Origin of the sequence: Paenibacillus sp. 1-18, from assembly GCF_000520755.1 — a bacterium.
In the GTDB taxonomy this organism is placed as follows: domain Bacteria; phylum Bacillota; class Bacilli; order Paenibacillales; family Paenibacillaceae; genus Paenibacillus; species Paenibacillus brasilensis.
Genome location: NZ_ASSB01000101.1, coordinates 1 through 40,384, shown reverse-complemented (window position 1 = coordinate 40,384; position 40,384 = coordinate 1). Strand labels below are relative to the sequence as shown.

40 protein-coding genes, 3 pseudogenes and 1 riboswitch are annotated in these 40,384 nt (G+C 45.6%); of the genes and pseudogenes, 29 read left to right on the top strand and 14 right to left on the bottom strand.

All coding sequences use genetic code 11. From position 1 onward, the window contains the following. Nucleotides 1-311 precede the first annotated feature (311 nt). From L693_RS0107070 to L693_RS30485, 6 genes are all read left to right on the top strand, one after another. Nucleotides 312-1,499 carry a hypothetical protein gene (locus tag L693_RS0107070; RefSeq protein ID WP_025716669.1) on the top strand — a complete coding sequence of 396 codons (1,188 nt, stop codon included), beginning with the start codon at nucleotides 312-314 and terminating at the stop codon, nucleotides 1,497-1,499. A gap of 26 nt (nucleotides 1,500-1,525) precedes the next feature. Next, nucleotides 1,526-2,719, top strand: a complete 1,194-nt coding sequence (locus L693_RS0107065) for a hypothetical protein (protein WP_025716668.1) — start codon at nucleotides 1,526-1,528, stop codon at nucleotides 2,717-2,719. Nucleotides 2,720-2,781: 62 nt separating this feature from the next. Next, nucleotides 2,782-3,867, top strand: coding sequence for a hypothetical protein (locus L693_RS0107060; RefSeq protein WP_025716667.1), 1,086 nt, complete (start codon nucleotides 2,782-2,784; stop codon nucleotides 3,865-3,867). A gap of 17 nt (nucleotides 3,868-3,884) precedes the next feature. Further along, nucleotides 3,885-5,222, top strand: a complete 1,338-nt coding sequence (locus L693_RS0107055; RefSeq protein WP_025716666.1) for a hypothetical protein — start codon at nucleotides 3,885-3,887, stop codon at nucleotides 5,220-5,222. Between the two features lie 20 nt (nucleotides 5,223-5,242). Next, nucleotides 5,243-6,637, top strand: coding sequence for a hypothetical protein (locus L693_RS0107050; RefSeq protein WP_025716665.1), 1,395 nt, complete (start codon nucleotides 5,243-5,245; stop codon nucleotides 6,635-6,637). A gap of 26 nt (nucleotides 6,638-6,663) precedes the next feature. After that, nucleotides 6,664-6,810: a hypothetical protein gene (locus L693_RS30485; protein ID WP_197029841.1), complete on the top strand. Its 147-nt coding sequence runs from the start codon at nucleotides 6,664-6,666 to the stop codon at nucleotides 6,808-6,810. A 56-nt stretch (nucleotides 6,811-6,866) separates the two neighbouring features. Here the strand turns inward: L693_RS30485 and L693_RS0107040 are convergent, their stop codons facing one another. Both L693_RS0107040 and L693_RS0107035 read right to left on the bottom strand, forming a co-directional pair. Continuing rightward, nucleotides 6,867-7,220 (bottom strand): hypothetical protein, encoded by a 354-nt coding sequence (locus L693_RS0107040; RefSeq protein ID WP_025716664.1) that lies wholly within the window; start codon nucleotides 7,218-7,220, stop codon nucleotides 6,867-6,869. Nucleotides 7,221-7,527: 307 nt separating this feature from the next. After that, nucleotides 7,528-7,875, bottom strand: a complete 348-nt coding sequence (locus L693_RS0107035; RefSeq protein WP_025716663.1) for a hypothetical protein — start codon at nucleotides 7,873-7,875, stop codon at nucleotides 7,528-7,530. Nucleotides 7,876-7,954: 79 nt separating this feature from the next. On the opposite strand from L693_RS0107035, the gene L693_RS31900 reads away from it, so the two are divergent. The 10 genes from L693_RS31900 to L693_RS0106985 all read left to right on the top strand — a co-directional run bounded on the left by L693_RS31900 (nucleotide 7,955) and on the right by L693_RS0106985 (nucleotide 17,614). After that, on the top strand, nucleotides 7,955-8,083 hold the full coding sequence (locus tag L693_RS31900; RefSeq protein WP_269320829.1) for a hypothetical protein: 129 nt from the start codon (nucleotides 7,955-7,957) through the stop codon (nucleotides 8,081-8,083). A 322-nt stretch (nucleotides 8,084-8,405) separates the two neighbouring features. Further along, a complete protein-coding gene (locus L693_RS0107025; protein WP_025716662.1) occupies nucleotides 8,406-8,750 on the top strand; it encodes a hypothetical protein in 345 nt (114 codons plus the stop codon). Between the two features lie 173 nt (nucleotides 8,751-8,923). Further along, complete coding sequence (locus L693_RS0107020) at nucleotides 8,924-9,997, top strand: ABC transporter substrate-binding protein (protein WP_025716661.1); 1,074 nt, start codon at nucleotides 8,924-8,926, stop codon at nucleotides 9,995-9,997. Next, the gene (locus tag L693_RS0107015; RefSeq protein WP_025716660.1) at nucleotides 9,997-10,926 is read left to right on the top strand and encodes a nucleoside hydrolase; all 930 of its coding nucleotides are present in this window, start codon (nucleotides 9,997-9,999) and stop codon (nucleotides 10,924-10,926) included. Before L693_RS0107020 ends, L693_RS0107015 begins: the two co-directional genes overlap by 1 nt. 27 nt (nucleotides 10,927-10,953) lie before the next feature. Then, on the top strand, nucleotides 10,954-11,775 hold the full coding sequence (locus L693_RS0107010) for an ABC transporter permease (RefSeq protein WP_025716659.1): 822 nt from the start codon (nucleotides 10,954-10,956) through the stop codon (nucleotides 11,773-11,775). Between the two features lie 6 nt (nucleotides 11,776-11,781). Next, complete coding sequence (locus L693_RS0107005; protein WP_025716658.1) at nucleotides 11,782-12,570, top strand: ABC transporter permease; 789 nt, start codon at nucleotides 11,782-11,784, stop codon at nucleotides 12,568-12,570. A 16-nt stretch (nucleotides 12,571-12,586) separates the two neighbouring features. After that, nucleotides 12,587-13,645 carry an ABC transporter ATP-binding protein gene (locus tag L693_RS0107000; RefSeq protein WP_025716657.1) on the top strand — a complete coding sequence of 353 codons (1,059 nt, stop codon included), beginning with the start codon at nucleotides 12,587-12,589 and terminating at the stop codon, nucleotides 13,643-13,645. Between the two features lie 28 nt (nucleotides 13,646-13,673). Beyond that, a complete protein-coding gene (locus tag L693_RS0106995) occupies nucleotides 13,674-15,401 on the top strand; it encodes an adenine deaminase (RefSeq protein ID WP_025716656.1) in 1,728 nt (575 codons plus the stop codon). A gap of 424 nt (nucleotides 15,402-15,825) precedes the next feature. Then, nucleotides 15,826-16,305: a Dps family protein gene (locus tag L693_RS0106990; protein ID WP_025716655.1), complete on the top strand. Its 480-nt coding sequence runs from the start codon at nucleotides 15,826-15,828 to the stop codon at nucleotides 16,303-16,305. Nucleotides 16,306-16,456: 151 nt separating this feature from the next. After that, the gene (locus L693_RS0106985; RefSeq protein WP_025716654.1) at nucleotides 16,457-17,614 is read left to right on the top strand and encodes a nitric oxide synthase oxygenase; all 1,158 of its coding nucleotides are present in this window, start codon (nucleotides 16,457-16,459) and stop codon (nucleotides 17,612-17,614) included. A 14-nt stretch (nucleotides 17,615-17,628) separates the two neighbouring features. Here the strand turns inward: L693_RS0106985 and L693_RS30480 are convergent, their stop codons facing one another. Further along, the gene (locus L693_RS30480; RefSeq protein WP_197029840.1) at nucleotides 17,629-17,790 is read right to left on the bottom strand and encodes a hypothetical protein; all 162 of its coding nucleotides are present in this window, start codon (nucleotides 17,788-17,790) and stop codon (nucleotides 17,629-17,631) included. Between the two features lie 121 nt (nucleotides 17,791-17,911). Here L693_RS30480 and L693_RS0106975 point away from each other — a divergent pair, with 121 nt between their 5' ends. Further along, a complete protein-coding gene (locus L693_RS0106975) occupies nucleotides 17,912-18,385 on the top strand; it encodes a hypothetical protein (protein ID WP_025716653.1) in 474 nt (157 codons plus the stop codon). A 73-nt stretch (nucleotides 18,386-18,458) separates the two neighbouring features. Here the strand turns inward: L693_RS0106975 and L693_RS0106970 are convergent, their stop codons facing one another. The 8 genes and pseudogenes from L693_RS0106970 to L693_RS0106930 all read right to left on the bottom strand — a co-directional run bounded on the left by L693_RS0106970 (nucleotide 18,459) and on the right by L693_RS0106930 (nucleotide 25,450). After that, nucleotides 18,459-18,896, bottom strand: a complete 438-nt coding sequence (locus L693_RS0106970) for an AbrB/MazE/SpoVT family DNA-binding domain-containing protein (RefSeq protein WP_025716652.1) — start codon at nucleotides 18,894-18,896, stop codon at nucleotides 18,459-18,461. 179 nt (nucleotides 18,897-19,075) lie between these two features. Beyond that, nucleotides 19,076-19,795, bottom strand: coding sequence for a 3-ketoacyl-ACP reductase (locus tag L693_RS0106965; RefSeq protein WP_025716651.1), 720 nt, complete (start codon nucleotides 19,793-19,795; stop codon nucleotides 19,076-19,078). 271 nt (nucleotides 19,796-20,066) lie between these two features. After that, a complete protein-coding gene (locus L693_RS0106955; RefSeq protein WP_025716650.1) occupies nucleotides 20,067-20,396 on the bottom strand; it encodes a PadR family transcriptional regulator in 330 nt (109 codons plus the stop codon). Nucleotides 20,397-20,999: 603 nt separating this feature from the next. Further along, nucleotides 21,000-21,167, bottom strand: coding sequence for a hypothetical protein (locus tag L693_RS32350; protein WP_442950166.1), 168 nt, complete (start codon nucleotides 21,165-21,167; stop codon nucleotides 21,000-21,002). Between the two features lie 48 nt (nucleotides 21,168-21,215). Continuing rightward, nucleotides 21,216-21,723: pseudogene (locus L693_RS0106950) on the bottom strand (5-methyltetrahydropteroyltriglutamate--homocysteine S-methyltransferase); the annotation flags it as partial. Nucleotides 21,724-21,883: 160 nt separating this feature from the next. Beyond that, nucleotides 21,884-22,083, bottom strand: a riboswitch (cobalamin riboswitch). Between the two features lie 149 nt (nucleotides 22,084-22,232). Next, nucleotides 22,233-22,730: an anaerobic ribonucleoside-triphosphate reductase activating protein gene (gene nrdG / locus L693_RS0106940; protein ID WP_025716647.1), complete on the bottom strand. Its 498-nt coding sequence runs from the start codon at nucleotides 22,728-22,730 to the stop codon at nucleotides 22,233-22,235. Next, nucleotides 22,727-24,676: an anaerobic ribonucleoside triphosphate reductase gene (locus L693_RS0106935; protein WP_025716646.1), complete on the bottom strand. Its 1,950-nt coding sequence runs from the start codon at nucleotides 24,674-24,676 to the stop codon at nucleotides 22,727-22,729. Before L693_RS0106935 ends, nrdG begins: the two co-directional genes overlap by 4 nt. 303 nt (nucleotides 24,677-24,979) lie before the next feature. Further along, nucleotides 24,980-25,450 carry an AbrB/MazE/SpoVT family DNA-binding domain-containing protein gene (locus L693_RS0106930; protein WP_025716645.1) on the bottom strand — a complete coding sequence of 157 codons (471 nt, stop codon included), beginning with the start codon at nucleotides 25,448-25,450 and terminating at the stop codon, nucleotides 24,980-24,982. A 232-nt stretch (nucleotides 25,451-25,682) separates the two neighbouring features. On the opposite strand from L693_RS0106930, the gene L693_RS32345 reads away from it, so the two are divergent. From L693_RS32345 to L693_RS0106900, 3 genes and pseudogenes are all read left to right on the top strand, one after another. Next, the gene (locus tag L693_RS32345) at nucleotides 25,683-25,823 is read left to right on the top strand and encodes a hypothetical protein (protein WP_442950165.1); all 141 of its coding nucleotides are present in this window, start codon (nucleotides 25,683-25,685) and stop codon (nucleotides 25,821-25,823) included. Nucleotides 25,824-25,890: 67 nt separating this feature from the next. Beyond that, nucleotides 25,891-27,966, top strand: a pseudogene (locus L693_RS27770) (glycoside hydrolase family 3 C-terminal domain-containing protein); the annotation flags it as partial. Between the two features lie 72 nt (nucleotides 27,967-28,038). Beyond that, a complete protein-coding gene (locus L693_RS0106900) occupies nucleotides 28,039-28,536 on the top strand; it encodes an RrF2 family transcriptional regulator (protein WP_025716640.1) in 498 nt (165 codons plus the stop codon). 87 nt (nucleotides 28,537-28,623) lie between these two features. On the opposite strand, the gene L693_RS0106895 is transcribed toward L693_RS0106900, so the two are convergent. Continuing rightward, nucleotides 28,624-29,715 (bottom strand): GGDEF domain-containing protein, encoded by a 1,092-nt coding sequence (locus L693_RS0106895; RefSeq protein WP_025716639.1) that lies wholly within the window; start codon nucleotides 29,713-29,715, stop codon nucleotides 28,624-28,626. A 227-nt stretch (nucleotides 29,716-29,942) separates the two neighbouring features. Here L693_RS0106895 and L693_RS0106890 point away from each other — a divergent pair, with 227 nt between their 5' ends. The 3 genes from L693_RS0106890 to L693_RS0106880 are packed head-to-tail and all read left to right on the top strand — an operon-like array spanning nucleotide 29,943 to nucleotide 33,935. Next, nucleotides 29,943-31,577: a spore germination protein gene (locus tag L693_RS0106890; protein ID WP_025716638.1), complete on the top strand. Its 1,635-nt coding sequence runs from the start codon at nucleotides 29,943-29,945 to the stop codon at nucleotides 31,575-31,577. After that, complete coding sequence (locus L693_RS0106885) at nucleotides 31,555-32,796, top strand: Ger(x)C family spore germination protein (protein ID WP_081752099.1); 1,242 nt, start codon at nucleotides 31,555-31,557, stop codon at nucleotides 32,794-32,796. The genes L693_RS0106890 and L693_RS0106885 overlap by 23 nt, the downstream gene beginning before the upstream one ends. Before the next feature lie 26 nt (nucleotides 32,797-32,822). Then, complete coding sequence (locus L693_RS0106880; protein WP_025716636.1) at nucleotides 32,823-33,935, top strand: GerAB/ArcD/ProY family transporter; 1,113 nt, start codon at nucleotides 32,823-32,825, stop codon at nucleotides 33,933-33,935. Nucleotides 33,936-34,083: 148 nt separating this feature from the next. On the opposite strand, the gene L693_RS0106875 is transcribed toward L693_RS0106880, so the two are convergent. Beyond that, entirely contained in the window at nucleotides 34,084-34,383 is a 300-nt protein-coding gene (locus tag L693_RS0106875; protein WP_025716635.1) for a hypothetical protein, read from the bottom strand. Nucleotides 34,384-34,570: 187 nt separating this feature from the next. Here L693_RS0106875 and L693_RS0106870 point away from each other — a divergent pair, with 187 nt between their 5' ends. The 6 genes from L693_RS0106870 (at nucleotide 34,571) to L693_RS0106845 (ending at nucleotide 39,875) form a co-directional block, all read left to right on the top strand. Further along, nucleotides 34,571-34,966, top strand: a complete 396-nt coding sequence (locus tag L693_RS0106870; RefSeq protein ID WP_025716634.1) for a Fur family transcriptional regulator — start codon at nucleotides 34,571-34,573, stop codon at nucleotides 34,964-34,966. Beyond that, nucleotides 34,942-35,781: a response regulator transcription factor gene (locus L693_RS0106865; protein WP_025716633.1), complete on the top strand. Its 840-nt coding sequence runs from the start codon at nucleotides 34,942-34,944 to the stop codon at nucleotides 35,779-35,781. Before L693_RS0106870 ends, L693_RS0106865 begins: the two co-directional genes overlap by 25 nt. Nucleotides 35,782-35,927: 146 nt before the next feature. Then, complete coding sequence (locus tag L693_RS0106860) at nucleotides 35,928-36,341, top strand: BlaI/MecI/CopY family transcriptional regulator (RefSeq protein ID WP_025716632.1); 414 nt, start codon at nucleotides 35,928-35,930, stop codon at nucleotides 36,339-36,341. Between the two features lie 3 nt (nucleotides 36,342-36,344). Further along, complete coding sequence (locus tag L693_RS0106855) at nucleotides 36,345-37,205, top strand: M56 family metallopeptidase (protein WP_025716631.1); 861 nt, start codon at nucleotides 36,345-36,347, stop codon at nucleotides 37,203-37,205. A gap of 121 nt (nucleotides 37,206-37,326) precedes the next feature. Beyond that, complete coding sequence (locus tag L693_RS0106850; protein ID WP_025716630.1) at nucleotides 37,327-37,734, top strand: DoxX family protein; 408 nt, start codon at nucleotides 37,327-37,329, stop codon at nucleotides 37,732-37,734. A 155-nt stretch (nucleotides 37,735-37,889) separates the two neighbouring features. After that, on the top strand, nucleotides 37,890-39,875 hold the full coding sequence (locus L693_RS0106845; RefSeq protein WP_025716629.1) for a methyl-accepting chemotaxis protein: 1,986 nt from the start codon (nucleotides 37,890-37,892) through the stop codon (nucleotides 39,873-39,875). A gap of 93 nt (nucleotides 39,876-39,968) precedes the next feature. On the opposite strand, the pseudogene L693_RS30475 reads toward L693_RS0106845, so the two are convergent. Further along, nucleotides 39,969-40,384, bottom strand: a pseudogene (locus L693_RS30475) (EamA family transporter); the annotation flags it as partial.

Below are 40,384 nucleotides of genomic sequence, written 5' to 3'. Positions count from 1 at the left end.
GTGATTAGTTGTAGGAAACGAAAAAAAATTGCGGTGTCGATAGGTAAAATTGTGTCATTAGTCATAATCCTTACATTATATCCAATTATCTACAATCAAATAATAGAGTTAAACGAATGAAACTAGAGTTCTCGAATGGGCAGACCATGATGTAGATAATGATTTTTTAAGTAACGAATTTCCTGATGGTGCCGTTCATACCTCATTTGTGAAAATAACGATTGAGGCCGTAGAGCGAGGAACCAAATATCACGATACGTGTATGTCGGAGATACGTTTCTTCTAAGCATCCCTAACAAAGGAGAAGGCATATGAAGTGGAAAGAACCAACGTTTGGTGCAACACCTATGTTGAAAGCTTTAACTACGGCTAATGCACACAGGAAAGCAAAGGCTTTTGATCTGGCGGCAGAACAAAAGAAACAAAAACTGAATTACCCTGATTGGGCCCAGACCTGGATGCGTAAATACAAAGAGGATTGGTATATCGCTCAAGCCAACGGTGACGAAGCCGGCATGCGGAAAGCGCAAAAGCTGGCAGAGGGCCTTCGTAGCAAGCTCCGTGAAATGGCGACGATGCCCAAGTGGGCCCAAGAGCAAATGCAAAAAGAAACCGTTCGCTGGATGACTGCTGAGGCAAGCGGGAATATCAAGCAAAAGCTAGCTGCTGAGGAAGCGGGACGAGCTATACGTGAGAAATTGGGTCTGATTAATACGAGCACTAAAGTACCGCTAGAAGAACCAGTTACCAACGAACCGAAGGATGAACCTACAAAAAATGTAGAGACCCCGGCTGGGAAATGGATACCTCCTGAATTTCAGTATAACGGTAGTTCTGAAGCTGAGAAATATTTCAAAAAGCATTCAAAAAAATTTATTAAACAGAAATGGAATCAAGAAAAGCTGCACAGTTTGTGGGAAGCTACAAAAAGTATAGAAAAAACGTATCATATTCAGCTTGATCCACGCCTTTTGTTAGCTATTATTATTCAGGAAGGAACGGGAAGCTTTAATACGAGCAGTACGAATCGAGCAGCCGACGGTCAGCATGGTGTCGAGACTAATTATGCAAAGGATTTGGTGAAGGCACATAATTTAATATTTGGTAAAATATTGGGATATATTTATTATGGTGAGGAATTTAGACAAGTTGTAATTAAAAACAACAACTTGAAGGGGATTAAAGGTAAAGGTGATATATATCAATACTGTAGTTGGAAAACCCCGATTGTAAGAATGAATTCGAAGAGAGTAGATTATGGGCCGTATGCTGGCCATGGTACATGGGGCGGAGATGTAAAATCCATTTATGACAAACTAAGTAATAAAGAGTCTGATAATTATGACTTATATCTATCAAATATTAGTAAAAGCACAGCTCAGAATATTGCTAGTTCAGAAGGTATAAAACTTCCTGTTATTACCTTCAAGGCACTCCAAAATGCCCAAGATAGTCATGGCTATAAGATTAAAGAGTGGACGGTAACGGGCGAACGATAAGTTAAAATTCGAAAAGAGGAAAAGAAGTGTACAAGCCAAGTTACGGTTATTTTATTATATTGATTTTTTTGGCTTTAGGAGTAACCGCATGTAGTCTTTCAGACATCAATACTTATAACAATGAGAAAACAGCTACTGCTAAAGCTAAGCAAGAAAGCACTGGCTACTATCCAGAGAAAAGAACAGACAAAGCCAAAAATGTTGTATCTGCCGATCCTAAACCCCTTCAGGATGAGGACTTCACAATATCATATCGGTCGCACAAAATTGATAAGAATACGGATATTAAAGAACTTATCCATAAGTGGGGTTACAGTGAGGGATACGATAGCTTCAATCGGGGATATATTAGTGGGAATGGAACCTACAGAAGATGGAACTTATCTTATCCTAACTATAAAGATTCAGAAATTCGATTTATAGTTCTATCTAAGATCGAATTTGAAGGGGAGGAACCAGTTGATGGTGAAAGCTATCTAGTAGCCGTGAGCTTGGAAAGTCCCAAGTTTAAAACCAAAAGAGGCTTGAAGATCGGTGATACACTTGGCAAAGTACTACAACTCTATGGCCAGCCTAGTATCATAACAAATGAGAGTCTGCTCTATTCCAAAAACGGCTTGGATTTGAGGATTCTGTGGGATACTAAAACAGAGAGAGTAGACAATATTTCCATTGGATATAAAATGGAGAAATCCATAAAGCAGCAACGCAGCGCTGATTATGTAGATGAAGATGCTCAGCCCGACCCTGATCTGGAACCATATACTATTCAAAGGGAACAATCATTTACCACCACTCTTAATGGATGGGGAGAAGTAAAGTTTATCTCCACTTTAAAAGATGAGGATACGAATGATCTGATACAAGCAAAGTTTTTTTTGGAAGCTAACAGCGGAAAGCATGCGGAAAACAAGGTTCAATACGAGTTTCCTGAATTTTATGGTAACAACGGTAGGATGATCGACAGGATCAAGGCAGTGAGCTTCAAGGATTTAAATCAGGATGGGCGTACGGACATTGTCATAATTGCGGATTATATCACCGGGGTTAATGCACATGGTATAGAGACTCACCCTGTTGCGGGGATTTACTTTCAGAAAAAGGACAATACGTACACTACCCTGCCTGAACTGGATAAGAATATTAATCAAACAGGCCATAATCGAACGCTTCGAAATGTCATTCAATACGTAAGCAATCAACGAATAAACGTGCAATAAGTAATGTAAGAAGGGAGTTTTGAAATGAACTTTATAAAAAAAATAGAATACTATTTTTAATAGTGTTAATTGGTTTGCTATTAAATGGTTGTTTGGGAAAACAGACGAATGAGAAGCAACAAGCAGTTGAGCCCATCAAACCTAGTACTCAAGTGATAGAGCAAACAGCTGTGTCGGAACCAGAGTCTACTAATCAAGATCGAAATAGCAATATTGTTACTCCAATAAATAAAAGAAATAGCGTTCACCCTACAGATTCTAACGCATTAGATCAGTTTATAAAGAAAATCCAACCTCAGGATGAGCATCTACAAAAATTATTAAAAGAAGATTTGGACCGTGATGGAAAGCCGGAATACGTGCTTGCTTTTGGGTTAGAAAAAGAGGAAATTGACAATATATTTGTAATCCGGGAGGATGTCGGCTATCACATCATTGGTAAACTAGAGGACCCAGTTATAGTTGTGCATTTAAATACAGATGTAAAGATCATGAAGCTGGATCAAACAGATAAGAAATTTATCGTTGTATACTCTATTGGCGACGGAGGCGCTTACTCTGAGGGATTCTCTATATATGCCTTGGAAAATAATCATATCAAAAGCATAAATTCCGATTTTCCTAATGCTACTGGGCAAGGAATTCGGACGTTGAAGGATGCCAATCATGACGGTGTCTTTGAAAGTGTAGATTATTACGAGTTTAGTGACACTCAGGAGCATACCGTCGTGGTCTATCAAAAATATGATGGAACAGGGCCTAAAAAAATGGAACTTTTGTATAAAAATAAAAGTAAAAAGTTTGTATATCCAACCGATCCCAAGGCTGTGATACAGAATTACTTGGAAGTTGATTATCTCATGAAATGGTTTGACTTACCTTTCCCTGAAATGGACCAGATTACAGATCCGGCAGTAAGGCAAACGTATGACTTTGAGGGTGTCATTGATTTCTCGGGTTTAGAATATTTAGCTTACTCGGGGCTGGACCTGAGTTTTGATGAGATTAGCAGTGATGATAACCGAAAAGTATATTTGGTAAAAGATAATTCATTAGAAGAAAAAGCGAAAAAAGAAATTACATTCACGTTGGAAAAACAGTCGGGCAAGTGGAGGATTATGGGTATAGAGTTAAAAGATAAATTGTAGAGAGCGTGATATTCAGCATGAATTACTTAAAGGGCGGTCGTATTTGCTGCATGTTGTTATTACTAATTTCCTGTGTAGTAATGAACGGATGTACAAAGGGGAATGATTCTTCAAAAGCAGAAACAATCCATGCGCTTCCTCTCCAAAATAAAGCCAAAATGATTTCCGATTCGAAAAGGCTGAATGCGTTGGTTGGGAAACTTCGTATAATCAACAATGAGAATATAGATTCTGAAGTCAGACAAAAAAAGATTGATGAGTTCACACAGGGTCTCCATTTGTTGTTAAACAAACCAGAAAGTGTAGAGATGAAGGATGGAGAATTAGTAGAAAAGTTTGATAACAATCTCACTATCTTAACCAAATCGTTTCAGTTAAAAAGTGGACGGCTAAATGTTAGAGTTGTGAATTATAGAGCACCCACTACGGTGACAGGTACGATCGGAGATAAATACACATTTATTCAGTGGTGGAGTACGAAGCAGCTTGTGCATGCCCAGATGATTGAGGATGGCGGGCCAGAATTAGCTACAGATTTTATCGTTCGGAATTCAGACCATGGAACACGGTTGCTGTTAGGGGGATATGTTTCAATATATCATCCAAACCCGGTATTTGTTACTTTATGGGAATTATCAGGTCAAAAGTGGACGGAGAAGAAAATAGCAATAGATAAGATGAAGCTCCCGGATTCGTGGGAATTGAACAAGGATGTGGATGAGTTTATTTTAGAAAATCGACAACATGATAGCATGAGTATCGAAGTATTAGACCACGGCGATGGTTTCTTAATAAACAGTGATGATCCTGAACAGAACATTATCATTGAGTTTTCTAAAAGTAGAGAATTCCGTATTGATTCTGCACATAGCTCCGTTGTTAACGGAGGAAAATTAGATACCAATCAATATGAAATTGAAGAGTCACAGTCTTTTCAAACCACTTTCGAAGGCTTTGGGAAAGTACAGTTTGTATCTACTTATGGATATACGGATGGTTTTCGTAAGTACTTCTTCTTTCTACTAAATAAACAAGGGCATATTTTATATTCATTTCCAAAGTTCTACGGGAACAATGAGTGGGTTGCATTTTATGGAGGCGTAAAAGCGGTAGCTTTCAAGGATGTAAATAACGATGGTTTGAAAGATGTTATCATCATCGCCAATGTGGATAGCGGGATTGGGGGGCCTGATAGAATTGACCCTTTCCCCATAGCAGACATTTATTTCCAAAATAAAAATAAAACCTTTACCACACTCCCTGCACTGGATCAGGCCATCAATGATAAAGGACATAATCAAACCATTAAAGATGTCATTCAATATGTAAGCAAACAACGGATAAACGTAAACTAACCGACCAAAGGAGCAGAAACATGGGATATCCAATCATCAAGTATAACGGAGCTGTTCTATCTCTTCAAAATCCGAAGGTTAAAGTTGTACAGAAAATGAATGAGCATGTGAAAGTCTTTTTGACAGGTGTGTTAAACGGTACTCAAATGGAAGAGTACACAGCTCATATGGATGCAGGAGCCAAGCTGGTTATTTCTTATGTGAACGATGAGCATAAACAGATTGTGTTGTTCAGGGGATTAACCACGCAGATCCGAATCAAGCTGGTGTCCAATGTAGCTCATTTGGTCGCTGAAGCCGTATCCTATACAAGCCAGCTGGATGAAGTGCCTCACAGGCAGTCTTTTCAAAATGTAAAGATGAAGCTGCAGACATTGCTGGAGCATGTGCTCAAGTCCTATCCTAAAGCTAATTGTACGAGCCAATTAAAGGATCAGCTTTTACAGGAATTTACGATGCAATTCGATGAGACGGACTGGTCGTTTCTGAAACGTATAGCGTCTCGGCTGGGCTGGGGATTGATACCTGATCCGGTAGGAGAAAAACCTCAGTTTTATTTTGGGTTACCGGATGGTGTCAATCAAGGGGAGCTCAAACAGTATAACTACTCCATGACCAGAAAAACCAAGCCAGGGGCCAGCAAGGACGACAACCTTTTGTATTATAAAGTGCAGACGACAGGGGCCAAAAATGTCCTGCTGGACATTGGGGCTGAGGTCAAATTCAAAGGGAAAAACTTGTACGTCTTGCAGTCTGTTGCGTTTGTACGGCACAGTGCCTTGTGGCATGAATATGTGCTGACGACAGCGGATGGAATGAAGCAGGATTTGATTGTAAATGAGAACATTCGCGGTATCTCATTGAAGTCCAAGGTCATTGGAATTGAGCAGGATCATGTGAAGGTATTCTTTTATGAAATGGATAAGGTAAAGCCGAACGTCAAGGAAACCTGTGCTTTTCCAACAGCTACATTTTATACATCGGAAGGGAATACGGGATGGTACTGCATGCCAGAGCTGTTTGACTTTGTAGACATCTATTTTCCGACCCCTAAAGAAAAAGACGCCATTGTAACCCACTCGATCCGCAAGAGATCCAAAGAGGGCGACTTTATTAAGGACCCGTCAACAAAGATCTTTATGACCAAGTACCGCAAAGCGATTATATTTGAGAAAAATGAAATTTTAATCACCGGGAACGACGATGAAGTGGTGATTCGACTGCTGGATGACCATGGAATCGAATTGCGGAGTAAAAAGGACATCCGTGTTAAGGCTGATGGAAACCTGGTTTTCAATGCGGGTAACACAATACAAGTCACAGCGAAGGATGCGATCGGTTTAAAATGTAAAACGAGTTTGGTAGAAATGGATGGTAACATCAAAATGACTGGAGAAAAAATAAAGACGCAATAATTAAATTATCGTGAGAGGTAATAATCATGGCTAAAGTAACTACTGGAGCAATCGTGAATGAGAAACCGCCAACCCAGGAAGATATAATTCAAGAATGGAAACGTAAAATAAGCAGAGGCGAATATCCTTTTATTCATGTAAATCAGCATCGTACCAAAAGTGAAGAACGGTAAATGTGTCTTGTGACGACTGGGAAAGGCTCCTAAGGAGCCTTTTCTGCATTCATGGTTCAATATTCTGAATACTTTTTAGGATTCCGGCTGTCAATGAACCATTCTGGTCCGCTAACATTAAGAACTTCTTTCTTTTTATAATCGTAGGCAATAGATATGATTTGATCTTCATGCCCTTTTATATAGCCACGAAGATAAACAGTAGAGTTAACATAACTGCCAATAAATTCGTTATTTTTGTATATAAATTCTGCATTGTAGTATTTTCTAATATAGTCTTGCCCGATAGGTATGCCAGCTTGTATGATTTCTTCTTTTTCTACCTTCGATGTGTACTGCATGTAATAAAAAACACCTACAAGAATGGAGAGCGAGACAAGAACAGTAATCCAAAATTTTTTCTTTTTCAATACATTTTCTCCTTCTGGCAAAGTGAACACACGAAAATCTGTCTTTAAAACTGTACAACAATTAAAGATTATGTTCATCTGTGCAATCTTCTACTAACATACAGTTACAAAGACCTATTTAACAGAAACCATGTACTAAGACCAGATATACGATATTCAATGACTTTATACTTATTTTTCCTCTCGGCTATATCCCTTGTAAATAGGATGAACTATAATAATACTACTTCTTAATATGGGAAAAATTAGACTTTAATATTGGCAATAACCTATTTTAAAAATGAATTTTTTTTATAAAAAACCCTTCTCAGGAAGAAGGGATCTTGTATTTGGGAACCTCACTGTCAATAAACCAATCCGGCCCGGAGACATCGATGACTTCTTTCGTTTTATAGTTATAGTAAATCGTAATTTTGCTGTCTTCGTGACCTTTAATGTATCCATACAGATATATCCTTGAGTGGACGGCCGGATCATCTACAGCATAATCCTTTAATATGAAATCGGCGTCATAGTGTTCCTTGATAAATTTCACGCCGATAGGAGTAGCTTCGCCTACTAATTCTTTTTTTTCGTTGTTAGACAAGCTGGAACAACCTCCTAAGTACATAACCATTAAAATAAGTGCCAGAATTAGTGGGATTTTTCTGTTCAAGTTACAATTCTCCTATTCTGGTAATCATCTTGTTCATAACTCTATAATATATTTACATAATAGACAAGGTGGGAATGATGTGACCTTCATTAGCGATAAAACATATTGGACCATTGCGGATAGAATATATGACCGGGAACTGACTGCTAAAGACTCAAAAAGCAGGGTTGTCCCCGACTGGAAGATTGTTCTGGCGGAGTACGGTTAAATGTACTTAGAAAAATCATGTATATAGTAGAAGAAAAAATTATTCTTCCGGAATGGCGACAATAACGCCTTCGGAGTCCGCCTTAATTTTCCTTGCAGGGAAATATAGTCGGTTTTCTGTATTTCCATATATTCATAGGCCAGAGGGCGCTGCAAAAAAACGCGATGATGTCCCAAACCTCTACAAAGTTCGACATATTGTTCGCTTTTTCGCATCATATATTATTGGATCGGGGATTCTGATTGCTATTTATCGTATATTTATGTATAATCTATCGTGTTGATAGATTGATTGTACGTAATATGCTGATGAGGGTGGGTTCATGACGCTGCTCGACAGTAACGAAAGCAAGAAGCGGATGTGCCAGATTTACAACGAGATTTCAAAGGAACTGTTCGGCTTCGGGACCACGCTGCTGCGGGCCACCGTTGAGAACAACATCGTTACCTTTGTAGCGAAGCACCGGCGTTCTCCACGCTCGGCGGCATTGGAAGTGGAAGCCCCCGGCTTGAAGCTGGAAGTGGATTTCCGAATGTCCATGCTGTATAAAAAAAGACTTCGCGAAAAGCTGATTAAGGATATGGGGCTCGAAATTGAAGCCTTGCTGCGCGATTATGATTCAGCAACGCAGTGGGCAATTACGAACATCATATTGAAAGCATCCTAATACAATTGGATATTCGGCTTTTCGCTTCGGATCTATCTGAGGGGAGAACCTGTATAACGCGCAGCGGGATCAACTTATTCTTTGTTCACGAAGAAAAGTATTCTTGTTTTACAAGAGTACTTTTCTTTTTTGTGTCATTAGGTGTGCCAAATTAAAAACAGGGGGAGATTCTAATGAAAAAATGGTTTAAGGGATTCGTGGCTGTGACCTTGGCATCTGTGGTACTGGCTGGTTGCGGCAGCAATGCTACTGGCGGTCAGACAGATGGGAAAAATAGCTCAGCTGACGGGAAAAAGAAGCTGGTCATTTCCACATGGGGCTTTTCCGAGGACTTTTTCAATAAAGAAGTGTACGAGCCCTTTGAGAAGGAACATAACGTAGATATTGTTGTCGAAATTGGCAATAACGCAGAGCGGTTGAACAAAATTAGTCAAGGAAGTACCGATGTCGATCTGATCTATCTGTCTGATTATTATGCTCAACAGGGGATTCAGCAAGGGTTGTTTGAAAAGCTGGATCGCAGCAAGGTGCCGAACCTGAATCAAATCTATGATATTGCAAAGGCACCGCTGGGCGAGGATTATGGTCCTGCTTATACGGTGGGCCGTCTTGGGATTGCCTATAACCCGGAGCTGGTGAAAAAGAGTGTGACCTCTTGGGCTGACCTGTGGGGCAGTGAGTTCAAAGGAAACGTGACTCTGCCGAACATCACAGCTACAGCTGGACCGATGATGGTAGATGCAGCCTCCAAGGTAGCAGGTAATAAGGAGTTTAATGAAGACCAGGCTTTCGGGAAACTGAAGGAGCTGAGTCCGAATATCGTTAAGTTCTATAGTAAAACATCCGAGTTCGTCAACATGTTTAGCCAGCAGGAAATCGCAGGCGGGCCGATTATGGAAATGTACTTTAAAGATTTGCAGGCGGCTGTCCCAGGAGCAAAATTTGTATCTCCAAGTGAAGGCGCTTATGCCATAATGAACACGATTAATGTAGTCAAAGGCTCCGATCAAAAGGAGCTGGCTGAGGAATTTATCAACTGGCAGCTGAGTAAGGAAGTTCAAGAGAAGTCTGCCAAGGCGAAGGTTGATTCTCCGGTGAACACACAGGTGGTACTGTCCGGTGCGGATACAGAAGGAATTACGTACGGTACAGATGCAGTGAACAAGCTGACCAAGCTGGATATGAAATTCGTTAACGACCATATTAAGGCATGGACTGATCGCTGGAACCGGGAAGTTACACAATAATGAAAAAAGTCATATTGGATGTAGACACTGGTATTGATGATGCGTTGGGTATTTTGCTGGCCGCCAAAAGCGGTCAGCTGGATATCCAAGCGATTACTACGGTATGTGGCAATGTTTCGCTTAAACAAGCAACCTTGAATACATGCAAGATCCTCGACCTTCTGGATAGAACAGATATTCCGGTTTATCGGGGGGCCGAGGCGCCATTAATACGCAAAGGACTGCATGAGCACCGTGTGCATGGAGAAGACGGAATCGGAGGCGCATTGAGTAAAGTGATCCCGGCCATATCTGAGTCCGAAGGTTTTGCACCGGATATTATCATTGATACAGTGATGACTCATCCGGGAGAAGTCACGCTCATTTGCACCGGTCCGCTCACCAATCTGGCGCTGGCACTTCTGAAGTGTCCCGAGCTGACGGACCGCGTTGATCAAGTCGTTTTTATGGGCGGTGTTATTCATGGCTGCGGTAATATTACCCCTGTTGCCGAATATAACATGTATGCTGACCCGGAAGCGGCGCGGATCGTATTTCATGCCGGATTTAAGCGGCTGTTACAGGTGGGGCTGGATGTAACACGGAAAGCACTGCTGACAGCCGATCATATTGCCCGCTTGACCCATCCGGCCATTCGTACCTATGTGGCTGAAAGTACAGCCGTCTATACCAAACGATATGAGGAACGCAACGGGGTTAAAGCATGTGCGCTTCATGATCCGCTTGCCGTGGGCGTTGTGCTGAATTCGAGGCTGGTAGAAACCTCGCTGCTGTATGTTGATGTGGAAACCTCTAGCCGCTTATGTGACGGACAAACGGTGGGCGATGTGCAGAACCGTCTCAATCATAGTCCCAACATGGACGTATGCGAGCAGGTGGACAGCGAAGCTTTTCTGGAATTGTTTATCCAGGTGCTGAACAAGGAATAACATTTTGATAACCGCAAGGAGCTACCCATGAAGAAAACATGCTTGTATTGGCTGCTGCTGCCAGGTCTGCTCTTTCTGGCGGTGTTCATGGTCATTCCAATTGTGCTGACGATCGGCTCGACCTTCGTACAGAACAGCTCATTCACCCTAGAAGGCTATCTCCATTTCTTCAAGGACCCTTATTTTCTGAAAATATTGCTGACTACACTGGAAGTTAGTGTCGTTACGACACTCGTGTGCATATTGTTGGGCTTCCCGACAGCTTATTATATTTCGCAAAAGGCCCCGCGCCGTAAAGGAATTTTGCTGGCGCTGGCTATCTTCCCCTTGTTGACGAGTCCAGTGGTGCGGTCATTTAGCTGGATGGTCATTTTGGGTCGCAAAGGCCTGTTAAATAACGTGCTCATCAGTTTGGGAATCGTGGACGAGCCGTTGAATATTTTGTACACTCCGGCGGCGATGATTATTGGTCTTGTTCATTTGTTTTTACCGCTGATGATTATTTCACTGATCGGTGTACTTGAAAATATCGACGGTGATCTCGTTCATGCTGCTCAGAGCCTGGGAGCCTCAAGATTCAGCGCATTTCGTAAAATTGTATTTCCGCTGTCTGTGCCGGGTCTGATCATCGGAAGCATTCTTGTTTTCGTGGGCAGTCTGACTGCCTATACGACACCAGCATTGCTTGGTGGAAAGCAGCGGGTTATCGCTACATTTTTGTATCAGAACGCGATGACACTGAACGACTGGTTTTTAGCCTCCGTTATTGCAACCATTATGATTGTCATTACATTTATCGTGGTCGGTCTCTTAAATAAGGCGGCCCATAAACTCAATCCGAAGGGGTAGGTGGATATGCGGGAGAAACATTATGGACTAGGCTTCTTCAGCCTGCTGGTCTTCATCTTTCTGCTCGGTCCGCTGTTGATCATATCGGTCACTTCTTTCGAGCCGGGCACGGTATTAAAATTTCCGCCGCAGGGCTTTTCCTTGCGCTGGTATGAGAACATTTTTGAGGTGGACTTGTTTATGTCCACATTCAAAACGTCGATTGTCGTCTCTTTGTTGGGTAACATCATGGCACTACTGATCGGTATGCCTGCTGCTTATGCGCTTAGTCGTTTTTCATTTCGCGGGAAGGACGCGCTGAATGCTCTATTCCTCTCCCCGTTGCTTATACCGGGTATTGTTTTTGGCTTTACACTGCTGCGTTATCTGATTATTGTGTATCATTTGCCGGTATACGCTGGACTTTTAATCGGACATACGGTGATTATGCTGCCGTTCATTATACGGGTCATTGCATCCAGCTTGTCTAACTTTGATTTTGCGATTGAGGAAGCAGCGCTTAGCCTGGGAGCTGGACGGCTGGAAACCTTTTTCAAGGTGGTTCTGCCCAACATCCGTTCAGGTATTATTGCGGCTATCCTGATTGCCTTTCTGGAATCATTCAACAATGTCGACATTTCCGTCTTCATGACAGGACCGGGCTTTAGCACCTTGCCTATTCAAATGCTGACCTACGTCGAGAATTATTTTGACCCGACGATTGCAGCAATTTCGGTTATGCTGATGATTTTGACCGGTATCCTTATGTTCTTGATCGAACGACTGATGGGATTGTCTTACTTCACTAAAAGGTAATGGAGGCTTCAACCTTATGGCACTTCTTACTCTGGATCGCGTATCGGTCGCTTACGACAACCAACTGATCTTGCAGGATTTCGATTTGCAGCTCGAACGGGGGCAACTGCTTTCGTTACTCGGACCGAGTGGTTGTGGCAAAACGACCACGCTGCGTCTCATTGCAGGATTTCTCGAAGCCAAACAAGGAACTTTTTTGTTTGGTGATAAGGATTATACCCGGCTTCCGGTCAACAAACGGAATTTCGGTTTTGTATTCCAAAGCTATGCACTCTTCCCGCATCTATCTGTTTTTGATAATGTTGCCTTTGGTCTGCGTTTACGCAAGGTTAAGGAAGATAATGTTAAACGCCGTGTGATGAATATGCTGGATACGGTCAGTCTGCGGGGCTTTGAAAAGCGTTTCCCCGGTGAATTATCAGGAGGGCAACGTCAACGTGTCGCGATTGCCCGCGCACTCGTGATTGAACCTGATCTGCTGCTGTTTGACGAACCGCTGAGTAACCTGGACGCTAATCTGCGTATGAATATGCGTGTGGAAATCCGACGTATTCAACAGGAATTAGGGATCACTACCGTGTATGTATCGCACGATCAGGAGGAATGTTTTTCGATTTCTGATCAGGTTGCGATTATGAATAAGGGGAATATTGAGCAATTGGACGCGCCATCGACCATTTTTAAATACCCAACGACTGAATTCGTTGCCCGTTTTATCGGGTTTAATAATTTCCTGACTTTTGACGAACGTACTGAAGAAAAGGAACATATTCAACTCCGTACAGGCGATCTGGCATTCAGCGTAGCCCGTAATCAAGGGACAGTTCAGCCGGGTGCTCGTCAAGGCGCTATTCGCCCGGATGATTTGGTCATTCGTACGGAAGGCAACGAGACAGGGGGAAATGAGCTTCCCGGTATCATTAAGGTGAGTACGTATCTGGGGCGTAGCTATCAATATGTAGTAGAAACGGCGAAGGGAAGCTTTACCGCCAATCAGGAAATGGATACGCCTTACCTCAGTGGTCAACGGGTTACTCTGCATTTTCCGGCAGATAAAATGGTGCTGGTCCAATAATCAGCGGGTTCGACGAAGGAGATACATCATGCGTGCAGACAAAATGATTTTACAAGTTAAGGTGTATAACAGTTACTATAAGACGTTCGAGGAAGGCAATTTAGCTATACTTGACGGCAAGTTTATGTATATCGGTCAGCGTGGTCTGGAATCATTCGAGGCTGCTGAAATTGTGGAAGGGCACGGGAAATATATGATTCCCGGTCTGATTGACATCCATTTGCACATCGAAAGTACCATGGTGACACCATCCACTTTTTCCTATGGGCTCATTCGCAACGGTGTGACGACGATTGTACCGGAGCCACATGAAATGGCGAATGTTTTTGGGCTGGAAGGAATTCAGGAAATGATGGAAGCCAGCAAGGATTGCGTGGCAGATATGTTCTACGGTATTCCAAGCTCTGTCCCGGCAACGCCTCTCGAAACCTCAGGGGGCGAAATAGATATTCCTGAGATTGATACTCTGCTGCAAACCGGCGAGATGATTTGCCTGGGTGAAATTATGAACTATGTGGATGTGATTCGTGACCCGGAAAGCAAGACGAATCGCATCCTGCGACATGTTCGTGAGCATTACCCGGAGCTCATTATTGAAGGTCATACTCCACAGCTGCTGGGCTTGGACCTGCATCAGTTAATCTATGCGGGAATTGGTTCAGACCATACGCATCAAAGCATTGAAGGTATGAAGGAACGGATGGCCGCCGGGATGTTTATTGAGATTCAGGAAAAATCCATGACCCCTGAGGTGATGGACTACCTGATTCAGGAAAATGTGGCACAGCATTTTTGCTTCGTAACGGATGATGTGATGCCAGACTCCTTCGTAGAGCGAGGGCATCTGAACCATATTGTAAGTAAAGCGATCCACATGGGGATGAAGCCCGAGGACGCCATTTATGCGGCTACCTATACTCCAGCGGCACGAATGCGTATGCATGATCGCGGAACGATTGCACCGGGAAAAATAGCTGATTTTGTATTGCTGTCCGATCTTGGCCAGTTTGATGTGGATCAAGTCTATAAGGACGGGAACAAGGTATTTGATAAATTCGAGGAATACCATCAGGAATTGATGCAACGCAGCTTTCCTGCTCACTTTTATCAAAGTGTTAAGCTGGAGCCGCTCACGGAGCAGGATTTTACGGTAGAGATGGATGTAGCAGATGGTATACATCAATGCCGTGTCATGATGGTCAAGGATGGATCGACCTTTACAAGCGAACGGATTGCATCTGCACAAGTGGAACAGGGTGAGCTGATATGGGAACATGGCGAGCATGGACTCATCGCTACGTTTGAGCGGTATGGCAAAAACGGCAATCGTGCCTACGGTTTGATCGGGGGAGATACGATCAAACGGGGGGCGGTGGCAACCACCTATTCGCACGATAACCATAACCTGCTGGTCGTAGGGCATAACAAGCAGGATATGGTATTGGCCGCGAATACGGTTCTTTCCAGCCAGGGCGGTTTTTGTGTAGTTGAAAATGGCAAGGTACTGTCCCATTTGCCGTTAACCGTAGGCGGGATTTTAACAGAAGGACCGCTGGAAATGGTTGCGGCCCATGTGAAGGAGCTGCGTTCAGCCTTGTTGTCACTGGGCTATCGCCATTACAATCCAATCATGTCGCTGAGCACTCATTCCTTGCCGGTCAGCCCGGCCTTGAAAATTACCGATCACGGCCTGATTGATGTAAATGCGGGCAAAGTTGTTTCCTTGATCGTTGAACCTTCCGAAGTGCCAGAATAATAGTAGAGCCGATCCCTTTGAGGGTTGGCTCTTTTTTTGTCGTAATTGAGGCAAAAAGCTAGGCTATGAATTCAAAAGCCGGAGCCGGGGAAACTGTTTAGCAGGGCGATTACGCCAATTTGTCCTGCATGGTAAGTAGGAACCTGCTCTTATTGATGTAACCTATGTACAACAGGTTTATACAGCTTGCGGGATAATGGCTGAACTGGCAACTTCACATAATCTTCATGATTAAAACTGAATAAAGACTTGAAAAACATCGTCATAGTGTTATAATTAAAACAGGATTTAGATTAAGTCTAAATTAATTGCTAAATAATTATTGGATTCACGCATTGGATTTAGAAGAAAATCAGAAACTACTGCTAACGAGCATCCAGCTTTACACCAACCATATTATGAATGACGGAGAGGGGATTTTAACATGAGTACATTAAATCATACGAATGCGCAACCTACACAAGAGGCTATTCAGGAATTGCATAAGGCTTTGAATCGTCAGGTAGCTACCTGGTCTGTGTTGTATACGAAGCTGCATTATTTCCACTGGTACGTAAAAGGTCCTAAGTTCTTCACGCTGCATGCCAAATTTGAGGAGCTTTATAATGAAGCGACAGCTAATCTGGATACGATTGCTGAGCGTCTGCTGGCCATTGGTGGCCGTCCGGCTGCTACCTTGAAGGAGCATTTGCAACTGTCGGCCATTCAGGAATCAGCAGGTGAGCAAACAGCCGAGGATATGGTGAAGTCCGTTGTAGCTGATTTCAAAACCATTACTGTTGAACTGGCTAACGGCATGGAAGCAGCGGATGCAGCACATGATAAAGCAACAGAGGATCTTCTTAATGGTTTGAGAGAATCGATGGATAAACATATCTGGATGCTCAGTGCTTATTTGGGATAAGGATTTGGGATAGATTTCCACGGATATGGAGATCAGGTGAACAAGACATACATCCCGTTGGTTCCAGTCTGCCACTGGAGTATAATGACGAGAAGGTGTGGTAGACCACGAGGCTCATAAGTAATAGAGCTACCGGGATGGGGTGTGTGTTATGGAAGTGAAACAACAGCTTTTGCATGAAGCAGAGCAGTTTATATATACATGTTATGAGGAGCTGGGCCGAAGCCGCGATGAAGCGACAGCCCGGCTTCTTCATATTCGTCGCGACATAGAGGCTACTGGAATGTATGATCATACGTACGAAGAGCTGGAGCACGGGGCACTCATGGCTTGGCGCAATAGCAATCGTTGTATCGGTCGCTTATTTTGGGACAAGCTTTTAGTGAGGGATGCTCGTTACGCGTCGGATGCAGATGAAGTCGTAAACGAGCTACTGGAGCATATACGCATAGGGACCAATGACGGTAAAATTAAGCCGACGCTGACTGTATTTCGCGCCTCCAAGCCAGGATTGCCGAATATTCGCATCTGGAATCATCAGCTTATTCGTTATGCAGGCTATGAAACAGATGAAGGGGTGATCGGGGACCCGATCTCGGTGGATTTCACCAAGGCTTGTAGAGATATGGGATGGCAGGGAGCCATGACACCTTTTGATATTTTGCCGCTGATTGTGGAAGCGGGTGGACAGCCTCCCAGGCTATTTGAGATTCCCAAGCATTTGGTGCTGGAGGTACCCATCGAGCATCCGGAGCTTGCAAGCTTGGCTTCATTGGGATTGCGTTGGTATGCGGTACCAATGATTGCGGACATGACGCTGGAGATTGGCGGTATCGTCTATACGGCGGCTCCCTTTAACGGCTGGTATATGGGAACCGAAATCGGTGCACGCAATTTTGCGGATACCTTCCGTTATAACATGCTTCCACAGGTGGCTGAGCTGATGGGGCTGGATACTACCAGCGAAACAACGCTATGGCGTGATCGGGCGCTGGTGGAATTGAATATTGCTGTGCTCCATTCTTTTAAAAAAGCAGGAGTCAGCATTGTCGACCATCATACCGCAGCGGCCCAATTCCGGCTGTTTGAGGAAAGGGAGGCCAAGGCTGGGCGCGCGCTGACAGGCAATTGGACATGGCTGATCCCGCCGTTATCCCCAGCAACAACGCATATTTTTCACAGTTCCTACGATAATCGGCTTGTGAAGCCGAATTTCGGGGTTCAAGAGAAGCCATATTTGCCAAGACAAGCTGATACAGATTCAGTACTACAGCAGAAGTCACAAGGCTGCCCTTTCCATTCTGGATAAAAGAATAAACTGGATTAGGGCTCAGGTTCATCCCATACAACGATAAACAGGGTAGCTAGCGGCCCAATTAACAGTGAGAGCAGGAACCAATTAAGCCTACTCCGATTTTTGGACTGTGCTAAACCAGCATTAATGAGGGCGAGTGTTCCCCAGCCTACGTAATAATCTTCTGGCATGGTATTCTCCTTTGTAAAAAGGTATAATATCGTACTGTCATTGATATAAATACATCCATTATTTCATAAGTATGTAGTGAATTCAGCTTTTATATATACTGGTTTGAGGAGCGAAGCAAAGTTGGAGAAAAATCAGGCAGAGCGCATAGTCGCTGAGCTCTTGGAACGAGCTGATATAGGTGTGACGGTCAAGCTGGAGAAGCGTTTTCCAGGCGGACGACTGATCGGCGGCAAGTATGCTCTGAGTGCTCATGCCATTACGATGTATACGGACGTTATTGAAACCCAATGTTTGCAGATGTTCGGCAGCGTTGAACGAGTCGAGGAATATTTTATGGTTGTGCTTGCCCATGAGATAGGACACGCAGCTGATGCTGAGCTAGTGAGGCTCTCCGATGCGTTGGAGCAAGAGAGTGAGATAGGGACCCGGCAACAGCTTGCGCTGCAAATTGAAGAAAATGCATGGAATTATGCGCTCAGACTGGTGCCTGAAATAGAAGCAACGTTTATATCTGCCGTTATAGACGAGTCCTTGCTGGCCTATCGGGTCCCGGTTATAGAGCAATCTGACATAGAGCAATTTGACATTGCATAGGAATGATCACCCACTAGAGCTGATAGGCTCTTTTTTTGTGTCGCAAGATCAAGCAGGGGGCGATTGGAGAGATTCAAGACAAAAGCTTTTTAAGCTGTGACACACGCCCCTGAGACAGTTCGAGCATTTCAGCTAATTCTTTTTGAGATACATTAGGATGCTCCTGCATGAGCTTTTTTAATTTGTTCAGGAGTTCATTCTGACTTCTGTAACTCCTTCTTTTCTTGGGCGGGGCAGGACGGGCTTCATTCGAATGACTGGAAGGGTTGCCGCTCTTCAGGGATTCAATACAGTCTTTACATATCAGATGATCTCTAAAATAGCTTAAGTGATCTACGGCGCTACAAAAATAACAAGAAACCCCCGTATATTTGCGAATCATCAAGCCCTCTGGAGTAATAAAAAAATCGAGGGCATCACCAATATTAATATTCATGGAATTGCGTAGCTCCTTGGGCAGCACAATACGGCCCAAATGATCTAAAGGTCGTGTCATTCCAGTGTTTTTCATCATTTTTTCCCCTTCCATGAAATGCGCTTATGGTTGCGAAAGTTGTATGTTATGTATTCTGGAAGTACAAAGCGCTCATATTATGTTCTGCTTTAGTAAACTATGCCAAAAAAGCTCCGGCTTGCAGTTACGCTTACCGGAGCATGATACAGCCAATGAATCTAAGATGTCGTGTCAAATTATTGTGGGTTGGTTGTCCAAATACCGGCTACTTTTAATTGAACACGAGGAGGCAGCTTCAATGCGGCCAAAGTTAAATCAGCCAAATCCTGCGGCTGAAGCATGCGATCCTCGTCGCCAATAGGCAAGCCTGCGTTTGCCGCCAGTTCTGTATTGACGGTGCTTGGGGTTAGCGCGGTAACGCGAATGTTGGATTTGCGAACTTCCTGCATCAGTGCTTCCGTGAAGCCCATCAAAGCAAACTTGGATGCGCAATATGCCGAGCCTGTCGCAAAGCCCCGTTCTCCTGCTGTAGAGGAAATGTTAATGATATTTCCGCTCTGTTGTGCCAGCATGCTTGGGAGAGCCGCGTGTGTAACATAATAGGTCCCCAACAAATTGACACGAATAATACGTTCCCACTCTTCAGGGTCCATATCTGCGACTGTACCGAAGGTAGCAATTCCTGCGTTGTTGATCAAAATATCGACAGCGCCCAGCTCGTGCTCCAGCGATGCTACAGCGGCAGCAGCCTGTGTGCGATCCGATATATCTGCAACCGCGCTCACCACCTTCACGCCGTATGTACTTCCTAGCGAATCCTGCAATTTTTGCAGGTCAGTCAATGTGCGTGAAATTAACCCCAGATTAACGCCTTCCCTGGCCAAGGTTTCGGCAATTGCTTTGCCAATTCCTTTGCTGGCCCCTGTAATAATAGCTGTTTTATTTTTAAGTTCCATCCAGTCTCCTCCTTATAAATAACGGTGTGTACATATGAGCACATGGTTACATTATACAATTTTAAGTTCCTCGAACCAAATTTCGCCTCCACTGAGGAAGAAGGTAACGTACTCTGGGGAGCAGCAACGAAGCTAACCGATGCTGAGGCCAACGAAGCCCATATCACCCACAGAGTGGCTAGAATCGGGATGGAGATTAACAAATTGAGAAACAGTAGCGGGATTGCCTGGCTCTTGGTAATTCTCGGTCCCGCTTATAAGAAACTGTTCTCTATTCATCGGGAATTCCTTCCTCCAATAGGCTTGCGACATGATGGACAAAATCATTCCATTCCTGTGTAAGCATTATCGTATAATGGTTGCCTGTATCGGTCAGCCGATAATATTTGCGGGGAGGTCCCTCAGCCGATTCCTGTAAATAGGTTGTGCAGTATCCCTCTGATACCAAACGGCGAAGCAGTGGATATAAAGCCCCTTCGGCTACTTCAATATGACGGGAGACGGCCTGAGCCAAATCGTAGCCATATCGGTCCCTGCGACCAATTAGAACCAGAACGCACAGTTCTAGCACCCCTTTTTTGAATTGGATGTTCACATTCACGAGCGGTTCTCCCTTTCTGGATGTTATCAATGCTTCATAGATGTTGTTCGGAGTAATAAGGAAGAAACGTGTGTTGTGCTTAATTTATCACAGGTACTAATCATAGAACAGTAGTCAGGTATAATTTAACATCATGTACTGATTAATGCAAGGTGTTAAATTTTATGAAAAAACCTTCGGGTAAAATGACGGGCTTTGCTTCTCCGAAGGCTGCATATTTTAGCGAATATTGTAGAAGAAAGCAATTTAATTTGGGAATATCCCGAATACTGACGAATGTTGCAAATAGAACGCTGCTTTAATTTCATTTATTAAAATGATAGATTGTAAAGTATTCAGCAGAGTTAAAGATTACTTTTTATGGAAAATTGATCAAAAGATGGACTGGAAACGGGGGTACAGTATATGTCATATACGTCGACTATCCATTTCCAAATTCTAAATCTATCCACCATCATTATACGTCCATAGTGGAAAAATACCGGAATGCCTAAGGTGCATATACATTATATGATCTTGAATGGCCCCCTTCCGGCTTTAAGCAGAAAGGACCGGAAAGGGGATTTGTGAAAATGATGGCGTTGATGTGACACGATAAAGAACTCAGTTGGATACAGCCAACGCATCTCGGGCGGTCTGAGCGGCCTCCACCATTTGCCGCAATGCGGCGATAGATTCCTCCTTGGTGCGGGTTTTCAGGCCGCAGTCCGGATTCACCCAGAACAAATCTGATGGCAGGACGCGCAGAGCACGCTGGATCATATTCAGCATTTCGGACACATCGGGAATACGTGGACTATGGATATCGTACACGCCGAGACCGATGATGACCGGTTTGCCTTCAATGCCCAGCTCCTGCTTGGCTTCAAGATAAGCCTGTAAGGGTTTATTTTCAGTGAACACCGGGGCTGCATTTGCCAATTCAGGCACGATGTAATGGTAATTGGTATCTAGCCATTTGGTCATTTCACTGGCGGTAGCCCCCTTTTGCCCACGAGCTATCGCGAAATAAACGGATAAAGGAACCGGACCTGCGGGCTGATAGTTGAAACGTTCCGGTACCAGGCCGAACATGACGGATGTATCGAGCATGTGATCGTAATAGGAGAAGTCTCCGACAGGAATGAGGTCAATTCCTTTGTCCTGCTGCTTGCGCAGATGCTCCAGGCGCAACCTTCTCATCTCGACATGCAGTTCGCTTTTCGTCAATGCTGCCGTTCCAGAAGCGTTCCAACGCTTTCTTCCATTCCCGGCTTCCGCCGATACGCGGATAACCCAGATTACTGCTAATCAAGCCGGACCATTCAGGCCATTTGTTCATGGACATATGCTTTTCCTCCTAGCTGGCAGCCAGTTTATTTTTTCGTACCAAAAAAGGCATTCCATCCCCAAGGCTTAAAAATGAGTAGGGGAAAGAATGCCTCCGAAATTAAAAAATCAAAATACGGTGACTGCTCTTAACACCTCCCTATCTCCCGTAGGTACTTGCGATGTTGTTGAAATAGGCAGGTCTCCTGACTCACGGATCATGACTTTCAGCGATCCTTCCCGGTCTATGTGTGGACCAGTGGATGTATGAATAGCTGAAAACTCCCCGTATACAGTGGCGGGACCGTGCCGGATTTGCACCGGCTTCCCTTTTAAGCCTGAACTGAATAGAACAGACACCTATCTCCAAGCTATGAAATTAAGGTATGACGAATATTTATGCACTCGTATACTTGTTCATCATCATAAGTGAAACGGACGGGATGCGCAATAGAAAAAAAGACAAGCCCTCCCAGAAGTGGGGGACTTGTCTGAGGGCATAACGATTTGGCAGAGAATAAGATGATCTCAAGCTAATGAAACGACATGACCAGCCTGAATGCTGGCTTTTACATCCACCAGACGCTGATTGCGACTGCCTCGAAAGCGGAGGGTCAGGTCCTTTTGTTGTTCTACAAAAGGTCCGTCCACAATCACGTCGCACAGCAGTGCCAACTCCCGTCGTGCCTGATCCGCAAGCAAATCCTCATAGACAAAACCCGTATAGGCCCACACGGTTCGGTCGGGACAGGCTGTGCGAAAGTCACGTACAAATTGCGAGCATTCCGCCGCCGAGAAGAACGGGTCTCCTCCGCACAGGGTCAGCCCATCCAACAACGGGTTATCCATGATGTCACGGATGACGTCCTGTTGTCGTTCCGGTGTGAATGGCTCACCTGCGCGGAAGCTCCACGACGCCGGGTTGAAGCAGCCGGGGCAGGCATGGCGGCAACCACTAATGAACACGACCGAGCGCAGGCCGTCCCCTTCGTTCAGAGATTCCGGAATATAGCCGCACAAATTCACTTATGCTTCACCCGATCGCGAACTTCGGCCTGCTTGGCAGCATTGAAGCGAACGGTATAATCCCCTGTCAGATATCCGGTTACCCGACGTAAGCGCTGAAAGTGGGTGTGCTCCTCGTCTGTGCCGCATTGAGGGCAGCTTGTCCCAATAATTCCTTCATAGCCGCAGTCTGTGCAGCGGTCCACCGGATGGTTGATGGAGAAGTAGCCGATATTTTGACCGAGTGCATACTGTACAATTTTAAGAAACGCATCCGGGTTATTCCGTGCATTACCGTCCAGTTCAATGTACGAAATCGCACCGGCGTTGCACAGATTATGGAACGGAGCCTCCAAACTGATTTTACGGGCAGCCGGGAGCGTGTAATACACAGGGATGTGGAAAGAATTCGTATAGTATTCCCGATCATTTACCTCAGGAATAATTCCGAAATCACGTTGGTCCAGCAGTGTAAACTTGCCGGACAGACCTTCGGCAGGTGTAGCGAACAACGTAATGTTCAGGTTGTGATATTCGCTCATCCGGTCGCAATACATGCGCATGGAAGTGATGATTCGCTGAGCCTCACGGTATACAGCGTCGTCCTCTCCGTGATGCTTGCCATACAGTGCCTTCATGCATTCGGCTAACCCGATAAACCCGAGCGACAGTGTACCGTGCTTGAGCACGCTTCCCACTTGTTCATCCGGCTCCAGCTTTTCTCCGCCTTCCCATACCCCTTCGCGCATCATAAAGTCTGACGCTTTGGCCGGCTGGCTAGTTTGAATATGATAGCGATGCATGAGTCCATCCACAGCAATGCGCATAACCTCTTCCAGTTTGGCGTCAAAGCCATCCCGGTCAGGCAGCTTGCGCTTGCCTGTGCAAATGCCATATTCAATCCCGAGCCGCACCAGATTAATCGTATTAAACGAGAGATTGCCCTTGCCGCTCTGCCGATTTCTGCCGAAACGGTCAGAAATGGTGCGGGTACGGCAGCCCATCGTTGCAATGATGGTATCCGGATCATCTGCACGGTAATAGGGCAGGTTGAAGGTAGCATCCACATTCACAAAATTGGGATACATCCGTTTGCTGGAGCATTCTACCGCCTTCAAGAACAAATCGTAGTTGATATCGCCCTCTGCCTGGTTAATCCCTTTTTTGCACTGGAAAATATGTTGTGGAAAAATAGGAGTTTCTCCGCTGCCCAGGCCGCGAATCGTGGCTTCCAGCAGTGATTGCGAGACAAGTCGTCCTTCAGCGGAGGTACACATCCCGTAATTCAGTGAAGTGAACGGAATCTGTCCCCCTGCCCGACTGCTCATCGTGTTCAGGTTATGGATGAGCGATTCAGCGGCCTGCCGGGTCTCTGCTTCCGTTTCCTCGCATGCAAATGCGTATGAACGAGGGCAGATTGCTTGCAATTGACTATTGGCCATATGTAATTCATCCTCAGACAGAGCAGGCTTAATCTCTTCCTCAAACAGCCGGAGTCCCTTGCGCAGGTGCTTGCGGAAGGACCGGGAAACGTATGGGGCAAGGTCCCAATCTATTTTATTGGCGGAGACACCTCCGAATTGGCTGTTTTGCTGAGATTGGAATATGATGGCGACCAATGCCATAGCGGACATAATCGTTTGAGGTGTGCGCACAGACCCGTTGCCTGTATTAAAGCCGTCTTGCAGCAAACGACCAAACGGAATAAAGATACAATTTGTTGTTCCAAGCGCATATTGGTCCAAATCGTGAACATATACATAACCGTGATCAATAGCGTTGGTCAGTTCAGGAGGAAGCACGCGCAGGCGCGCATACCATTTGGCATACTCGGAGCCGAGCTTGCTCATTTTTCCGCTGAATGATTCTCCGTTCAAGTTTGCGTTCTCGCGCAGCATGTCCAGATCTTGTGCCCCTATGACCCGCTTCCCGATGTCGTATAATTGCTGTTCCTCTAACACTTTCATCTTAAAACCCTCCATATAGTAAAATATATATTATTTTCACAAAAACAACATATTGATGATATTGTGTTCTAACCAATTGTTTCAGTCTATATATTGTATATACGGATGGTATGTGAGTATGTGACTATTGTCACATTCGGGTGGGGACGGAAAGTACAAAAAAGTCAGGCATAGAGTGAGGAACACATCTGGAGATATGCTCTTTACTCTATACCTGACTATGGAATACGTGATGAAAATAAATATAAAATTGCGGTCTTATAGCGTAAATATTTATTTTTGGGATATCATTTTTTTGATGATTTAGAGTAGCTTCTTTAACTGAGACACCCGGCCTTGGGAAATATCGAGCATTTCGGCATAAACCTTTTGTGGCAGGTTTGGATGTTCCAGAATCAGCTTGCGGAGCTTTTTTACCATTTCACCCTGCTGCACTCTGGATTGCTTAGCCTGCAAGGTTGTGTTGGTTCTGATCGGTTTGGCATGTTCTTGAGCCTGGATGGCATCGGTGCTGGTGGCATGTACATTTTCCTCTGTCTTTAATACCTGGATGCAGTCCGCGCAAATAAAGCTGTCTCGAAAATAAGTTAAATGATCAACTGTACCGCAAAATTTGCAGGAGACCCCGGTATATTTTCTCAACACAAATCCATCTTCATTTACGAAAAACTCTAGCGAATCACCAATATTGATATCCATCGTGGTGCGCATTTCCTTAGGGAGTACAATTCGCCCCAATTGATCCAGAGGCCGTGTCATTCCAGTATTTTTCATCTTAGCTTCCTCCTTTCGTGGTATATCCTGATTATACCAAAAGATATTATTTTTAGCTTGGAATATTGCAGGAAAAAATAACTTTTTTTGTTTTTTCTATGGCCTCTCCTCCTTCAAATAAAGGTGGATTTCGGTATTGTTGCCGGACGTATCCTTTTTCGCTATGATAAATTGAAACGCTTTCAGGATGTACTTTTATTACATTCTGGATAGAGACAAGGAGATGACGGATATGAGTCATGAAACAACGGGTATCGAATACTTATTTCAAGATCAGAGGATTCACCTGGACGAGCGTGTACGGGATCTGGTGTCCCGATTAACCTTGGAGGAAAAGATTGAATCCCATGCTGCAATATCAGCCTGCCATTGACCGCTTGGGGGTGGCGGCTTACAAGCACGGTACGGAAGCGGCACACGGAATAGCCTGGCTGGGTGAGGCGACTTCATTTCCTCAGTCCGTGGGATTGGCGTGTACATGGGATACGGAATTAATGCGGCAAATCGGCTCTGTGATTGCAGACGAGGCGCGTGTCTATTACCGTCGTGATCCGATGTTAAATGGCCTGACCCTGTGGGCACCTACGGTGGATATGGAGCGTGACCCAAGGTGGGGACGTAATGAGGAAGCCTATGGCTAGGACCCGTATTTGACAGGGGAGCTATCGAAGGAGCTGGTTAAGGGAATACAGGGTGATCATCCGGTATATTTGAAAGCGGTCGCGACGTTAAAGCATTTCCTGGGCAACAATAATGAAGTGGATCGGGGAAGCGGTTCTTCCAGCATTGATCCGCGAAACCTGAGAGAATATTATCTGAGAGCCTTTGAGAAGCCCTTTACGGAAGGCGGAGCCCAGTCCATGATGACCTCTTATAACCTGATTAATGGAACACCTGCTACGCTTTATCATGGGGTGAACGATATTGTCAGGGACCGTGACGGATTGGGGCTATGGAAGCGTGACGTTGACCGATGAGCATTTGGGTACTTACGTAACGAGCGATGAGGAAACGCTTCGCGTGACAGCTGAAGAGGCATATGGCTGGTATGTTAAAGAAGTCTTCGGACTGACTCCTGTTGAAAAAGGGGATCATCTGTGGACGACATGGAATGGAAAGCCTGTGATTGCAGGGGAGGAAGGCTCATTAAAGGTAGTGGAGGCCACAACAGACTCAGGACAGGGCCATACGGCGTTTCAGGTAGAAAAGGTGTCGGATGGTTTAACAGAAGCGATAGCCGCTGCGCAAGCGGCAGATACAGCGATTGTATTCGTCGGCAATCATCCGCTCATTAACGGAAAGGAGGAGAATGATCGCCCAGGCTTGGAATTGGCAGCTTCCCAGCAGCGGCTCATCGAGGAAGTGTACCGTGTCAATCCGAATACGATTGTGGTTTTGACAGGCAGTTACCCGTATGCCATTCCCTGGGTTCAGGAGCATGTCCCGGCGATTATGTACACCTCCCATGCGGGTCAAGAGCATGGCGCGGCAGTAGCCGATGTACTATTCGGTGATTACGCGCCCGCGGGTCGTTTGAACATGACATGGTATCAGAGCGAGAAACAATTAGGCGATATTAAAGATTATGATATTATTCGCGGCGGCCGCACCTATCAATATTTTGCAGGTGATCCCTTATATGCATTTGGTCACGGGCTGACGTACTCGCCATTTGAATATAGCGAGCTGTACACAGATGTCCAAGCGACTCGTCCAAGCGACACGGCTGGTGTAGAAGATGGCGGGAGTAAAGTAAACGCTATTGCCGCACTGGACGTAGTGGATACTCTTAACGTATGGGTGGATGTGACTAATCGGGGCGTAGCTGCCGGTGAGGAGGTCGTGCAGCTATATGTACGGCCCGGAGCTTCGCGAGTCAAGCGCCGTTGAAGATATTGTGCGGATTTCAACGCATCCGCTTGGAGCCGGGTGAGACGAGAACAGTTTCTTTTACGATTCGAGTGAAGGATTGGGCGATTTGGGATGTCACGCAGGATCGCTATTGCGTTGAAGCTGGAGAGTACACCTTGCTGGCAGGTGCTTCTTCAGCGGATATCCGGATGGAGTACCCTGTGAACGTTCGAGGCGAAGTCATTCCGCCACGACAAACCGGACAACGCATTCGCGCTGAGAACTTTGATGATTGTTCCAACATTCTGCTGGATGAAAGCAAGGAGCAAAAGGAGGCCTGTGTATGTCCATATTCACCTCAGCGTCCTGGCTGGATTGCCTTTCATGGCGTCGTATTAGATACGCCGGACGCGGTCGAGCTTCAATGCCCCGTGTCAGGCAATAGCAGCAACGCAGCAATTGAGCTTCGCTTGGATACGCCGGACAACGCAGCTGTAGCACGTATGAACGTTGGCAATACGGGCGGAGCGCAAGCATGGATCACGCTCTCCGAGGCACTGGGTCCAGTCTCTGGTTCACGTGATGTGTATCTGTGATTGAGTGGCGAAGTGCGGCTAAGTCATTTTACCCTGAGTACTTGTGCTACAGGAGGTTCTAGACTGTAGGCTTGAACTTACTTCTGACTTCACGTACAATGCATTCAACGAAGTTTCTACAGCTTAGGGGTGTCATTTCATTTGAATAGTGAAAAAAGACTACGTACAGCAACGCCCAGATGGCTTGGGGTGGCGGTAAAGGCGCTTGTCTATTTGGAAAAGTATGGAGAGCTATGTGCCAGCGGATCTATTGCCCGTTCCATTGACTGTGAAGTCACTTTAGTGCGCAGGGTATTAACGCGACTTGTACAGGCAGAATTAATAGCAGCACGCGAAGGCCGTGAGGGAGGTTATGTGCTTACCCGTTCGGCGGACCAGATTACACTTGCCGATATATATCACGCCATTGAAATAGGTGATCCGATTTTCCCGGGTATGATGCATGAACCAGAGACTAACCCTTTTTGTGAGGAGCTTGCAACCGCCGTATCCGAAATCTTAGCCGAGAGCGAACGGCGTATGCTGGAAGTATGGGAGTCTCATACACTAGCTTCGCTCGCCAAGCGCACAACACTCGTAGCGGGTAGCTGCAGCCATAATGAAGGCAAGGATATCAAGGTATCTTTCCAAAGGGAATAGTCCATTTATTCAAAATGATAATAGCCGATACAGCTCTCTCCATAAGAGAATTGTATCGGCTATTTCTGTAGAAGCGTATGCTCCAAATTATATTTCATACGAGCAAACCCGGTTACGCCCTGCATTTTTAGCTTCATATAATGCTTTATCCGCCTGCTCCAACAGCGCCGCCCCGGATATATCTCCCCCGGTACCAGGATAAGTCGTTACGCCGATGGACACGGTGGCTTTGAGGGTTAGCCCGTCCGCCAGCTTAAACTCGTACTGATTTACGCCGCTAAGGATCTGATTAGCTATGCGCAGCGCTTGCCGAAAAGCGCAATTCGGCAAAAGCACGGTAAATTCTTCTCCCCCACTACGGGTGACTACATCATTAGAACGGCATTTGTCTATCAAAATCTGTCCAAGCTGACGCAGCACGGCATCCCCCGCGGCATGCCCATAGGTATCGTTTACTTCCTTGAAGTGATCAATATCCAATACCAGAACAGATAAGTGCTCGTGACGCTGACGAGCCTGGGGAAGCTGCTCTTCCAATGAAGATTCAAGCTGTCTTCTGTTGCTTAAATTGGTGAGATGATCTGTATACGAGATATGCTCCAGAAGAAATAACAGCTCATTGGAGGTATTGATGGACTCAGCAATGAGATATAGTAGAAATCCGCCTGCCATGGAAATAACAAAATGGAGCGGATAAACATGCAGAACATCATCAATATTATTCAAATTAATCGTGAGAGAACAGAAAATAATACCCAAAGCGAGAATATTCATGACAATCAGCTTCGTTAAACGTGACCAGGACAGATGTGACAATAAAGCACAACCAAGGCCTACAAGCATCATAAAAAAGGCCCCTACGATGGCTTGAGTGGTGACACCAAACAGCAATAATCTCCCTAAACATACAAATAGGGTGGCGATAAGTGTTGCTGGGCCGCCAATGTAAGCTGCGGTAGCTACGATGGCCAGATGGCGAAGATCGGCAATCGTATTAAAACCCACTGGGATCGAATAGTACATCAAGACAATGCCATAACACCCAAAAAGAGCCCCTCCGATCCAATGTACCTTACGCTTTAAGGTATGTAGGCGGATTTTATATCTTTGTGATATAAGGCCGGTTATGTACAAAAAGGTGACAAGGATACAGGTATTTACAAAAAACGTACTGAACAAGATGCTAACCCTCCCGAGAGGCATATTCCTTCATTTTATCAAAAAAACTGATATAAGGCTTGAAAATAAGAATTTATTTGAAATTTATTACGTGGATGTGACTTATAGCGTTTCGCCCTTAGGTTTAGTGTATAACTGGGAATAGATTGAGCATACTCCAAACATACAAGAATTAGGAAAAAAGAGGTGGTATCCATGGACTGCCACTCTGGAGATGAGGTTTGCTCATGATTCGCTATCCCTATCGCAAATATAACAAAAAGCCGGGTACGGAAAGGAAAAATGGAAGCTCTTCGCATTCTTTAAGGATCGAAGCCGATCTGGAAACCAATTTGCAGCAAATAAAGGAATTGACATCTAGTAGTCCGGACTTTCTGATCCGCCGCCTTAGTCTCGGACTGAAGGCGGACGTACCTGCCGCCATTGTATTTCTGGATAGTATGGCCAAGACAGACATCGTAAATGAACTCGTCATGAAATCATTGCTTAGCCGACCATCCGCCGAGGTGGCGGCCGAGGCCGAAAGTGCTGAAGAGCTTTACAGCCGGATTCAGGACCATGCGCTGGAACTGGGTGAGGTGAAGGAATGCGATGATTGGAATTCCATGATGGGACAACTCCTGATGGGCGATACGATTGTTTTACTGGAAGGCTGTGAAAAAGCCCTCGCCTGCGGCACACACGGAGGAGAGGCACGGGCGGTCAGCGAGCCAACTACACAGACCGTTGTCAGAGGATCGAAAGAGGGATTTGTAGAATCCATGTCCACAAATATTTCCCTGGTTCGGCGACGGATTAAAAGCGCTGATCTTACGCTGGAGATGTTCAAAGTGGGAAGTACGTCCCTCACGAATGTAGCCATGCTGTATATGAAGAATATTGCAGACCCGAGCGTTGTGGATGAGGTTCGTCAACGGATACAAAACATTAATATTGATGCGGTATTCGAATCCGGGACGGTTGAGGAGATGATACAGGAAAATCCTTCCACACCATTCCCGACGATCTTTAACTCGGAAAGACCCGATACGATCAGCAGTAATATTATGGAGGGCCGAGTGGCGCTTATCATAGACGGAACTCCGTTTGTACTCGTGATGCCTACCGTATTTGCCCAATTCTTTCAGAGTTCTTCGGATTATTCAGAGCGTTACCATATGGGGACTGTCATTCGGCTTATTCGATATATCAGCTTCATTATTCTCATCCTGGGGCCTTCTCTCTACATTGCCTTAACAACATATCATTATGAAATGATACCCACCCCACTGCTGATCAGCATACTGGCCCAGCGGGAATCCGTTCCTTTTCCGGCATTTATGGAGGCGCTCATTTTGGAAATCACGTTTGAGATTTTACGTGAGGCGGGGATTCGAATGCCGCGTGCGGGTGGTCAGACGGTATCCGTGATTGGTGCGCTTGTATTGGGACAGGCGGCCGTGGAGGCCGGGATTGTCACCCCGCTGCTTACAATTGTAGTAGCTTTGACGGGGATAGCCAGCTTTGCCATTCCAGCCTATAACATGGCGGTGGCCGGGAGACTGTTCAGGTTTGTTTTTATGATATTGTCGGCGTTTATGGGGCTGTATGGCATTACATTGGGGTTGATTGCGCTGATCGCACACATGAACAGCCTGCGCTCTTTTGGGACCCCCTACATGGCCCCTTTCAGTCCCTTCGTGCTGCAGAGTCAAAAGGATGCCGTATTGCGTCTCCCATTCTGGATGATGAGGAAACGTCCTATAGGCATTACATCTACGAACCAGAAACGAATGAAGGATGGAAGCGGGAATTCCTCTTCCGATAAAACCACACCGATGCAGGAGGGGGGCAATCAGGGTGTATCAGGGGAAGGGGAATGAACAAAGCACAGTAACCTGTAAAGGGAGAATAGGGATACTGTGCTTGGTCCTGCTACTGTTGATTCCATTTTTATCAGGCTGCTGGGATTCCGTGGAGCTGAACCAGAGAGCAGTAGTAGCGGCTATAGGTATTGATGAGGATGGGGAGTCGGGCTATGTGGTTTCCCTGCAGGTCATCGTGGCAGATGAAATAGCCGGAGCTAAAGCGAGAGGAACCACCCCTGTCGTCTTGTTCCAGGAAAAGGGCAAGAATCTGTTTCAAGCGATCCGTAGAGCTTCACAAAGGGTTTCGCGGATCATTTCTCTGGCGCATATCAGACTGGTCGTTATTGGAGAAAAGCTGGCACGGGCTGGAATCGGCGATACGATGGATTTTCTGGAAAGGTCTGCAGAAACCCGGCTGTCGGTGAAAATGATGGTGGCACGCGGTAATACCGGGAAGGATGTGCTGGCAATCATGACCGCGATCAGCCGAATTCCCGCCAATGATATTTCAGGAAAGCTGGAAACATCGGATCGTTTGTATGCCGGGGATTACGCGGTGACTATCGACGATGTCATTCGCGGCATGATCAATAAGGGTGGCGGTCCTGTGCTGACGGGCATACAGGTTGATGGGGATTTGGAGCAGGCCCCAAACAAGAACAATGTGGACAATATTTTACCGAAAGCCATTGTTCATATTAACGGAATGGGGGTGTTCCAAAAGGACAGACTTGTCCGCTGGTTGGACGATGACCAGGCGATTGGATTATCAATGATCAACAACAAGGTGAAAGGTGCTGAAACAACGTTAAGCTGCGGTAAGGATAAGGATACTATTGGCATCGAAACCTTGTTCTCTGCAACCAATATACATACTCGGATGGAGCAAGGGGAGCCTGTTTTTGTGATTAACTTAAAACAGACCGGAGCGGTACAGGAAACCGAGTGTCCGATTAACCTGAAAAGTCCGGAGGCGATGAAAAGGTTGCAGGAGCAATGGACAGAGGAGACGAAAAAAGTGATCGCTTCAACAGTGAGGGAGGTTCAGCGTACCCGCAGCGATGTAATAGGCTTCGGTCTTGCGCTGGAGAGGAGCCATCCCAAACAATGGAAAAGACTCTCTTCCGAATGGAGCCGTCACTTTGCGGAAAGCACCGTTCGTATTCAAGTGACTTCCGTACTGAAACACACCCAGACGCGGACTGATCCATATTCCAAGGGAGAATCAGACTAGTGAAAATAGAACAAGGAGGGAAGGCCATGAAAGAAAAGATACGGATAGGTGCAAAAGAGATGATCTCTCTTATGGTGCTGTTTGAAATGGGCACATCCATGATGTCTATTCCCGGAAGGAATGCGGGGAAGGATGCATGGATCGCCGTCCTCATTTCCACGGTTTTTGGGGCAATCCTTTTTGTATGCTATGGCAGTCTTCACCGACGCTTTCCCGACTTGCTCATGACACAGTACTGCAGAACCCTTTTGGGCAAGAAAGCGGGGAGTGCCCTTGCTTTTTTATATATCATATTTTTTCTTTACGGCGGAGCACGGGATCTTCGGGATACGGGGATCCTGATTGCCGACCGGACACTCCAGCATACGCCGTTGACAGTCATCTGTGCCTTGATGATTGGACTTGTGATGTATGTGATGCATCTGGGAATCGAGGTTGCAGGTCGGACGGGCATCATCATGTTGATTTTGCTGCTGTTGCTGGGCCTGGCTACGAATATATTGATTTTGTTGGCAGGCATTGTGGATGTGGGCAATATATTGCCCATAGCTGAGCATGGCTGGCAGCCGATATGGCAAGTTGTCTATTCACAAGCCGTGATGCTCCCGTACGGCGAGATGGTTACGTTTGCGATGATCCTTCCCACATTAAAAAAAGGCTACCGTGCCAATGGGGTAGGGCTCTCCGCTATATTGCTGGGGGGGCTGCTACTGTCTGTTGTTACATTGTCCAATGTGCTTGCGCTGGGAGAGAACGTGTTCAAACGGGCGACTTACCCGCTGCTCTCGATGATCAGCAAGGTCCAAATATCCGATTTTATCGACAGGATCGATGTTATTGGAGTTATGAGCGTTATTATCTTTGATTTTTTTAAAATTTTCATCTTCTATTATGCGGCAGTTAAGGCTGCGGAGGATGTATTAAGAATGTCTTACCATAAACTGATCCTGCCTTTTGGGCTGATCATGCTGGTTTCTTGCGTATTGATGGCTCTGAACTATCAACATCATCTTGCAACAGGCGAGTTTATGCTGAAATGGCTGTTTCCGATATTTGCCGTGTTTTTTCCTTTCCTGCTGCTTATGGTGTCATGGCTGAAGAAGACCCGGAATAAAAAAGGAAAAGAGGATGCCTCGTGAGTCAGCGCCTGCCGACAAAACATACATTAGTACTGGGTAAATGCCCATTCCGATGTTCCATTGTCTTCTGGGAAATGCGGTCATTTATTAATATGGAACAGCAATAGGGGCGCTGCACATCCTGTTTTTATGTGCAGCGCCCAGATCATTATACTGATTTTTGACGGCTCTCTTGTGGAGAAGCAGAGCTGGGAGTAGAAATTCTCAGAAAACGTGACCATTGCGAGAAAAGGAAGCGAAGTGCGTTTCCTATTGGCTTTTTGCCCACGGTTACAAAGAGCACCAGGAGCATTCCTGCCAGAACGACATATTCCGATGGTCGCATGGTACGAAAAGCCAAAGAAATAGGCTCCCAGGGATGATGATGAACACCGGAAAGCCAGTTTACCCCCATACTGGTTCCGAGCATTAGCAGCATAAAAAGCATGAATATCCAAAGTATTTTCATCAAGCATCCCTCCGGTGCATATAAGCTGAAATGTATACCTTGTATACATTGTGTTGCAAAGTGGCTTAATTTATCCGATCCCATTGACTTGAAATAAATTAAGATTTATACTTATTCTAAATTAAATTATTATTGTTATTACTATTTAATAATAAATATAATCTGCATTAGCTAAGGGAGATGCGGTATGAGAACCTTAAATTTAACTTCCCAGCGCCAAGCGGTGTATGATGTGGTTCGTGAAGCCCACGATCATCCTACTGCGGCCGATGTTATGAATCGGTTAATGGAGCGCGGGTATAATCTGGCCTATGGAACGGTATATAATTCGCTGCGTTATTTAACCGATAGGGAATTAATCCGCGAGCTGAAGCTGGGGGAAGCTGCGAGTCGTTATGATGGACGGATGGATGATCATCAGCATATTATTTGTCAGGTATGTGGACGGGTAGATGAAGTGATGAGCGAGGTCCCACACGATTGGATCGAGACGGTTGCGCATGAAACGGGATATAACATTGCCCATGCCCATGTCGTATTCGGAGGAGTGTGTAAGGAATGCCAAAGCAAGCGAATCAAGTAACGAATCGTTTCAAAGCAGATGAGATGCCCACACGGGTGAATGGTAGCTGGACAACGATGTTATCTGATCCCTCTGCTCCTGCGTTTCAGACGGTTCCTTCCAATGAGCCGTTGTATTGCCCGACCACACGTCGCCTCGTTCTGATCAGCTCGGTTCCGGGTGTAGTTCATGGTTTAGTACGTACGTTGTCAGACGCGTGCTTTGATGTGATGGTGTTCCATCGTTGGGAGCCAGAAGTGCAGCGCCATTTGGGAAGCGATCTGCTGATTTACGATTTGACTGCTACTGATACACGTAGTGAGTTGCTGGATTTCCGCAATCGTCTTGCAGCAGAGCATATGAAAGGGATTCCCGTCATGTACGTGGTTCAGGATCGGTTAGCAGTACGAGCGCATGAACTGCTCCCTTCCGAAGAGGTTCTGGTATGGCCGCTGGTTTCCAATCACATGGTGCACGATATCGAACGGATGATTGTACGTCATCCGGCAGCTTCCCGCCAGGCCGAGCAGACCAGCCGTCGTACCGTGTTCAAGGATATTTGGATTGACCGTGACAAAATGCTAGTATATAAAGAAGAAAAACAATTGAGTTTGACCAAAACAGAATATGATTTGCTGTTGAAGCTGATTGATGCTCAAGGCAAAGTGATCTCTCGTGAGCAAATGATGCACGATATCTGGGAGACGGATTTTGTGGGCGGCAGCAACGTTGTGGACGTACATGTCAAAAGCCTGCGCAAGAAGCTGGACGACCGACCTGCTGAGCCTGAATATATAGCGACTGTAAGAGGTGTAGGCTACAGATTGGCCGATTGAACTAAAGGTCATCTAAGCTGATGGACTTCCGCCGAATGGAGACATTCGGCGGAGATATATGAATTCCTTGAAGAAGCCGACACTAGATGTGACGGTTGACTTTATCAGGATACATACACTACAATCGGTAGTGTGAGGTGCTTCTTATGAAACGACTGAATTTTAAAGCTGGCGAAACTGGACTCAACCGTTTTTTCGGACCTCTGGAAGCCAAAATCATGGATATTTTATGGTCCACTTCGGATCGGAGTATCAAAGAAGTGCAGACCGCGTTGGAGGGGGATCGTGACTTTAACTTCAATACGGTAATGACTGTTATGAATCGTTTGGTGGAAAAGGGAATGCTTAGTAAGAGTATCCGTGGAAGAACGTCTTTATATCGCCCGGTTCTCAGCAGGGAAGAGTTCATGGACGAACAGTCCAAGGAGCTGAGCCACGAATTGGTGGATGAATTTGGTCCACTTGCCGTCAATCACATGATTGATGCTCTGGAGGTGGCCGATCCTGTGCTGATCGAACGTCTGGAACAAAAAATTAAACAATGGAAAAAGGATATGTAAACGATGTGGAAAACACGTTCTAAATTACTGTTTACAGCAGGCGCCTTGATATCGGGTTTCGCCCTTATACAGATGGGGATGTACGCCGGGCAGCACATTTTCGGCTGGGAATTGAATTTTAACGTGTTTCAAATTTGCAGAAGTCTGTTGCAAAATTACGGAATCGGCTACATGGTAGATGCGCTTAGCGGGCTCGTCTTCCTTACCTTCGGCATCGCCGGGGGCGAAGCGATCCGACAGTGTATGGCCACGCGGGCGGCTTTCCGCAGACTGCACCGAATGCGTGACCTGTCGCTGACGGAGGCACTGGGTGAACGATATCGTGAACTCGGAGTTGGCCGGATTTGGGTCATTGATTATGCCAAGCCTGCTGCCTTCACCATGGGATTATGGAAGCCGCGCATTGTGTTATCCTCCGCATTGCTGTCTGTACTGGACAAACACGAGGAGGAGGCTGTCGTATACCATGAAGCGTATCATATGAAACATTATGATCCTTTGAAGACATGGCTGCTGCAAATGTGCGCCACATTGCTGTTCTATCTGCCGGTACTGCGTCATATTACCAGCCATTATAAGATAGCCCGTGAAATTTTGGCTGACAACGAAGCGATTCATCGAACAGGTTCGCCGATGGGAATTGGGAGCGCATTGCTCAAGCTTCTGAGTATGAAACCTGCTAATACCCGCCTGGTAAACTCCGTCGCTTGTTCCTCTTTTGCTGAAGCATCCATTAATTATCGTATTTCACGTATTCTAGATCCTCAGCAAGAGCCGATCATTCAAATGCCTTGGCGTTCGATTATGTTTTCCAGCTATGTACTAGTGATGCTGACGCTTATGTTTGCACTAGCGTTAATGTAGTTTGGTAAAATATATTTTAAGGGTGGCGCTTTATGCGCTGCCAATTATTGTTGTACATTGCACTACGATATGTAGTGTTGTTGGTCACTAATCTGTATATAACTTAAAAGGAGATGAGCATATGAATCAAACACTTACGAATATTGGATTGCTGTTGGTACGAATCTTTACAGGGGTTATTTTTATTGTTCACGGTTCACAAAAATTTCAGGGACTGGACGGAACCTCCGGCTTCTTCCAAAGTATCGGACTTCCTGGTTGGCTGGCTCCTGTGGTCGCTACGGTTGAGCTGGTTGGCGGTATTGCACTGGTCCTGGGTATCGGAACACGACTTGCCGGAGCAGCATTGACCATCGTTATGATCGGTGTCTTGCTGACTGCTAAAAAAGGACAGCCTTTTGGGTCGATAGAATTTGATCTGCTGATTCTGTTCACTAGTCTTCAGCAAGCACTTGTTGGTGGACGCTTTCTGGCGGTGGATCAGTTGTTTGGCCGTAAAAAGTCTGAAAGCAGTAACGTGCAGGTCTAAATGTTCATATAACCGCGTCCCTAGTCTCAGGGCGCGGTTTTTTATTTTGCCCATTTATGAAAAATAGCTGTAAATCATTTGCTGTATTTGACCGATATAACTTCCATCGAGTGTAATTTCAAAAACATAGCTTTTCAAGCAAAGGGGAAAAACACATGGAAGAAACGCGAAAGAGAAAAACCATTTGGACACTCAGGAACAAGCTGATTTTAGGTTTTCTGCTTGTCCTGTTGTTACCAAGCTTAAGTATATCCATCGCGACCTATAGATCATCATATAATGCTGTGGAGAAACAACTTCACAGCAGTGCAAATCAGGGGGTAGCCACGGCCAACTCCATTATTGAATATGCAATCGCCAGTAAAATCAAAGATGTGAAGTATTTGGCGGACCGGCTTGACGGAGCTATGATTGACGGTCGAAACAGCCCGTTGATTCAGCCCAAGCTAATCCAGTACAAAGGTTTGCACGAAGATGCGAACGATATTTTTGTCGGTACACCAGAGGGCTTGATGATCCGGGGGGTACCCAAAGAGAACGAAGGTACATATGATCCCCGCAAGCGGGACTGGTACATCGAAGCCATGAAGCAGCCCGGCAAGGTGGCTATCACCCCTGTCCTAATCAATTCTTCGGGTATTCCTGTTGTCGTGGTATCTCAAACGCTCTCCGATCAGTCCGGGGTTATCGGAATCTCTCTGAATCTGGAAAGTGTACGTAAGCTGGCTTCCATCAAAGTGGGGCAGGAGGGGTATATCATTATTTTGGATCATACGAAAAAATTTGTGGTCCACCCTACGGCCAAACCGGGTTCATCTCTTGATGCAAGCTTTATTAATGATATGTATGCTGCGCCGAGCGGGCAGTATACATATGTGTATGAAGGTCAAGAGAAGTACCTGAACTATGTAACGAATAAGGATACTGGCTGGAAAATTGCAGGCACCTTCTATCAATCCGAGATTAGCGATGCCACTGCTGCCATGCGTTACGTAACCATTTTTGTGCTGGCAGCCTCGTTGGTGATTGCACTTATTGCGATTTTCCTGATTACTCGTTCCGTTCTGATACCGATCCGCAATCTGCAAAAATCGGCAGAGCAGATTAGTGAGGGAGATTTGACAGGCGATTTGGAAACGGGAAAAACTGATGAGGTTGGTCAGTTGTCTTCCCACTTCCAAACGATGGTAGATAGCTTGCGCACGATGATTCGAAGCGTACACGAAACTACAGATCGGGTAAGCACTTCGGCAGAGGAGTTGGCTGCGGGCGCAGATCAGACGACCAAAGCTATTGAGCATGTAACCATAGCTATTCAGGAAGTAGCAGTGGGCAGCGAACGTCAGCTTCAAAGCGTCAAACATGGCTCTGTAAGTATGGAGGAGCTTGCTCAGCAGGCAGCGAGTGTATCTGAGCGTATGGTGGGCGTATCTGAACAGGTGAAAAGAAACGCCGAGTCTGCACAATCAGGCAGCAAGGCAGCTACCCGAGCTGTACAAAAGATGCATGATATTGACGAGACTGTTAACGATCTCGGACATGCGATGGATTCCCTGAATGAACGTTCCGGCGAAATTGGAAATATCATCAGTGTGATATCCGGTATTGCCAAACAAACGAATCTGCTGGCGCTGAATGCATCCATTGAGGCGGCACGCGCTGGTGATCATGGAAAAGGTTTTGCTGTGGTTGCTACGGAGGTACGCAAGCTGGCCGAGGAATCTGCGAAATCCGCGACCTTGATTTCAGAACGTATTGAGGCGATGCAGATGGATATGGACCACGCCTTGACGGCTATGCAGCAAGCGCGGTCACGGGTTACGGAAGGCATTGATTCAGTAAGCACATCCGAGCAATCCTTTGCGGAAATCAGCCAGGCTGTGGAACGAGCAATGGGGCATATAGATGACATTACCGGAGTGACACAGGGAATGGCCCGCGGTGCCGCAGGTGTCGTGAGTATTATGAGTGATATTTCCCATATTTCGAACGAGGCAGCGGGCAACACCGAGTCGATCTCGGCCGCAGCTGAACAGCAGCTTGCTTCTATCGAGGAAATTGCTTCTTCCTCAGCGGATTTGAGCCAAATGGCTGAGGAACTGCGTGAGCTGGTTGGACGCTTCCAGGTCGGAGAAAAATAATAAACGATAAAAGCGCACGGATACAGGAGCTTATTCTCCTTGTCCATGCGCTTTTATGCTTTTTGCCACAATTTATGGCTCTATAGATAGATATTATCTTTGGAATGACTTGGGCCGATCCAGACGGACACGGATACGGCGTGGACTGCTGGTGGTGCGTAGAGAACCTCTCTGAACCATATTGTTCAGTACCAGTGCGAAGATGACCAGCAATGTTCCGTACAGCTCGAATTGGCTGATCGTATAGCCTTGAAAATACATGAGTACCAGCGTAGTAATCGGTACAAAGTTAATAAATAAAATCCCGTTCAATGGTGACAGCATTCGAATTCCGGCGTTCCAGCTCAGCAAGGCTGCAAGTCCTGGAAGCAGAATCATAAAGCTCATTTCGTATTTGACTGACCATACATCCTGCCAACCCGGCACTGTAATCCAATGGAAGGCAGAGGAAACAGTAACCACGACGAAGGAAACAAGGGTTCCGAGCAGGCAGGTTAAGGTCGAATAGC

What these genes read in the sequence shown, in the direction of transcription:
- L693_RS0107070 (WP_025716669.1), top strand. Translation starts at nt 312, where the DNA reads ATGAAGTGGAAAGAACCAACGTTTGGTGCAACACCTATGTTGAAAGCT.
- L693_RS0107055 (WP_025716666.1), top strand. Translation starts at nt 3,885, where the DNA reads ATGAATTACTTAAAGGGCGGTCGTATTTGCTGCATGTTGTTATTACTA.
- L693_RS0107050 (WP_025716665.1), top strand. Translation starts at nt 5,243, where the DNA reads ATGGGATATCCAATCATCAAGTATAACGGAGCTGTTCTATCTCTTCAA.
- L693_RS30485 (WP_197029841.1), top strand. Translation starts at nt 6,664, where the DNA reads ATGGCTAAAGTAACTACTGGAGCAATCGTGAATGAGAAACCGCCAACC.
- L693_RS0107025 (WP_025716662.1), top strand. Translation starts at nt 8,406, where the DNA reads ATGACGCTGCTCGACAGTAACGAAAGCAAGAAGCGGATGTGCCAGATT.
- L693_RS0107020 (WP_025716661.1), top strand. Translation starts at nt 8,924, where the DNA reads ATGAAAAAATGGTTTAAGGGATTCGTGGCTGTGACCTTGGCATCTGTG.
- L693_RS0107015 (WP_025716660.1), top strand. Translation starts at nt 9,997, where the DNA reads ATGAAAAAAGTCATATTGGATGTAGACACTGGTATTGATGATGCGTTG.
- L693_RS0107010 (WP_025716659.1), top strand. Translation starts at nt 10,954, where the DNA reads ATGAAGAAAACATGCTTGTATTGGCTGCTGCTGCCAGGTCTGCTCTTT.
- L693_RS0107005 (WP_025716658.1), top strand. Translation starts at nt 11,782, where the DNA reads ATGCGGGAGAAACATTATGGACTAGGCTTCTTCAGCCTGCTGGTCTTC.
- L693_RS0107000 (WP_025716657.1), top strand. Translation starts at nt 12,587, where the DNA reads ATGGCACTTCTTACTCTGGATCGCGTATCGGTCGCTTACGACAACCAA.
- L693_RS0106995 (WP_025716656.1), top strand. Translation starts at nt 13,674, where the DNA reads ATGCGTGCAGACAAAATGATTTTACAAGTTAAGGTGTATAACAGTTAC.
- L693_RS0106990 (WP_025716655.1), top strand. Translation starts at nt 15,826, where the DNA reads ATGAGTACATTAAATCATACGAATGCGCAACCTACACAAGAGGCTATT.
- L693_RS0106985 (WP_025716654.1), top strand. Translation starts at nt 16,457, where the DNA reads ATGGAAGTGAAACAACAGCTTTTGCATGAAGCAGAGCAGTTTATATAT.
- L693_RS30480 (WP_197029840.1), bottom strand. Translation starts at nt 17,790, where the DNA reads ATGCCAGAAGATTATTACGTAGGCTGGGGAACACTCGCCCTCATTAAT.
- L693_RS0106970 (WP_025716652.1), bottom strand. Translation starts at nt 18,896, where the DNA reads ATGAAAAACACTGGAATGACACGACCTTTAGATCATTTGGGCCGTATT.
- L693_RS0106965 (WP_025716651.1), bottom strand. Translation starts at nt 19,795, where the DNA reads ATGGAACTTAAAAATAAAACAGCTATTATTACAGGGGCCAGCAAAGGA.
- L693_RS32350 (WP_442950166.1), bottom strand. Translation starts at nt 21,167, where the DNA reads ATGCTGAATATGATCCAGCGTGCTCTGCGCGTCCTGCCATCAGATTTG.
- L693_RS0106935 (WP_025716646.1), bottom strand. Translation starts at nt 24,676, where the DNA reads ATGAAAGTGTTAGAGGAACAGCAATTATACGACATCGGGAAGCGGGTC.
- L693_RS0106930 (WP_025716645.1), bottom strand. Translation starts at nt 25,450, where the DNA reads ATGAAAAATACTGGAATGACACGGCCTCTGGATCAATTGGGGCGAATT.
- L693_RS32345 (WP_442950165.1), top strand. Translation starts at nt 25,683, where the DNA reads ATGAGTCATGAAACAACGGGTATCGAATACTTATTTCAAGATCAGAGG.
- L693_RS0106890 (WP_025716638.1), top strand. Translation starts at nt 29,943, where the DNA reads ATGATTCGCTATCCCTATCGCAAATATAACAAAAAGCCGGGTACGGAA.
- L693_RS0106880 (WP_025716636.1), top strand. Translation starts at nt 32,823, where the DNA reads ATGAAAGAAAAGATACGGATAGGTGCAAAAGAGATGATCTCTCTTATG.
- L693_RS0106875 (WP_025716635.1), bottom strand. Translation starts at nt 34,383, where the DNA reads ATGAAAATACTTTGGATATTCATGCTTTTTATGCTGCTAATGCTCGGA.
- L693_RS0106870 (WP_025716634.1), top strand. Translation starts at nt 34,571, where the DNA reads ATGAGAACCTTAAATTTAACTTCCCAGCGCCAAGCGGTGTATGATGTG.
- L693_RS0106865 (WP_025716633.1), top strand. Translation starts at nt 34,942, where the DNA reads ATGCCAAAGCAAGCGAATCAAGTAACGAATCGTTTCAAAGCAGATGAG.
- L693_RS0106860 (WP_025716632.1), top strand. Translation starts at nt 35,928, where the DNA reads ATGAAACGACTGAATTTTAAAGCTGGCGAAACTGGACTCAACCGTTTT.
- L693_RS0106855 (WP_025716631.1), top strand. Translation starts at nt 36,345, where the DNA reads ATGTGGAAAACACGTTCTAAATTACTGTTTACAGCAGGCGCCTTGATA.
- L693_RS0106850 (WP_025716630.1), top strand. Translation starts at nt 37,327, where the DNA reads ATGAATCAAACACTTACGAATATTGGATTGCTGTTGGTACGAATCTTT.
- L693_RS0106845 (WP_025716629.1), top strand. Translation starts at nt 37,890, where the DNA reads ATGGAAGAAACGCGAAAGAGAAAAACCATTTGGACACTCAGGAACAAG.